The organism is Streptococcus orisratti DSM 15617 (assembly GCF_000380105.1).
Lineage (GTDB): Bacteria > Bacillota > Bacilli > Lactobacillales > Streptococcaceae > Streptococcus > Streptococcus orisratti.
The window spans coordinates 1-47,277 of record NZ_KB904458.1; the positions used below are offsets into that span (position 1 = coordinate 1).

The 47,277-nt window shown below is 38.5% G+C and carries 40 protein-coding genes, 2 tRNA genes and 5 pseudogenes; 5 read left to right on the forward strand and 42 right to left on the reverse strand.

Annotated features, from left to right (window positions below; genetic code table 11):
- Nucleotides 1–313 precede the first annotated feature (313 nt).
- Nucleotides 314–418: pseudogene (locus A3I7_RS14840) on the forward strand (IS982 family transposase); the annotation flags it as partial.
- 37 nt (nt 419–455) lie between these two features.
- Here A3I7_RS14840 and A3I7_RS13095 read toward each other — a convergent pair.
- Nucleotides 456–850 (reverse strand): annotated as a pseudogene (locus tag A3I7_RS13095) (transposase family protein); the annotation flags it as partial.
- A gap of 13 nt (nt 851–863) precedes the next feature.
- Between A3I7_RS13095 and A3I7_RS14845 the strand changes: the two are divergent.
- Nucleotides 864–947: pseudogene (locus tag A3I7_RS14845) on the forward strand (IS5/IS1182 family transposase); the annotation flags it as partial.
- 126 nt (nt 948–1,073) lie between these two features.
- On the opposite strand, the gene A3I7_RS0103630 reads toward A3I7_RS14845, so the two are convergent.
- The 19 genes and pseudogenes from A3I7_RS0103630 to A3I7_RS0103725 form a co-directional block, all read right to left on the reverse strand.
- Nucleotides 1,074–2,354: an MATE family efflux transporter gene (locus A3I7_RS0103630; RefSeq protein WP_018375423.1), complete on the reverse strand. Its 1,281-nt coding sequence runs from the start codon at nt 2,352–2,354 to the stop codon at nt 1,074–1,076.
- A gap of 157 nt (nt 2,355–2,511) precedes the next feature.
- Nucleotides 2,512–3,996 (reverse strand): threonine synthase, encoded by a 1,485-nt coding sequence (gene thrC, locus A3I7_RS0103635; RefSeq protein ID WP_018375424.1) that lies wholly within the window; start codon nt 3,994–3,996, stop codon nt 2,512–2,514.
- A 576-nt stretch (nt 3,997–4,572) separates the two neighbouring features.
- Nucleotides 4,573–7,221 (reverse strand): bifunctional acetaldehyde-CoA/alcohol dehydrogenase, encoded by a 2,649-nt coding sequence (gene adhE / locus A3I7_RS0103640; protein WP_018375425.1) that lies wholly within the window; start codon nt 7,219–7,221, stop codon nt 4,573–4,575.
- Nucleotides 7,222–7,525: 304 nt separating this feature from the next.
- On the reverse strand, nt 7,526–9,313 hold the full coding sequence (locus A3I7_RS0103645) for an acyltransferase family protein (protein ID WP_018375426.1): 1,788 nt from the start codon (nt 9,311–9,313) through the stop codon (nt 7,526–7,528).
- Nucleotides 9,310–9,690, reverse strand: coding sequence for an MORN repeat-containing protein (locus tag A3I7_RS0103650; protein WP_018375427.1), 381 nt, complete (start codon nt 9,688–9,690; stop codon nt 9,310–9,312). Before A3I7_RS0103650 ends, A3I7_RS0103645 begins: the two co-directional genes overlap by 4 nt.
- 17 nt (nt 9,691–9,707) lie before the next feature.
- Complete coding sequence (locus A3I7_RS0103655; protein WP_018375428.1) at nt 9,708–10,136, reverse strand: low molecular weight protein-tyrosine-phosphatase; 429 nt, start codon at nt 10,134–10,136, stop codon at nt 9,708–9,710.
- A 290-nt stretch (nt 10,137–10,426) separates the two neighbouring features.
- Nucleotides 10,427–11,428 carry a Holliday junction branch migration DNA helicase RuvB gene (gene ruvB, locus A3I7_RS0103660; protein ID WP_026217115.1) on the reverse strand — a complete coding sequence of 334 codons (1,002 nt, stop codon included), beginning with the start codon at nt 11,426–11,428 and terminating at the stop codon, nt 10,427–10,429.
- Between the two features lie 464 nt (nt 11,429–11,892).
- Nucleotides 11,893–12,798, reverse strand: a complete 906-nt coding sequence (locus A3I7_RS0103670) for a helix-turn-helix domain-containing protein (RefSeq protein WP_018375431.1) — start codon at nt 12,796–12,798, stop codon at nt 11,893–11,895.
- A 76-nt stretch (nt 12,799–12,874) separates the two neighbouring features.
- A pseudogene (locus tag A3I7_RS14000) lies at nt 12,875–13,042 on the reverse strand (helix-turn-helix domain-containing protein); the annotation flags it as partial.
- A gap of 35 nt (nt 13,043–13,077) precedes the next feature.
- Nucleotides 13,078–13,989, reverse strand: coding sequence for a helix-turn-helix domain-containing protein (locus tag A3I7_RS0103680; RefSeq protein ID WP_018375433.1), 912 nt, complete (start codon nt 13,987–13,989; stop codon nt 13,078–13,080).
- Between the two features lie 216 nt (nt 13,990–14,205).
- Nucleotides 14,206–15,504 (reverse strand): adenylosuccinate lyase, encoded by a 1,299-nt coding sequence (purB, locus tag A3I7_RS0103685; protein ID WP_018375434.1) that lies wholly within the window; start codon nt 15,502–15,504, stop codon nt 14,206–14,208.
- A gap of 10 nt (nt 15,505–15,514) precedes the next feature.
- Nucleotides 15,515–17,266: an RNA-directed DNA polymerase gene (locus A3I7_RS0103690; protein ID WP_018375435.1), complete on the reverse strand. Its 1,752-nt coding sequence runs from the start codon at nt 17,264–17,266 to the stop codon at nt 15,515–15,517.
- 26 nt (nt 17,267–17,292) lie between these two features.
- Complete coding sequence (gene purK / locus A3I7_RS0103695; protein ID WP_018375436.1) at nt 17,293–18,366, reverse strand: 5-(carboxyamino)imidazole ribonucleotide synthase; 1,074 nt, start codon at nt 18,364–18,366, stop codon at nt 17,293–17,295.
- On the reverse strand, nt 18,353–18,841 hold the full coding sequence (gene purE / locus A3I7_RS0103700; protein ID WP_026217116.1) for a 5-(carboxyamino)imidazole ribonucleotide mutase: 489 nt from the start codon (nt 18,839–18,841) through the stop codon (nt 18,353–18,355). Before purE ends, purK begins: the two co-directional genes overlap by 14 nt.
- A gap of 382 nt (nt 18,842–19,223) precedes the next feature.
- Entirely contained in the window at nt 19,224–19,667 is a 444-nt protein-coding gene (locus A3I7_RS0103705) for a 2-thiouracil desulfurase family protein (RefSeq protein ID WP_018375438.1), read from the reverse strand.
- Nucleotides 19,657–20,922: a phosphoribosylamine--glycine ligase gene (purD, locus tag A3I7_RS0103710; protein WP_018375439.1), complete on the reverse strand. Its 1,266-nt coding sequence runs from the start codon at nt 20,920–20,922 to the stop codon at nt 19,657–19,659. Before purD ends, A3I7_RS0103705 begins: the two co-directional genes overlap by 11 nt.
- 204 nt (nt 20,923–21,126) lie before the next feature.
- Complete coding sequence (locus A3I7_RS0103715) at nt 21,127–22,941, reverse strand: P-loop NTPase fold protein (protein ID WP_018375440.1); 1,815 nt, start codon at nt 22,939–22,941, stop codon at nt 21,127–21,129.
- 69 nt (nt 22,942–23,010) lie between these two features.
- Nucleotides 23,011–23,223: pseudogene (locus tag A3I7_RS0103720) on the reverse strand (Abi family protein); the annotation flags it as partial.
- A 21-nt stretch (nt 23,224–23,244) separates the two neighbouring features.
- The gene (locus tag A3I7_RS0103725; RefSeq protein ID WP_018375442.1) at nt 23,245–23,754 is read right to left on the reverse strand and encodes an HXXEE domain-containing protein; all 510 of its coding nucleotides are present in this window, start codon (nt 23,752–23,754) and stop codon (nt 23,245–23,247) included.
- A 171-nt stretch (nt 23,755–23,925) separates the two neighbouring features.
- Between A3I7_RS0103725 and A3I7_RS0103730 the strand changes: the two genes are divergently transcribed.
- On the forward strand, nt 23,926–24,462 hold the full coding sequence (locus A3I7_RS0103730; RefSeq protein WP_018375443.1) for a TetR/AcrR family transcriptional regulator: 537 nt from the start codon (nt 23,926–23,928) through the stop codon (nt 24,460–24,462).
- A gap of 483 nt (nt 24,463–24,945) precedes the next feature.
- Here the strand turns inward: A3I7_RS0103730 and purH are convergent, their stop codons facing one another.
- From purH to A3I7_RS14725, 12 genes are all read right to left on the reverse strand, one after another.
- Entirely contained in the window at nt 24,946–26,493 is a 1,548-nt protein-coding gene (purH, locus tag A3I7_RS0103735) for a bifunctional phosphoribosylaminoimidazolecarboxamide formyltransferase/IMP cyclohydrolase (RefSeq protein WP_018375444.1), read from the reverse strand.
- 57 nt (nt 26,494–26,550) lie between these two features.
- Nucleotides 26,551–27,291: a GNAT family N-acetyltransferase gene (locus tag A3I7_RS0103740; protein WP_018375445.1), complete on the reverse strand. Its 741-nt coding sequence runs from the start codon at nt 27,289–27,291 to the stop codon at nt 26,551–26,553.
- On the reverse strand, nt 27,291–27,842 hold the full coding sequence (purN, locus tag A3I7_RS0103745; protein WP_018375446.1) for a phosphoribosylglycinamide formyltransferase: 552 nt from the start codon (nt 27,840–27,842) through the stop codon (nt 27,291–27,293). The genes A3I7_RS0103740 and purN overlap by 1 nt, the downstream gene beginning before the upstream one ends.
- Nucleotides 27,842–28,861, reverse strand: a complete 1,020-nt coding sequence (purM, locus tag A3I7_RS0103750; protein ID WP_018375447.1) for a phosphoribosylformylglycinamidine cyclo-ligase — start codon at nt 28,859–28,861, stop codon at nt 27,842–27,844. The genes purN and purM overlap by 1 nt, the downstream gene beginning before the upstream one ends.
- A gap of 183 nt (nt 28,862–29,044) precedes the next feature.
- Nucleotides 29,045–29,299 (reverse strand): hypothetical protein, encoded by a 255-nt coding sequence (locus A3I7_RS0103755; RefSeq protein ID WP_018375448.1) that lies wholly within the window; start codon nt 29,297–29,299, stop codon nt 29,045–29,047.
- Between the two features lie 2 nt (nt 29,300–29,301).
- On the reverse strand, nt 29,302–30,759 hold the full coding sequence (purF, locus tag A3I7_RS0103760; RefSeq protein ID WP_018375449.1) for an amidophosphoribosyltransferase: 1,458 nt from the start codon (nt 30,757–30,759) through the stop codon (nt 29,302–29,304).
- 134 nt (nt 30,760–30,893) lie between these two features.
- Nucleotides 30,894–34,619 carry a phosphoribosylformylglycinamidine synthase gene (locus A3I7_RS0103765; RefSeq protein WP_018375450.1) on the reverse strand — a complete coding sequence of 1,242 codons (3,726 nt, stop codon included), beginning with the start codon at nt 34,617–34,619 and terminating at the stop codon, nt 30,894–30,896.
- Between the two features lie 52 nt (nt 34,620–34,671).
- Nucleotides 34,672–35,382 carry a phosphoribosylaminoimidazolesuccinocarboxamide synthase gene (purC, locus tag A3I7_RS0103770; protein WP_018375451.1) on the reverse strand — a complete coding sequence of 237 codons (711 nt, stop codon included), beginning with the start codon at nt 35,380–35,382 and terminating at the stop codon, nt 34,672–34,674.
- 118 nt (nt 35,383–35,500) lie between these two features.
- On the reverse strand, nt 35,501–35,749 hold the full coding sequence (locus tag A3I7_RS0103775; RefSeq protein WP_018375452.1) for an acyl carrier protein: 249 nt from the start codon (nt 35,747–35,749) through the stop codon (nt 35,501–35,503).
- 8 nt (nt 35,750–35,757) lie between these two features.
- Complete coding sequence (gene plsX / locus A3I7_RS0103780) at nt 35,758–36,759, reverse strand: phosphate acyltransferase PlsX (protein ID WP_018375453.1); 1,002 nt, start codon at nt 36,757–36,759, stop codon at nt 35,758–35,760.
- Nucleotides 36,760–36,872: 113 nt separating this feature from the next.
- A complete protein-coding gene (locus tag A3I7_RS13100) occupies nt 36,873–37,859 on the reverse strand; it encodes an MFS transporter (protein ID WP_281166546.1) in 987 nt (328 codons plus the stop codon).
- On the reverse strand, nt 37,796–38,092 hold the full coding sequence (locus A3I7_RS14725; RefSeq protein ID WP_281166547.1) for an MFS transporter: 297 nt from the start codon (nt 38,090–38,092) through the stop codon (nt 37,796–37,798). The genes A3I7_RS13100 and A3I7_RS14725 overlap by 64 nt, the downstream gene beginning before the upstream one ends.
- Nucleotides 38,093–38,411: 319 nt before the next feature.
- Here A3I7_RS14725 and A3I7_RS0103790 point away from each other — a divergent pair, with 319 nt between their 5' ends.
- Together A3I7_RS0103790 and A3I7_RS0103795 are read left to right on the forward strand one after the other, a co-directional pair.
- Entirely contained in the window at nt 38,412–38,966 is a 555-nt protein-coding gene (locus tag A3I7_RS0103790; protein ID WP_018375454.1) for a TetR/AcrR family transcriptional regulator, read from the forward strand.
- On the forward strand, nt 38,963–39,829 hold the full coding sequence (locus A3I7_RS0103795) for a hypothetical protein (protein WP_018375455.1): 867 nt from the start codon (nt 38,963–38,965) through the stop codon (nt 39,827–39,829). Before A3I7_RS0103790 ends, A3I7_RS0103795 begins: the two co-directional genes overlap by 4 nt.
- A gap of 103 nt (nt 39,830–39,932) precedes the next feature.
- Here the strand turns inward: A3I7_RS0103795 and A3I7_RS0103800 are convergent, their stop codons facing one another.
- From A3I7_RS0103800 to A3I7_RS0103845, 10 genes are all read right to left on the reverse strand, one after another.
- Nucleotides 39,933–40,301 carry a hypothetical protein gene (locus A3I7_RS0103800; protein ID WP_018375456.1) on the reverse strand — a complete coding sequence of 123 codons (369 nt, stop codon included), beginning with the start codon at nt 40,299–40,301 and terminating at the stop codon, nt 39,933–39,935.
- A 156-nt stretch (nt 40,302–40,457) separates the two neighbouring features.
- Nucleotides 40,458–40,670, reverse strand: a complete 213-nt coding sequence (locus A3I7_RS13105; RefSeq protein WP_245538836.1) for a hypothetical protein — start codon at nt 40,668–40,670, stop codon at nt 40,458–40,460.
- 120 nt (nt 40,671–40,790) lie between these two features.
- On the reverse strand, nt 40,791–41,549 hold the full coding sequence (gene recO, locus A3I7_RS0103810) for a DNA repair protein RecO (RefSeq protein ID WP_018375457.1): 759 nt from the start codon (nt 41,547–41,549) through the stop codon (nt 40,791–40,793).
- Nucleotides 41,539–42,714: a pyridoxal phosphate-dependent aminotransferase gene (locus tag A3I7_RS0103815; RefSeq protein WP_018375458.1), complete on the reverse strand. Its 1,176-nt coding sequence runs from the start codon at nt 42,712–42,714 to the stop codon at nt 41,539–41,541. Before A3I7_RS0103815 ends, recO begins: the two co-directional genes overlap by 11 nt.
- 460 nt (nt 42,715–43,174) lie before the next feature.
- Nucleotides 43,175–44,143, reverse strand: a complete 969-nt coding sequence (locus A3I7_RS0103820; protein WP_018375459.1) for a ribose-phosphate diphosphokinase — start codon at nt 44,141–44,143, stop codon at nt 43,175–43,177.
- 114 nt (nt 44,144–44,257) lie between these two features.
- Entirely contained in the window at nt 44,258–45,535 is a 1,278-nt protein-coding gene (gene pcsB, locus A3I7_RS0103825) for a peptidoglycan hydrolase PcsB (protein WP_018375460.1), read from the reverse strand.
- A 102-nt stretch (nt 45,536–45,637) separates the two neighbouring features.
- Entirely contained in the window at nt 45,638–46,144 is a 507-nt protein-coding gene (mreD, locus tag A3I7_RS0103830; protein ID WP_018375461.1) for a rod shape-determining protein MreD, read from the reverse strand.
- Nucleotides 46,145–46,972, reverse strand: a complete 828-nt coding sequence (gene mreC, locus A3I7_RS0103835; protein ID WP_018375462.1) for a rod shape-determining protein MreC — start codon at nt 46,970–46,972, stop codon at nt 46,145–46,147.
- 114 nt (nt 46,973–47,086) lie between these two features.
- Nucleotides 47,087–47,174 (reverse strand) — tRNA-Ser (locus A3I7_RS0103840).
- Nucleotides 47,175–47,184: 10 nt separating this feature from the next.
- Nucleotides 47,185–47,258 (reverse strand) — tRNA-Ile (locus tag A3I7_RS0103845).
- Nucleotides 47,259–47,277: the final 19 nt, after the last annotated feature.

Sequence of the window (47,277 nt, forward strand, 5' to 3'; positions counted from 1 at the left end):
CAGGATCAAACTCTCATTTAAAAGTTTGAGCTTGCGCTCGCGTCATTGCTGACTTATTGTTTCTTGACAGGTTACTTCCGTAACCCGCACGTTTGGTTCGTCTTCTTGTTCAGTTCTCAAAGGTCTTCGCCTCTCTCGAGACAACTTCTTTATTCTATCAAACCTTTTCTAACTTGTCAACTACTTTTTTTACCTTTTTTTCTTCCGTATTGACTTCCTGTTTGACAGCTATGTCAGTATAGCAAACTTCTTGTTCTTTTGTCAACTATTTTTGAGGATAGTTTATTCTTGCTCAATGGTAAGTTCTAAAATGAAGTTAACCACTTTATATCAGCGCTTTGTCCCTACTGAGGATGGATATTGCCGAAATGGGCACTTACAAAAGCAATCTGATGCGGTTATCATCGTTAGCTACTTCTAGACAACTCAAGAGGGTTGCCAAACTGCGAGTGCTATTAGCATTTCATTCGCAACCTGAGAGTATCATTATTAGACTTGTTCGGTAACTGCATCATCTCATGGTTGATGATGCCACAAATCAATTCAGCTCTTAAGTTAAACCGTTTTCTACGATTACGATAAGGCTGTGCCATGATTTGAAAGGTTTTGAATTTAGCATTAAAATGCTCAATTTCAATACGCATTTTAGCTATCTCTTTATTCAGCTGCTTGTCCTCTTCGGTTAAGGGGTGGTTTCTAGAACATTTAGCAGGAATAAAGGTATTTTCATGAAATTTCAAGATACCTAAATACCCTAAATCTACGAAATAAGGGTGCTTTGAAGCAAACTATAGCCAATACTCTCCTTAAAAAGGGTAAAATCATGCGTATGCCCATCTGAAAAAGCCAAAGGAAGTTAGCAAATCATCCCCAAGCGTTGGGTTGTAGAGCGGACATTCTCTTGGGTAAACCATTCCCGAAGATTAGCCAAGGATGCTGAAAAATCGGAGGTTGCTTTTATCAAAGTATCACATATTAGTCTTAATAAGAGTATGATGATGTTGTGAATACAGGTTCTTAAAAAGTGCCACCTTTTCCATCTTCATATACACAATTTTGCACAACCTTAAGTGTTAAAAGTTCTTGCCAACTCTCATGTATTTTATATATAGAAATCCCCAGCGAAAAAAGTTATCCACTAGAGTTGCTAACCAAACACCCGATAACCCTAGCTGCAGGGTAACTCCTAATACATATCCCAAAAGAACTCGAACAAACCACATACCAAAACTTGTTGCATAAAAAGGCATTTTAGAATTTCCCAGTCCTTGCCATACTGCCGTGAAAATCAAAGTTCCCGCTGTTGCTGGCCCACCAATAAATGAATAGAATAGAACAACGTGACTAGCCTGTCGTGCTCCGCTATTTTCTGTAAAGAAACTAGTCCAGTAATCTCCAAACAAAAAAGTTAGCAAGCCAACTATAATCATGAGGCAAGCTGAAATAAGATATGATTCTCGCACAATCTTTTTCAATTCATAATAATCACCACTTCCCAAGTAGTGTGCCACAAGAATAACTGTTGCAGTTGCCATCCCCAGACCAGGCATATAATTAAACTGAGTCAAGCTCTCCCCAATCGCGTTCCCAGCTACAGTCTCTGTCCCAAATTGAACAACAATAGCAATGATAACTACATCACCAGCTCGCATCATAAGCCGTTCACCAGCCGCTGGTAAAGAAAGCGTGAGCAAATTCTTATCTAAACTAAGAGTCAAATTCTCAAGAATTTTCTTTACAGGAAGCTGACTACCTAGTAATGCAATACCTATAAAGCGCGAAAGTACCGTAGCAATAGCAACTCCAACAATTCCCCAATCAAAGACAAAGACAGCTAAGGCCGATAAAAGCGCATTAACGAGATTAATTAAGAGGCTGACATACATTGGTAGGCGTGTTTTCCCTTGTGCTCGCAAAAATGAAGCTAAAGTAGTCAACAAACCAAGACTGACTATCAGCCCACCAACAATTTTAAGATACAAGCCTCCAGAATCAGCTACAGCTTTTTCCATCCCGAACAGGGCTAGTAGATTTTCCCCGAAGAAAACTGTGACAATGCCCAATATAAAACTTATTATTATAGTGACAAGCAAGCCCTGAGCTTGATAATAAAACTGCTTCGAGATATTCTTTTCACCACGACTCTTAGCAATAAGACTAGATATAGCAGCCCCTAATGCAATAAAAAGCGCTTGATAAATGCTGATGATATTATTGGCTACCGAAACCCCTGATACTGCAATCAGGCTGATTTGAGATACAAGATAGCTGTCAACAAGGCCCATGAGCATTTGAAGAAGATTTTCTACCATAGCAGGTAGAGCAATATTTAAAAGTGTTCTCTTACTGTTCATATAACCTTTCAAATTGAATCAATGAAATGAAGAAAAGTGTGATTTCTCTGACTGCCCCTTCTAAACGAAAGGAAGGCTTGGAAACTTTAGTATTCCAAGCCCTCTTTTTCAGATGTGTCAAAGACGAGGTTCTATCAACCTCTAACAAAAATTAAAATCAGAGACCCAAGTACTCTTCCACAGCTTTTTGCATATCAACAGTGGCAACAACCGTTTTGTGGCGAACTATGGCTCTATCCAACCCATCAACCGCAGCAGGAATAGTTACACCAGAAAGTTGGTGCAATACTTCAACAGCTTTAAAATCATCACCACTGTCTTTACCTGTGATGGCAGACACAGCTACACGCGGGAATTTGTATGGACTCGCTGTCGAGGCTATGACTGTTGGTGTTTTATCTCCTGTCTTAGCTGCGTAGGTTTGATAAACCCTAGATGCAACAGCCGTGTGGGGATCTTCAACATAGCTACACTCATCATAAACTCGCTTGATTTCGGTTGCCGTTTCTTCTTCGGTTGCAAATCCTGCGGCAAATAGATTTAAAATATCTTGGTTAACATCACCAAGCGTGTACTCACCTGTTGTTGTAAGATTATCCATAAGTTGCTTGGTTTTAGCTGCGTTATTTCCTGAAAGATGGAAGATCAGACGCTCCAAGTTCGAAGACACAAGAATATCCATGGATGGGCTTGTGGTAACCTTGAAAGATCGCTTTTTATCATAGGTTCCTGTTGTAAAGAAATCTGTCAGAACATTATTTTCATTAGAGGCACAGATAAGTTTGTTGACTGGAACTCCAATTTGTTTCGCATAGTACGCGGCTAGGATATTTCCAAAATTTCCTGTTGGAACGGTGAAGTTAACCTTATCACCATTTTGAATATCGCCAGATTTAACTAGCTGAGCATAAGCATAAACGTAATAGACTACTTGAGGCACTAGGCGACCAATATTCATTGAGTTTGCGGAAGAAAACTGAGTTTTGTGCGCCAGCAATTTATCGCGCAAATCAGTATCATTAAACATACGTTTCACATCTGTCTGAGCATCATCAAAGTTTCCATCGATAGCAACAACGTGGGTATTGGCGCCAATTTGTGTTGTCATTTGTAGCTCTTGGATTTTTGAGACACCGTCTTTTGGATAGAAGACAATGATTTCTGTTCCAGGAACATCAGCAAAACCAGCCATAGCAGCTTTTCCTGTATCACCCGATGTAGCCGTTAAAATCACAATCTTATTATCAACACCTTGTTTCTTCGCTGATGTTGTCAATAGATAAGGCAAGATGGATAGTGCCATGTCTTTAAAGGCAATCGTTGACCCATGAAAAAGTTCTAGATTGTATTGATTACCCAATTTTACCAAAGGAGCAATAGTTGGCGTATCAAATTTGGCATCATAAGCATTGCTAATGCAGTAGTCAAGTTCCTCTTCTGTAAAATCATCCAAAAAGGCTGAGAGAACCAACTTGGCCACTTCCTGGTAAGAAGCACTTTTGAGTCTATCAAAGTCAAGTGCCACTTGCGGCGTTGTTAAAGGAGTGAACAGTCCTCCATCTGCCGCTAAACCTTGCAAGATCGCCTGGCTAGCTGTTACTCGATTGTTTTCGTCACGGGTTGATTGGTAAACAAGCGTCATGATAAATCCTCTTTATTTAGATAGTCTTTTTAGCATTATACCATAATTATCAGAAAATTTGAGAATTTTCTCAATAAATTTCTATTCTTATGATTGGGTCCCTTATGATTGGGTTATCGCTAATACTTTGTGCTTTTGGTTTTATAGAAATAGCCTTTTGTGTCAGAGTGCCCTATTTTTCAAACCTATTAGCTAGTAACAGCCCTTAGAAGAAGAGAACACTTCCTTGAAACAAACAGCTATCACACTTCACTTTTAATCTCTCACAAAATTCCTTGTCCTAAACTCTGATACAAAAACGCCATTCCTAAGAATAGCGCCAATACCTTTAATTTCCCCACCGTGGATCCATTCCTGCAATGAAAATCCAAACAATTGCTAACACTTCATAAAAGCGCTCAGCCATCTCCTTACCCCCTTTGTTTGTTACATCTTATGTCACATTTATTATAGCGCTCAGCCTGAACAATGTAAAGGTTTTCTTGGGATTTTTTCAAATAATTAATGACATATAGTGTTATAAAAAAGCCAAGACCTCAGGTCTCAGCTTTTTTAGGGAGAATTATAACTGAAAACTTATTTACGACGTCCTGGACGTTCTGCGTAACCATAGTAAGCATCCGCCATGATTTCTTCCATGTCAGCTACCATTGGCAAGCGTGGGTTAGCAGGTGAACATTGATCTTCATAAGCAAGAAGAGCAATTTCATGCAAGCTATCTTTCCAAACTTTTTCATCAATACCTTGATCTTTGAAGTTCATCTTAATACCAACAGCTACTCCAAGATCGTAAACAGCCTTAGCATAAGCTTCAACGGCTTCTTCTGGAGTTGAACATGGCAATCCTAACATACGAGCGATGTCTTGGAATTTTTCATCTGCTTTCCAATAGTTATATTTAGGCCATGTTGTTGTTTTAGATGGACGAGTTCCGTTGTAGCGGATAACATATGGAAGCAAGATAGCATTTGTACGACCGTGGATAGTGTGGTGTACCCCACCAATCTTATGGGCCATAGAGTGGCTCATACCGAGAAAGGCGTTGGCAAAGGCCATACCTGCCATTGTAGAAGCATTATGCATTTTTTCGCGTGCTTCAGGATCTGCTGTTTTTACAGATTTTTCAAGGTATTGGAAGACCAATTTGATGGTTTGAAGAGCAAGACCATCAGTGTAGTCGTTGGCAAAGTTCGAAGTATAAGCTTCTGTTGCGTGAGTCAGAACATCCATACCTGTATCAGCTGCGATAAAGGCAGGAACTGATTCAACCAAAGCTGGGTCAACAATAGCAATTGTTGGAGTCAAGGCATAGTCAGCCAATGGATATTTACGGTTATTAGCTTTATCAGAGATTACAGCAAATGGTGTTACTTCTGATCCTGTACCAGATGTTGTTGGGATACCAATATATTTCGCTTTCTTACCAAGAGATGGGAATTTGAAGGCACGTTTACGGATATCCATGAATTTTTGGACAAGGTCACTGAAGTCAACTTCTGGTTGTTCGTAGAACATCCACATACCTTTGGCTGCATCCATTGGTGACCCTCCGCCAAGTGCAATAATGGTATCTGGCTCAAATTGGCGCATCACTTCTGTACCACGACGGATTGTTGTGATGTCTGGATCTGGTTCAACATCTGAGAACACTTGGATAGTTACTTTGTTAGCACGAAGGTTCAGTTGATCAATAATGCGTTGTACAAAACCAAGTTTTTCGATAGATTTATCTGTAACAATCATAACACGGTTAATATCTTCACAAGTTTGAAGGTATTGAATTGAGTTACGTTCGAAGTAGATTTTTGAAGGAACTTTAAACCATTGCATATTATTTCTACGTTTCCCTACTTTCTTGATATTAAGAAGGTTGATAGCAGATACGTTATCACCAACTGAGTTGCGTCCGTATGAACCACATCCAAGTGTCAATGATGGAATGAAAGCATTATAAACATCACCGATACCACCAAATGTTGATGGTGAGTTCCAGATGATACGCATTGCTTTCATTTCAGTACCGAAACGTTTTGCAAGAGCTTCGTCTTTTGTATGGATAGCGGCTGAGTGTCCAAGACCATTGAATTCAACCATTTGACGTGCTTTTTTCAAACCGTCTTCAGTGTCTTCTGCTTTAAGAACAGCGATAACTGGAGAAAGTTTTTCACGAGTCAATGGTTCTTTTTCACCAACTTCTGCACATTCAGCAGCCAAAATATTAGTTCCTTCTGGAACTTTGAAACCTGCTTGTTCTGCAATCCATGCAGCTGGTTTACCAACAATGTCTGCGTTTAATTTGGCTTCTGCACAGTTCTTGCTGTTAGCTTTTACACCAAAGCAGTATTCTTCAAGAAGAGCCTTTTCTTTCTTGTTAACAAAGTAAGTTTTATATGATTTGAACTCTTCAACAAAGTCATCATAGATTTCTTTATCAATGATAACAGCTTGTTCAGAGGCACAGACCATACCATTATCAAATGATTTAGACATCACAATGTCATGAGCAGCCTGACGAATATCAGCTGATTTTTCAACATAAGCAGGAACGTTACCAGCACCTACCCCAAGAGCTGGTTTACCACATGAATAAGCGGCACGAACCATAGCATTACCACCAGTCGCAAGGATAGTCGCAATACCATCGTGGTTCATCAAAGCGTTTGTTGCTTGAATAGAAGGCTCTGTAATCCATTGGATACAGTTTTCAGGCGCTCCAGCTTTAACCGCAGCATCATAAACAATTTTAGCCGCATGCGCTGATGATTCTTGAGCTGATGGGTGGAAACCGAAAACAATTGGATTACGAGTTTTGAGAGCAATCAATGATTTAAAGATTGCAGTTGAAGTTGGGTTAGTTGTTGGAGTTACCCCACAGATAACACCGACTGGTTCAGCAATTTTAGTCAATCCTGTAATCGGATCATCTTCAATGACACCAACTGTCTTAACGCCACGCATATTGTTAACAACATGTTCGCAGGCAAAAAGATTTTTAGTTGCTTTATCTTCAAAGACACCCCGACCTGTTTCTTCAACCGCATGTGCTGCCAAGATTCCGTGTGCATCAAGAGCTGCTACAGAAGCTTTTGCCACGATATAATCCACTTGTTCCTGATTAAGTTTACGGAACTCTTCAAGAGCAACAAGACCTTTTTGAACAAGTTCATCAACGTGTGCTTGAGCTTGAGCAAGTTTTTCTTCTGGTGTGACAGTTTTTTCAGCCATATTTTTCTCCTTTAGAAACACCTTGTTAAATGTTTCACAATTTTTATTACATGTTCATTATATCACAATATTTTTTTTTGTAAACCATTTCACATAAAATTTGTGAATTTTTTTTCAAACCTTTTTTTCAAACTTTTTGCCTACCATTCTACATACCTTTGAAGCCTTTTCCTGATACTCAAAGAAAATCAAAATCATACTGGACGACGCCAACACAGATAAAGCTTAAAGTCATCTAATCAATAATGTCTGAGTTGGATTTTCAATATTAAAAAGCCCACCTTTCAGTGAACTTTTTATGACGCTAAGACTCACCCTTAGCTGAGCGTTTAGCTGCTTTTTGAATAGCTTTCTGGATAGTTTTAACATATAAATCTGCCCCCGTGCTGTCACTATCACTATAGTGTACGCCATCTGTTCCAGACCAGATGGCTGGATTTTCAACAGCAGCCTTGTACCAATCTGCGACAGTAACATAAGAATATGTTTTAGCCAAACTCAGCTCATAATCTCTAACCTCAGCTACCGCAGCATCGTTTCCAGCATTATACGGAGTAACAAGAACCAAGCGATAACCGTCAGGCAAAGCATCAATAAATTGCTGTAAGTCGTCTTGATAGTTCCCCAAAGAATTGACACCTACCGCCAAAACAGTGGTTTTAGATAGAGTGTTTGAATCAATTTGGTTTTTAAAAATGTTAAAAGCTTCACTAAAATTACGGCTGACTGCAGCGTCCAACTGAACCTCTGGTAAAAGACTCGCAAAAGCTGACGATGATCTTAAAGCAACTGAATCTCCTATCACACTGACATTGCTTAAAGCTGAGGCGTCCCCAGCTGCTAAAGTATGGGTACGATTCATATTATTCTGGGCTTGTTGAAGAGAATCAACTAATAGATTGGTTTCAAATTTACCAACTTTAGGAGCAATAGCAGCGGTTGCTATCGTGATAATGGTTAACACTCCAGCCGTCCCCAAAAGCCATTTTTTATATGGACTGAGATCTAATTGTAAACCAAATAGATTTGGCTTTTTCCCAACAATGTAGGGTTCAATCACATAATAGGACAAGCTAGCAAAGACAAGAGAAAAAATAGTTGTTGTTAAAGCTGCAAGCCAGTTGTTAGCTAACTGACCAAAGATGATGTAAAAAGGCCAATGAAAAAGATAAATACCATAAGAAATATCTGCTAAAAACGTGATTATCTTGGGTTCGCGAACATTTGGAGTTTGTTCATGTAAAACACGCGCTGCATAAATCATGACACTAGCAAAGAGACTCGCTAGTATGAACCCAAATAAATAAGTAAATTGATGATTAAAATCAAGCAAAAAGGTCAGGAGCAAAAGGAGAGCAAAACTTGTTGCCATGACTGTGACCACACGCTTTCTTGGCCAAAGAATAATATTTTTCTTAAATCGTTTGGTAGTCTCGTTGATACCTGACATAGTCGCAAACATCGCGCCTAGGAAAAAAGGAAAACTGTGAGAGAGAGTTGAGAAATAAATCATTGAAACATTTTCAACAAAAAAACTTCTGATAAACATAGACAAAAAGCTGACAAGAAACAAGCCTGTTGAAAGAACAAAAACTAACCCCCGAAACTGTTTAGAACCTACATTCCTTTTTGTCAAAATCCAAAGTAAAACTCCCCAAAGGAGATAAAAATGTACCTCAATAGCCAAACTCCAAGTGTGAACAAATAAATGCGGGATAAACTGGCTTTCATAATTGCCACCAGTTATCATCTCATATAAATTTGTCGTAAATCCTAAAACTGATGCAATTTGTTGACCAATGCTTGCACGAAAGTCATCACGCACCAAAAGCGTAAACGGCATAACAATCAGTATCATCAAGACTACCGGCGGCACAATTCTATAAAAACGTCGCTTAAGAAAGCCTAGCAAATTAATTTTTTCGCTTTTTGCATATTCATCAATCAAAAGCGCTGTTATCAGGTACCCAGAAAAAGTGAAGAAAATATCAACACCAATAAATCCCCCTGAAAAAGTATTTTGAAAGAAGTGATAGAGTAGAACTAGCAAAAGTCCTGTTACACGTACCAGTGAAAACCATTTTATTCTCATTTTTGATAAATCCCTTGTTTAAAGGTTCCTTTATAAACCTTTTTATCTTGTGCTACTAGTGTCCCTTGCCCATCAGCTTGACCATTTTTAAAGTCTCCTTTATATGACCAACCTGTGCTTGAAGTGAAGGTTCCTTGTCCGTCAAAGACACCATTGACAAATTGACCTTCATAAACATCACCATTTTCATAAGTCAGCTTCCCTTTGCCGTTCATACGGTGGTTGACAACATAACCTGTATAAACAAGCTTTCCGTGGTTGTAACGGAGGGTTGCTTTAGACTTCTGGTTTACGGTTAAGACCGACAGTCCGCAACATAGTATCACCAGTACAGCAAGTAACTCTATGCGTCCTCGTGTTAAGTTTATTTTTTTCATTTTCTTTTTCCTTATTTTCATGACAGTAGTTGCGCTAGCCATTTTTCACAGCCAGTTTTGACCAAATCATAGGTCTCTTCAAAATCACCAGTGAACCACGGATCTGGGACGCCATCTTTCCTAAAAATAACTATCTTATCATCATATTTTCCTTGAGAGAGACGTTGCAAATCCGCAACATTTTCATCGTCCATACCGATAATCAAGTCAAAAACTTCTAAATCTTTCAAGCTAATTTGCTGAGAGCGTTTTTGACGATCAAAAGCAATGGCATGTCTTTTGAAAATTCTCTGCGTGTCTGGATGAATAGGGTTACCATGTTCCCAATTCGATGTTGCCCGACTTTCGACGCGAATATCGTACCCTTTTGCAAGATCTTTCATGACAAATTCAGCCATGGGACTACGGCAGATATTCCCCAGACAAACAAAAACGACTTGCTTCATCACAATCTCCTAATTCAAAATGATAATCTTACTCTCATTATAACAAAATTTAATCGTATGTTACATTCAAATTAATCAAAGATTTCGAAGGGATGCGTTTTCATATCAAAAAGCTAGAACAAACATGCCTAGCTCCTTACATTTTATAGTTTTTATTACGTCATTAACTCGCATTACCGTACTGCAGTAGTGCCAATAGCTTATTGTCCAGTGCTAAAAGCAAACCGAAAGACTATAGCGTTGATTTGTAAAATCAGAATTTAACCTCTACTCACTGGATAAAATAATGTTTAACCCTTGTCTGACAAAGGGTAACCTAGGTGTTCATAAGCTTTGGCAGTTGCTACCCGACCGGTTCTTGTTCGCATGATAAATCCTTTTTGAATAAGGTATGGCTCATACATGTCCTCAACTGTATCACGTTCTTCAGCAATATTGACAGACAGAGTGCCTAGACCAACAGGGCCGCCATTATACATTTCAATCATGGTTCGAAGGATTTTTTGGTCAACATAATCCAAGCCCTGATGATCAACATCCAGCATATTGAGAGCCTTATCAGTAATATCCGCAGTGATGACGCCATCTCCCATAATCTGAGCATAGTCACGGACACGCTTGAGTAGTCTATTAGCAATTCGCGGAGTCCCTCGGCTACGTTGTGCTAATTCTAGCGCAGCTTCATGGACGATTTCCATCTCAAAAATCGCTGCGGTTCGCTCAACAATCTCTGTTAAATCTTCCACTTCGTAGTATTCCATATGACCCGTAATTCCAAAACGTGCCCGCAAAGGATTAGACAACATGCCTGCTCGTGTCGTGGCTCCAATGAGTGTGAAAGGTGGTAAATCGAGGTGAACACTACGACTAGTGTCACCAGCCCCTATCATAATGTCAATGTAAAAATCCTCCATGGCCGAATACAGCACTTCTTCAACAGCCATCGGCATACGGTGAATTTCATCAATAAAAAGGACATCTCCTGGTTCAAGATCGTTCAAAATAGCAACTAAGTCACCTGCTTTTTCAATTGCAGGTCCAGAGGTTTGCTTTAGATTTACTCCTAATTCATTGGCGATAACAAAAGCCATCGTCGTCTTACCGAGCCCAGGGGGGCCAAAAAGTAAAACATGATCTAGCGACTCGTCACGTAGTTTAGCAGCCTCAATAAAAATCTTAAGTTGATCTTTAACCTTGTCCTGTCCAATGTATTCTTTTAAAAACTGAGGACGAAGCGTACGTTCAACAAATTCTTCATCACCCATTACATCATTATCTAAAATTCTAGTCATAAGACTATTATAGCAGAAAAAATAGCCTAAAAGACTACTTTTGCTATAATGAACTCATAACTGTGTTCAGTACTTCCATCTAAGGATATTTTTTCAGCTACGCATCGTTAGTTTTTTCAAAATACAGTCAGTATCCCCTTGAAAAACTGCCTTGATTAGCGAAAACTATCTCTTATATAAAAGCACTTTACTTGTGAATACAGGTTCCAAAATTGGCATATGTGACTCCTTTTTTGTTATGGTATAAAAAGTTTAATGTTTTGCATATTTACATAGTAGTAAATCAAAGATTCCACCAAAAGAAATCTCCTAGTAAGTTAGCATTCTTAGCAAAAATAGCTGTCGCAAGAACTAGATAAAGTCGATATTGTTTCCAATTTTTCATAATTTTGGGTCCTCCAAATTTTTATTATTTACATTTTTTAGTATATCTTTTATTACCAAAAAGCAACATGACATTTTTGTCATGTTGCACAATCTTTTTGCCATTCTTCTTGTAATTTTGTCTCTAAATATTCATCTTCCATTATATTAGAAAAAAGCAACGCTTTGCTATAACAAGCTTCTGCTCGTTTCTTATCTTTTAATAGTTGTAAACTTAGTTTCCATTCAATCATATTCAAAATAGGAGATTTTTGAAAGTCTTGAATCTTAGACATGATACGCTCACAAATTTTTATAAGCATCTCAATTTTTTCAATATTAGCAATTTCCAGATAGACCCCACAAGCATGTATAAGTAAATTATTTAAAACAAATAATGTTTCTATATTGAAGTTGTCTCTCTGTTCAATTAAATTATTAACAAGTTTATTGAAGTCTTTAAGACTAGCAGACTCCCCTTTTTTAATTTCCGATATAATGCTCATAAAATAAATGTCTATAACAACTAAATCATTTAAACTATAATTATTTTTTTTAGTTATTTGTTCAAAATAATCGTCTATAATACCTAAACCAAAGGAAATATTATTACTCATATGTATATCAAGCTTTGCTTGCAGACAATCAATAACCAATTGCTCATACTCTGGGAGAGTGTCATAAAATACTTCTGAAACTTCATCAAGTTGTTCCTCACGTGTTTTAATTCTTTCAGGTTCCGCGTACAAAGGAGTCCTCAAAATCAGATACTTTAGTTCTTTATATCGCTTTGGAGGCTCTAAACTTTTTTCATCTGTCAACTCTCCAAGTTGAACTCCTAATCGACTTGCAATGAACTGTGCTTTTGATAAATTAGGTAGGGAACCCGTCTCAATTCTGGCTAATTGTCTAACTGAGAGTTCGGTTTCATCTCCGCAAAATTCTTCTCGCGGAATTTCTCTTTGCTCTCTTAGATACCTAACTTTTTCTCCAAATTGGTTTATCATTCAAAAATTCTCCTAATTATTCTTAAGTTATACTAAATTTGGTGACACTTCATACTATTCTTCTATTAGCTTTTTGTCGCTTTGCTATAAACTGAGCTTTCGACAAGGTCGGTAGCGATCCAGTTTCTATTCTTGCTAATTGCCTAACCGACAATTCGGTTTCATCTCCACAAAACTCTTCTCTCACAATTCCTTTTGATTCTCCTAACTCTCGAACCTTAATCCCAAAATCACTGATACAAATTAAAGAGTTTGAAACAAAAATGTCATGTTGCCTCGCTAATTTATTTTGGATACTAATTTTCTCCATTCTTCTTCTAACTTATTTACAAGATAGTCACCGTTTATTACTCCAGCGAATAAAATAGCCTGTTTATAACATTCTTCAGCTTGTTTAAAATCATTCAAGCCAAACCAACAATATTCCCATTTTAGCATATAATAGATGGGCATTTTTTGAAAATCCTGAATTTTTGTCATTATCTGATGGCTTATCAGTAATATCCTATCCAGATCATCATATCGCTGTAATCGAACTGATACATCTGCACAAACAAGCAAGATGCTATTCAACAAATATAAATCCTCTATAGGTAAAGTTTGTGATTGATTGATAAGATTAGTTTTTATTTTTTCATAAAATATCTCATCAAAAATTGTCTTATCAAAATTGGAAACAACCGAACAAAGGAGAAAAAGTTCTATCAAAACTAGGTCATTTAATTTATATAACTTTCTCTTTTTTAACTGATTAAAATAATCTTTGATTACTTCTGTTCCAAAATCAACATTACCAGTTTGATATACTTCAAATTTGGATTGAATAAAAGTAACCATCAGTTTTTCTTCCTCTGGTAGTTTATCATAATAATCCTCATAAATTTCATCAAACTGTTCTTCACGAACTTTGAGTTTCTCTGAATCCATATATGTTGGTGTTCGTAAAATCAAGTATTTCAATTCTTTATAACGATCTGGAAGTTCTAAGCTCTCCCCATCTGTCAATTCTCCAAGACTAACACCCAGTCGCTTCGCTATAAACTGAGCTTTCGACAAGGTCGGTAGCGATCCAGTTTCTATTCTTGCTAATTGCCTAACTGAAAGTTCAGTTTCATCTCCGCAAAACTCCTCTCTCGCAATTCCTTTTGATTCTCTTAACTGTCGGACCTTAACTCCAAAATCACCAAGCATAATCATCCCCTCTCTGACAGAGTTTTAAGTTTTATTTAAATAATTGTAACATACATTTTCATTTTCTGAAAGAAACGCTGCTATAATTTTCAAACAATTCAAAATTAAATCACTTATACAAAAAAATTCTAGAGTTAAATAAATTGCAAAATGGTTAGGATCTGTGCCTAACTTTAAGTCTGCATTTCAAACTCTAGAATTTTTAGTTTATGCTAATTAATCTCCAAGCCCAATGCGCTCAAAGATTTCATTGACACGCTTAGTATAGTAGGCTGGATTGAAGATTTCGTCGATTTCTTCTTGGGTCAGACGAGAAGTGACTTCTGGGTCTGCTTCCAGCAGCGGTTTGAAGTCCACTTGGTTATCCCAAGACTGCGCCGTCTTAGGCTGAACAAGGTCGTAAGCTTGCTCGCGGGTCATGCCTTTTTCAATCAAGGTCAGCATGGCACGCTGGCTAAAGATCAGTCCAAAGGTAGAGCCCATGTTGCGCTTCATGTTTTCTGGGAAGACCGTCAGATTCTTGACGATATTGCCAAAGCGGTTGAGCATGTAGTCAATGAGAATGGTCGTATCAGGCGTGATAATGCGCTCCGCTGATGAGTGCGAAATATCACGCTCGTGCCAGAGGGACACATTTTCATAGGCCGTCACCATGTGACCGCGAATGACACGCGCTAGACCCGTCATGTTTTCTGAACCGATAGGGTTGCGTTTGTGAGGCATGGCAGAGCTGCCCTTTTGACCTTTGGCAAAGAACTCTTCCACCTCACGCTGCTCAGATTTTTGCAGACCGCGGATTTCTGTTGCCATACGTTCAATGGATGTGGCAATGCTGGCTAGCACTGCAAAATATTCTGCATGAAGGTCACGTGGCAAGACTTGGGTTGAAATCTCCTGCGGGCGAATACCAAGTTTTTCGCACACATAAGCTTCAACAAATGGTGGAATATTAGCGAAGTTACCAACAGCACCAGAGATTTTCCCAGCTTCCACACCAGCGGCAGCATGTTCAAAACGCTCGATATTACGCTTCATTTCGCTGTACCAAGTCGCAAGCTTGAGACCAAAAGTCGTTGGCTCCGCATGGACACCGTGGGTACGCCCCATCATGATGGTGAACTTGTGTTCCTTAGCCTTATCAGCGATGATATTAAGGAAATTATCCAAATCCTTGCGAATAATGTCATTGGCCTGCTTGTAGAGGTAGCCATAAGCCGTGTCCACCACGTCCGTGGACGTCAGCCCAAAGTGGACCCACTTGCGCTCCTCGCCAAGACTCTCAGACACCGCACGCGTAAAGGCCACCACATCATGGCGGGTCTCCTGCTCAATCTCCAGAATCCGGTCAATATCAAAATCCGCCTTCTCGCGAATCTTGGCCACATCCTCCTTAGGAATCTCACCCAGCTCAGCCCAAGCCTCGTCAGCCAAAATTTCCACTTCCAACCAAGCACGGTACTTGTTTTCCTCACTCCAAATAGCCGCCATCTCAGGGCGTGAATAACGATTGATCATTTTTGCTCCTTTAATACTTAAAATTAAAATCTGTTCCACAATTTACTAGTACTACATTTTTTGTTAACATTTTTAAATATAGTTTATTAACCGGCTTCTGTTCGTTGGTTCCACTTGATAATATATATATATAATCCAACTCACCTTTCTTATACTTTGTAAGAACTATCTTTTTCCAATTAGAATTATTCCTTATTAAAATATAAATAAAATATCTGAAAAACCATAATTTTTCTGTCATTCTAGAACGATTATTTTCATAAAATTGATGGACCTCTGAGAAAAGATTTTTAATTCTCTCTAGAAATTTGTTATCATCAAAGTTATTTTGTAAATAGATGATTGTCAATAAACACAACGAATAGTCATCAACATCTGTATTTATCTTTTCTATTAGTTCACTCTCACTAAAAATAGGACTATTAAAAAATAAAACTATATACAATAATATCTGATATCTCTCTAAATCAAACTTATTTTGATGATAATGTGATAGTTTATTTTTAAAAGTATCTTTATATTCTAAGATATACTCTGTAAATATATCTCTTACTCTATCCTTGTGGTTTCTAAAATGGACATCTATCAAACTAAGTAATCTATTTGATAATTCTGGCTTACTAAATGTAATATCGATTAATCTTTTTAATAGATTATACCCAGTTATAGAGTCATTATCTAGCATAATTGCAACAATATCTTGTCGAGAAAGTTTACCGAATGCGATATCTAAACCAGTATACACTGTTTTCAAACTTCCTTTATTTCCCTCATTTTCATTTTTTTCGCAGAATTGAATGTAATTCTTTATTATTTGCCTTTTCTTTTCTATATTGGTAGACGCGTTATATATCCCGTGTAATTCTAAATAATTGAATATATCAACTTTATCATTTTTATCTCTAAAAGGAAACGTCTCTACCTTAGTCTTTTCACTATTCAAATATAAATTATTTTCTCTGCAGATTAAATTAAACTTTTCAAGAAACCTATTCTGTTCCTCCTCGTTATTGAATGCAAATATAAAATCATCAACATATCTTTTATAAATAAACCCCTCATCAAACATACGTTTATCAAAATAACACATATACAACTCTGCAACAATTCTACTAATTAGATTACCAGTTGGAATTCCGTGGGTCTCACCATATTGTGAAATTTGAATGAGCTTGTCTAAACGATTTTCAAAAGAACGTGGATTGGTCTGAAATGTTTTTTTTGACTCCCATTTACCTAAAATCATCCAAGAAATGCTATGAGTATATAATGTAGGGTAAAAGTTAGATAAATCCGTATGTAATCTATATTTTCCACTAAAAAGCAACTGTTCCTCTATTTCTTTTTGCTTGGAGAATGTAAGTTCTTTTGAATCAAAATATTTTGATGTTGATTGAATATTATCAATAAACATGGATATAAATCTTGATTTGTGTGTAATAAGGAAGGAGGACAGCTTTAAATATGAATATATATTAGGTAATTTATACTGTCTCCTTAATAAGTTATCTTTAGGAATATTAAAATATGTTGGTTCTGTCCAAGTATCTCTTTGAATACTTAAGGTAGATATATTTATTTTATCTAAAAAATCATCAAAATTAAACAATCTATGATAAAACACATCTGAATTTGGATATTCTTCTAAGGTAACATTTTTTGACTTTTTATATGAGTAATATCCATACTTTATTAGATATTCATTAGTAAATAACTCATCATAATATGTATTTAAATTATCGTTGATTCCTCTAAAATCCATAATAAAACCTCAATCAACTATTCAACTTAAAACTCCTCCACATTGTCAACATCCTCTGTCAACACGGTTACATGTCCCATTTTGCGGTTATGCTTTGCTTCTAGTTTACCATAAAGATGGAGGTGGGCGCTAGGATTTTCTGCGACGTACTGCTCAGCTTTTTCGACATGCTGGCCGAGGACATTGAGCATGACAGCTGGGGCGTGGAGGCGGATTTGAGGAAGGGGTGCCCCAAGCACGCCTAGGATATGGGTATCAAATTGTGAAAAGTCACAGGCTTCGATGGAATAGTGCCCTGAGTTGTGAGGGCGGGGGGCGATTTCGTTGACAATGATATCATCGGCTGTCGCAAACATTTCCACGCAGAGAGTGCCTGAGAGATTGAGTTTTTTAGCAATTTGTACTGCCATGCTCTTGGCCTTCTCAGCCAATTGGTCTGAGATACGGGCTGGGACAATGGTTTTTGAGAGGATGTTGTTGCGGTGGATATTTTCCTGAACAGGGAAAACCGTCACGTCCTTGCCATTGCCCGACACGATAACCGAGATTTCAAGGTCAAAGTCCACAAACTCTTCCAAGACACACTCGGCCAAGTTTGCTAATTGGTTCGCGGCAGCTAAATCGTCGCTGGTTTTGATGACGACTTGACCGTGACCATCGTAACCGCCTGTGGCTGTTTTCAAGACGTAAGTCTTGCTCAAGTCCAAATCTTCTAAATCCAGACTGGAAGTCACCACCTTATAAGGAGCGACCGTCACGCCAGCCTTGTTGGCTAGGAAATCTTTTTCAAAGATACGGTTTTGCGAAATGCGCAGCAAGTCAGTCCCCTGTGGCAGCTGACCAGCCTTGATGACCGCGTCCAATCCGTCGGCATCAACATTCTCAAACTCATAGGTGAGCACGTCGCAACGCGCAGCCAATTCTCGCAAGGCATCCACGTCATCGTAAGGCGCCACAACCATCTCAGACACGCGTGAGGCAGGACAGTCCGCCGTCGGATCCAGCGTCACTACCTTGTGCCCCATGTAAATAGCGGAAATGGCCATCATCTGACCCAGCTGACCGCCGCCAATAATACCAATGGTTTTAGTTGAGCTCATCCGTTGATGCCTCCGCGATTTTTCCTTGTTCTTCTGCAAAATGAGCTAGCGCTGTTGCCAAATCTTGATCTTCAATTGAGAGAATGCGCAGAGCAGTCAGGGCAGCGTTGGTCGCTCCCGCTTCCCCAATAGCCATAGTTGCCACAGGCACGCCGCCCGGCATTTGCACGATAGAGTAAAGTGAGTCAAGACCTGAGAGAGCACGCGATTTGACAGGCACACCGATAACGGGCAGCGTTGTTTTGGCTGCTACCATCCCCGGTAAGTGCGCTGCACCGCCAGCACCGGCAATAACGACCTTGATGCCGCGGTCACGTGCTTCCTCTGCATGTTTGAACATAAGGTCAGGTGTGCGGTGGGCAGAGACGACTTTTTTCTCATAAGCCACACCGAACTTATCTAAAACTTCTGCTGTTTTTTGCATGGTTGCCCAGTCAGATTTGGAGCCCATGATAATAGAAATAATTGGTTTCATAATAAGATACAAAGGGACGTTTCGGCTTACCGAAAATTTCCGTAGAAAAATAGGAAAATTAACGACAACGCTTGCGTCTAGGCAATTTTATCTTTTTTCCTAGGTCTTAGTCCCGTGTTCAGTTAGGACTACTAACTAAACATTCCTTTCTTTAGTATTCAGAAGCGATTGTTTTCTTCCTTTTTTGACAATCACCTTAGGTTTGTGGGGTCGTCAGCAACCACTTTCAATGTCTCATGACTAACTTGAAATCCTAAAGTCTCAACGTTTCCCGCGAGCGTAACTGAAAATTACGGTCTTTTCACTACGACGCCCATTATCCTTTTTGGCGACCTGCGGTCGCTTGAGCTAGCGCTATATTTTATTTGATTATCTATAAAAATTATTTTTCTTTACCTATGTCTTGGGCATCAATAACCCTATAACCTTGTTTTTGTAATGCTTGTGCAAATAACCCGCTACCCGTAATTTTATTGCCAGTAAAACTACCATCATAAATCTGATTAACACCACAAGATGGACTTCTCGACTGAAGAATCGCAAAGTCAACGTCTTTTTCGACTAAGAGAGAAAGTGTACGCTCAATTCCTTCTTGAAATTCTTTATCATAAAAATTTCCATCAACATCACACACCCTTCCCTCTAAAATTTCTACAGGGGGTCTCGGCACTGGCAGGCCACCAGCAACTTCTGGACAAACTGCTATAACCTCTTTATTTGCAACAAAGTCAATAACAGCCTGATTGTAATTATTGCTCCCATTATATTTGCAATTTTCCCCTAACAGACAGGCGCTAATTAAGACACAGCTTTTTTTATCTTTCAATGGCCTTACTTCCAATATCATGTCGGTAAAAGAGGCCTGTGGTGTTTTGTTTATCAAGCTGGGCGTAAATTTTGTCCTGCGCAGCTTTGACGGTATCGGCTGTGGTAACGAGCATATAGACGCGTCCGCCGTTTGACAGCAATGCTTTGCTATTGCCATCAAACTTAGCCCCTGCATAGTAGGTGATGATATCGCCGTCGGTCTTTTCTGGCAGAGGCAGGCCTTTTTCGTAGGCGAGCGGATAGCCATCTGAAGCGACCACCACACCGAGGGTCACGCCCGCGTCCAGCCACGTGATGTCAGGCGCCTTGCCAGCCAAAATGTCCGTGATGTTCTGCGCAAAGTCAGAAGTCAGGCGCGGTAGGATAATCTGGGTCTCGGGATCGCCAAAGCGGGAGTTAAACTCAATAACCTTAGGACCATCAGCCGTCAGGATAAGCCCCGCGTAAAGCACGCCCAGATAAGGACGTCCTTCCTTAATCATGCCCTCAAGCACGGGCTTGACAATACTGTCAACCGACTGGTCAATCACGCTTTGAGGCAGGTGAGGCACCGGTGCATAAGCCCCCATGCCACCCGTGTTTGGCCCCTTGTCACCGTCGTAGGCACGCTTGTGATCCTGCGCCGCAGGCATCACGTAGAACTTGTCGCCATTGACAAAGGCAAAGAGGGAGAACTCCTCACCATCGAGAAATTCTTCGATAACCACACGCGCACCGGAGTCGCCGAACTTATTGTCCAGCAGCATCTCATGCGCTGCTTCGACCGCCTGCTCCACGGTCTCTGCCACAACCACGCCCTTGCCCAGCGCCAAGCCGTCCGCCTTGACCACGATAGGAGCGCCCTGCTTTTCGATATGAGCCTTTGCTTCCTCGAAGTCGGAAAATGTGCCATAGGCTGCTGTCGGAACGCCGTATTTGACCATGATTTCCTTAGCAAAATCCTTAGACCACTCCAGCTCCGCTGCTAACTTAGTCGGACCAAAAGCTTTAAGCCCAGCCTGATTAAAATCATCAACGATACCAGCTGCTAAAGCGTCATCAGGACCAATGAAAGACCAAGCAATATCATTTTCCTTGGCAAAATCAATGAGCTTAGAATGTTCGGAAATTCCTATATTAACCAAATCCAACCCATCAAGCGTCATGCCATCATTTCCGGGCGCAACAAAAACCTGCTCCACCTGCGGAGACGCCAATAACTTCTTAGCAATCGCATGCTCACGACCGCCAGAACCAACAACCAAAAGTTTCATAAACAAGATACCAAGAGCGAACAGAAAGCGATAGAGTTTTAGGGAATCAGTGCAGTGTGTAGACACAAAAGACAACTTCTCTAAATCTCGAGCGTTCCGATCGGGTTCAATTCCTTTCGTTTCACGAATTATATAGGACTATTATAACAAAAAAGTTCGGTTCAATCCACTTGAACATAAACTTTGAATATAATCAAATTCAAACTAAGATAAATGTTTTTCTAATTCCAATAACCGTTCTCGTAATTGCCGTATTTTAAACCTATCAATGCGTTCTAGCTCTACTGAATCAATCTTATCATCAATGGTTTCTACTAATTTTCTTATATCTGGAATCTCTTCATGATGGAAATCCTTTGCATTTGATATATGTAAATATTCCGTATTAATATAACTCATTAGATAGTCTGCCTTACTTCCAATACATAACATATAGGATTCTACATAATCATATTCCAAAATATATTTAAAAATATTAACATCCACGAACGGTGTATTATTGGTTATTTTCTTTACTGCTTGATTATCATCTTTAAAAATAGCATCAAGTAGTTGTAGATTCTTATTTTTTTGATTCTGCTCTTCCAGTTTTTTTATTAATTCACTGATTCTATTTTTTAACTCTACGTCCGTTATTCCAGAAAAGACAATCTCATCTCTCAATGATTCAATCGTACTGCTATTATTGCCTTCATTTTGAATCATTTTAATAAATTCTTCTCTAACAATATCCAATTTATCTGCTTCAATAAATAACAAGTCTAGCTTTTTGAACTGATAAAGAAGATCATACAGTCTTAATAATTCCTTGTAGGAGTAATCATTATTGATTACTTCACATACTGCTTGCTCTTGTAGATCATGGATTTCACTATCCGAAAAACGCCTAAAATTTTGCAATGATTCATAAGCTTGCATTTTTCTATTAGGATAAAAAGTGCTTTCCCAACTATTTACATAGTTATTAGTATTCCACACACCATTGAGAACATACTCATTGAGAACATCTGAATATACTATTAATGCATCAAACAAAGGATTCTTATTATGATATTTTTTGATTATCTTATCCATTATCTTTTCAGAATTGTCATCTCCAAATGTCCAGAAAAATCTTTGAAAGTTATGGCTCTTCAATTCAGGCAAATTACCATCTGACAGTCCTCCCTGTTTATACTCATTGGTTATTACAAATATGTTTAAAAATATTGATTTTTTGATTTCTAAATTTCTCTCTTCTAAAAGTTTATTAATCTCAGAGAACAGTTTAGTTTCTACAAACTCAAAATTATCAACTATACTAAATAAAGTTCTTAAATTAACTTCACCAATATTTCTATAAGATATTGATAAAATATCCAATACCCAGTCTAAATTTTGTTTAATAAAGTCACTTTGACTTTTTGAAGATATTATCTCTTTCAGCCCTCTTTCATCATAGTTAAAATGGATCGTCCTTCCTATGACTTTTTCTTTTATTTTTTTATACTTATCTGAAAAAGAAATCTCCTTTGAGTTTGACACTATAATTACCCTGCATCTTAAAGTTTCAAGTAAACCATTCAAAATGAAGCCAAGAACATCCTGAATTTGAAGTTTTCCGCTGAGCCTTTCTAAATCATCAATAATAACAATAACTTTGTTGCTTGTTTCAGCCAGCTTCTTATCTTTCATATATTCTAAAATATAATCAGACAACAAGCCTACCGAGCTAAAAATCATATTATCTGAAATCCATGGTGAGGTCTTAATTTTTCCTAAGAGCCCATGGGCTTTCTTTATTAAGGGGCTTTCTTCAAGCTCCATAAAGATTTTATATAATAAATCTTTTTTTAACTCTGACAATTTGTCATAGCCGTAAACAGAAAAATAAATAGTTTTATGCTTACTTTTAAATTTTTGTTGCATATTATTTTTTAAATAATAAGTTTTGCCGCTCCCCCAGTCTCCGTCAATTTGAAGAGCGTAACCATCTGTACCATTAATGTAATTTTCAATAGCATTATTAAGATATTCCATATTTTCCCCTATACAAATTTTTCCTCATTATACCAAAAAAGCAAGCCTCTCGGCTCACTTCTTATATTTTTATTTCCTCAAAACACGTTCCCAATTATTGGTAAAACCCAAGTGGTGCAAATGGATACTAGGTTGGTATTTGGTAAACAAGGCTTTTAAACGCGGGATAAAATGGTTATTCCATTTGTCGCTATCAATATAAAGTTGCTTGAGAGCGTATAATTGTGCCATGAAGCGATTTTTAATTTTGGTATTTTCAGCCATAAAAGGCGGAAGCTGACCAGCGGTTATAAAAACTTTCTTTTACTTTGTGTAATCCTCCATGATGTGTTGAATTTTGGGCATGATGCGGTGCATAATGACAAGATTGGCATAAACGACCGCCATCGTTAAAACAAGTGACATGATAAAAACTGGTATTGAGTAAATAACATGCCAATAGTGGGTAATGATGAGAAGCACCAGCGGAATTTGCAGCGTTACCGTAACAACTCCAGGCACATACCCTTTAAACTTAAAACACATCACATAGTGCATGATGAAATGAGAGGTATAAGCCAGTACAAAAGACAGATAAAGTAGGTCATTCTGCGTCATTTGGCAAATAGCTGAAATCAACAGCAAGATGACAAACTCCTCCAAGACACCTGTTGCAAAGGCAGAACCGTTGGTCGTTGCTCCAAAGAAAGGAGTTTTCATTTTCTTCAGCACTTGCTGATGTTTCTTTTTCCACAAGGGAACAAAGATAATTTCTTCAAAATCGTGTAAAATAAATAAAATGGGTAGCATCCAGATATTAAAAAGACTATTCACAATTTGACCTCCTTAAAGTGTAATAAACTATTGTGCCATCTCCAAAGATTCGCTATAGTATAGTTAGTTATCACATGTGATAAGAACAGTATAAAAGAAATATCGAAAAAAACCATAGGATAAACAAAATTGGCACAGGTTGGCTCAAAATGTGACAAAAAGAGGATTATTATGGAATACCAAACACGGCAATGGCTAGAAGAAGCCTTATTTGATTTGTTAGCTACTAAACGTTCTTTACAAAATATCAGCATTGCAGAACTCAGTGAGCATGCTCAAATTTCCAGAAGAACCTTTTATCGTTATTATCATTCTAAAGAACAGGTTCTTACAGATTATTTGGATCGTTTGATTCAAGGTTATATCACTGAACTTCAAAAAAGAAATCTAGGTGGCTTTTCTGACTTGGTCAAAACATTTTTCCATTATTGGTGCAGGTATACCGATACTCTAAAAATCTTACAAGATGCCAATCTGTCACTATTTGTCTTGCAACGATATCATGATATGCTGCCAAATGTTTATGACAGTATCAGATTGCCGTGGCACATAAAAAATGACAATCAAAGACAGATCATATATGACATTCAATACATCAGCGGGGGGCTTTATAGTATGCTTGATGAATGGCTCAAATCTGATTATCAAACGATGACTGCGGATGAACTGGCAGCCCTTGCTTTAGATACTATAAAACGACTGAATTAGCATAAAAACTTAACACACTTGAACAAACCTAACTCCAGCCCACTTCTTATAAATATCTTTCTTGTGTCCGCCGTTAATAGCTATTTCAATCTTAAACGCTGAAAGTGTGACAAAATTGTTAGTAGCCACTGCTATGAAAAAGATACGATCACTGTTTGAGCTTTAGCTCATTACAGTGACGGATGCCGAACTAGTTCGGCGAAAGTTTTGACAATATCCGTTGTAGCGTCAGCTACTTACGGATAACTATGCAAGGTTGTCCCAAGAGTTAGATTTGCAAAATCCTTTCAAACACAGCAAAAGAGCTAGACTTGCATCTAGCTCTTTCTAGGAGATTTATGAAAAAGAAAAGTTTTAGGAGTCCTATTGCTAGGATGGTTATAGTATAGCTGGACTAGCTTAAGACAGGCTTAAAGAAAACTTGCGGAAAACTTAAAATAAGCACCCTAACGTTTGGGGTGCTTATTGCTATTTTCGAAATTCTTAATGTCTAAAATGACGAACTCCTGTAAATACCATGGTAATACCATATTTGTCTGCCATGTCGATTGATTCTTGGTCACGGACTGAACCACCAGGTTGAATGATTGCTTTCACACCTGCGGCAGCAATTTCTTCAACGTTATCTGCAAATGGGAAGAAAGCGTCTGAAGCAAGGACAGCACCGTCAAGACGATCTTTGGCTTGGTCAAGAGCGATACGAACAGAAGCCACACGATTGGTTTGACCAGGACCAACACCAAGTGTCATGTGGTCATTTGTCACAATGATACCGTTAGATTTTACGTATTTGATAGCTTTCCAAGCAAATTCGAGCGCTGTTTTTTCTTGATCGTTTGGTTGACGTTTTGTCACAACTTTCCAATCAGCTGGATTTTCTTCGACAACATCTTGGTTTTGTACCAAAAGACCTCCCACAACACCCGTGTATTCTTTCTCAATTTCACTCTCATCTTGCGCATCAAAGGCTAACTCAAGAAGACGGAGATTTTTCTTTTTATTGGTTAAAATAGCTAGCGCTTCTTCTGTATAGCTTGGTGCAATGATGATTTCTAAGAAAATCGGGTGCATCTTTTCAGCCGTCGCAGCATCTACTTCTCTGTTGAGAACAACGATGCCTCCGAAAATGGATACAGGGTCAGCCTCATAAGCATAATCCCAAGCTGTCTCGATGTCATCTGCTTGACCGATACCACATGGATTCATGTGCTTAAGTGCCACAACCGTTGGACGATCTTTAAAATCACGGATAATACGAATGGCCGCATCCGCATCACGAATGTTATTAAAGGACAATTCTTTACCATTCAACTGTTTAGCTGAAGCAATAGAGTAATCCGTTGGCAAAGCTTTTTGATAAAAATCTGCATCTTGTTGTGGATTTTCTCCATAACGCATGGGTTGTTTGAGGTCATAAGTCAGAGTTAATTTTTCAGGCTTAGTTTCCCCGACTTGTGCCGTAAAGTACTCTGCAATCAAGGCATCGTAAGCCGCTGTATGACGGAAAACTTTCGCTGCTAGGCGTTGACGAGTTTCAAATGTTGTCTGACCTGCGTCAGCCAATTCTTCCAAGACCACCGCATAATCAGCTGGATCAACCACAACCGTCACACTTGCATGGTTTTTGGCTGCAGAGCGAAGCATTGAAGGTCCACCAATGTCAATATTTTCAACCGCATCAGCATAAGTCACATCTGGTTTCAAGATGGTTTCCTTAAAAGGATAAAGGTTTACCACCACCAAATCAATCAAGCCAATTTCATGGTCTTGAGCCGCCTGCAAGTGACTTTCTGTGTCACGACGCGCCAAGAGTCCGCCATGAATCTTTGGATGGAGGGTCTTGACCCTTCCGTCCATCATTTCTGGAAAACCGGTCACATCGTCAATGGCGATGGTAGCAACCCCAGCATTATCAAGGGCAACCTTGGTCCCCCCAGTTGAGATAATCTCCCAACCAAGTTTTGTCAATTCTTGGGCAAAGTCAACAATGCCCGCTTTGTCTGATACACTAATCAGTGCGCGTTTAGTCATGTTTTCTCCTTTGTTTAAATAAATTTTCAATTACCTACTTTTATTACGAATAGGCTACTACCACTCAAACTCATAAGCAATATACTCATGTGAAAATTCATAACCTAATTTTTTAGCTAAATCTAGTGAATTTTTAGTGTGCGCATCCCAACTTGGGTAACGATTTTGTTTTAAACATTCTAGGATAAGTTGAGCTGCTACAGCCTTTGCTAATCCTTTTCGTCTAAAATCTGGGTGAGTATCAACTTCAATTTCAATGCCATCTTTGTATGTTGAGTAGGATGAAGCACCAGACACAATCTGGTTCTCATAAACAATAACATAACCCAATCCCAACCTCAAGAACTCTTCAACATCCTTGTAGTTAGCAACTAAATCTTGTGACCAGAATTCCTGCAGACACTGCTGATAAAGATTTTCATTGATTGATTTTAATGCAAAATCACTCGGTAGATTAGCTGCCAGTTTCTCCAATCGCTCCGTATCAAAAACTGTATCTTTTTTTGTTGCATAGCGGGTAAAGGGTTGAGCAATGTCCTCATAAGCTTCATCAATCAGTTTTACCCAAGCCTCATCCTCTGGAACCAAAATGATATCTTCGCCACGACAAACTTCTATTAAAGAAACTGTTGGTTGTCCAGCTAGAAAGCCAAATGAAGCACATCTGCCAATTTTAGCAAGAGCAGACTTTGGATTCTCCACATCATCGACTAATACCTCTCCCATTACACCTTGTAAGCAAGACCATATAAGTGTCTCTTCCCAACCTTCAAAAAGATCAGCAATTTGCTCTTTCATTACTTTCTCTTTACCCCCAGTAACTCTAAGACCTCTGGATAAAGCTGATACTCTGCTTCGTGAATACGAGCTTCAAAGCTTTCAATGGTGTCATCAGCCAAGCGTGGCACACGTACTTGTTTGATGACTTTTCCTGTGTCCACACCGCTGTCCACCCAGTGAATCGTGACACCCGACTGGTCCACTCCCGCTTCCCAAGCATCTTCAATACCATGAGCTCCTGGAAATTCAGGTAGGTAGGCTGGGTGGATGTTGATGATACGACCTTCGTAAGCGGCCAATAAGGTCGGTCCTACGATTTTCATGTAACCTGCCAAGCAAACCAAGTCAATGTCATATTCTTCAAGTAAAGCAACGATTGCCTCTTCGTAAGCGACTTTGTTGTCAAACTCCTTGAGTTCAAATGCATGGGCTGTCACACCGAGTTTTTCTGCACGCTCTAAGACATAAGCATCTCGGTGATCTGAAAAGACAAAGTCAACGGGAAATTGCTCTGCAATCACCTGGAAGTTTGAGCCATTGCCAGAAGCAAAAACTGCAATTTTTTTCATTACTTAATCACCACACTTGCATCAGCTTTTTTCACGATGCGACCAAGTTCGTAAACAGGCTCGTCAAGCAAGGCTTTCACACGCTCAACCTTATCAGGACTGACTGCCAACATCAAACCAATACCCATATTAAAGATTTCAAACATCTCTTCATGTTTGATGCTACCATATTTCTCAATAGCCTTAAAAATTGGAAGAACAGGAACTTTATCTTCTTCGATTTCAGCCGCTAAATCATCCGCAAACATACGTGGAACATTTTCAATGAAACCACCGCCAGTGATGTGGGCAATACCGTTAACTAACTCTTCCTTGATGAGTGGAAGCACTGCTTTCACATAGATGCGTGTTGGCTCAAGAAGAACGTCTTTCAACTGTTTACCCTCAAGCTCTGGAAGGACCTCTTCACCCGTATAATCAGCAAAGACGCGACGGACAAGTGAATAACCATTTGAATGAATCCCACTTGAAGCAAGTCCAAGAAGAACATCTCCCTCAGCAACCTTTGAACCATCAATGATTTGTGATTTTTCAGCAACACCTACTGCAAAACCAGCCAAATCATAATCATCTTCACCATACATACCAGGCATTTCAGCAGTTTCACCACCGATAAGAGCTGCGCCAGATTGAACACAACCTTCAGCAACACCTGCAACGACTTGTTCAAGTTTTGCAGGTTCATTTTTACCAGTTGCAATGTAATCTAGGAAGTAAAGTGGTTCCGCACCAGCTGCAATGATATCGTTGACACACATGGCCACACAGTCCTGACCAATGGTGTCGTGCTTATCATATTTGATGGCAAGCATGAGTTTTGTTCCCACACCATCAGTTCCTGAAATCAAAACAGGTTCTTTCACACCAGTTTTTGTAAGGTCGAACATACCACCAAAGCCACCAAGAGCTCCCATAACACCTGCACGCTCAGTACGCGCAACGTGTTTTTTGATACGTGCAACAACTTCATAACCCGCTTCAACATCAACACCAGATTGAGCATAAGCATTTTTTGTCATAATATTTTTCCTTCTCTTTTTTTGTCAAAAAACCATTTTGGAGATTGCGACGTTTTTTCAGTCAAACCATCATTTTAACTGAAAAAACTAGTCAGGTCTTTAGCTTTGGTCCCATAGGACAAAGCGTCCACTGACAAATGCTTTAGCCTTTAGTCAGTGGTAAGACATGGGGCGTAAGCATTTTTATTTTCTGTCATTTTCTTTCCTTTCTTTGGAAATAGCAGAGCTGTCCTCTAACTTGATCTGCTTTTCTAACTCAATTCGAAGTCCATGATGTTGCCAGGCAGAAACACCTAAAATGACAGCTACTAACATTGGTAACCAAGCTTTTGAAAAGCCATGTTGAAACCAATTCCAGATGCCACTACCAAGACCAATAAACACCAAGACGATTTCAACGAAGACGAAACGCTTCAGCCTTGAAAGAATTTTTATCACTACTATTTCTTCACATTTTCAATATAAAAGCTTGTCTTTTCCTCTAAACTTCGAAGGTACTCTTCTTCATAATCATAAAGAGGGGTAGGATAATTCCCATCAAAGTAAGCTACACACAAACCACCATTTGGCGCATCTGTATCAAGACCGATTGATTCAATCAAACCGTCAATTGACAAGTAAGTCAAGCTATCAGCACCAATAATCTCACAAACTTCATCTTTGGTATGATTAGCTGAAATCAATTCACGGCGATTTTGAATATCAATACCGTAGAAACATGGGTATTTCAATTCTGGACTACCGATTGCCACATGAACTTCTGTTGCACCAGCTTCACGAAGCAAACGAACGATACGGCGTGATGTTGTTCCACGTACGATAGAATCATCAATCATAACTACGCGCTTACCTTTAACAACACCAGATACGGCTGAGAGCTTCATGCGAACACCTTGTTCACGCAACTCTTGTGTCGGTTGAATGAAAGTACGTTGTGTGTACTGATTTTTCACCAAACCCATTTCATTTGGGAGACCTGACTCTTCAGCAAATCCCATCGCTGCTGAAAGTGATGAATTTGGTACACCAACGACAATGTCAGCTTCATATTGGAATTCTTGTGCCAAACGTTTCCCCATATTTTTACGAGCCGTGTGAACATTGACTCCATAAATATCACTGTCAGGACGTGCAAAATAGATGTATTCCATTGAGCAAATGGCAAGCTGTGTATCATTTGTGTAAGTGTCGTGCTGAATGCCATTGTCATCAATGATAACAAGTTCTCCCGGTTTTACATCACGGACCCATTTAGCACCAACCACTTCAAAGGCACACGTTTCACTTGATACTACCCAAGCACCATTTGCCATTTTCCCAATTGACAACGGACGAAAACCATTTGGGTCAAGCGCAGCAATCAATTTATCTTCTGTCATCAAAAGATAAGCAAAGCCACCTTTGACAGTGTTCAACGCTTCTTTGACTTTACCGATAAACTCAGGATTATGGCTACGACGAATCAAATGCATTAGAATTTCAGTATCAGATGAGGCATTAAAAATCGCCCCTTGGTCTTCCAATTCTTTTTTTAATGATACTGCATTTGTCAAATTACCATTGTGGCAAAGCCCAAATTGCTCGTCTGTAAAGTTGTAAAGAAATGGTTGAATGTTATTAATAGACGCAGAGCCAGCAGTCGCATAGCGAACGTGACCAATAGCTGCAGTTCCTGTTAATTTTTCCAAATCAGCAGGATTTTTAAATACTTCTGAAAGAAGACCAGTATTACGGTGCTGAAGAAGTTTGCCGTTATCGTTTGTGACGATACCAGCACCTTCTTGACCGCGGTGTTGAAGACTGTGGAGTCCAAAATAAGTCACTTGAGCTGCTTGAGGGTGCCCCCAAATCCCAAAAACACCACATTCCTCATTTAAAGATTTTACTTCGTATGTCATTTTTACCTCGATACAAAGACCGTTAAGCACACCGTCAAACTAGGAAAGTGACAGAAAATCCTGATTTTCTAGACGCTTTATCTTTTTAACACAGTGCTTAGGCCGTGTTCAGTACAGCATGTAATCTACTGTGATTATTTCCCTGTAAAGTAGGCTACTGCACTTTCAAATAATTTTTGGTCTTTATTTCCTGGAATATTTTGGAAAAGACCTTTTTCATAACGTTCTGAGTGTCCCATTTTACCGATGATTTGACCATTCTTGCTTGTAATACCCTCAATCGCATTAACAGAGCCGTTTGGATTGTACTTAGAATCCATACTTGGTTTACCATCAAAGTCAACGTATTGGCTGAAGATTTGTCCATTATCTCGTAGCTGTTCAAACTCTTGATCTGTTACCACAAACTTACCTTCCCCATGAGAAACTGGGATAGCATGAACATCACCCACTTCCACACCTGAAAGCCACGGTGAATTCGTATTGGCAATACGTGTTTCAACCATTTTCGCCACGTGTTGGTTAGCATCATTGTAGAAAAGAGTTGGACTTGTTTCAGTCGCATCTTCAAAGTTACCGTATGGAAGTAGACCTGATTTGACAAGCGCTTGGAATCCATTACAAATACCAATGATGAGACCACCTTTTTCAATAAAGCTGTCAATGGCTGCGCGGACTTTTTGGTTCAAGAGGATGTTAACAATGAATTTAGCCGAACCATCTGGCTCATCCGCTGCTGAGAAACCACCTGCAAAGAAGATGATATTAGCCTTGTCAATGTTGTCAACCATTGTGTCAACTGATGCTTCAATAGCTGCTTCATCAAGTGTTACAAACGGTACCAAGTTAACTTTTGCTCCTGCTTGTTCAAAGGCTTTGGCTGAATCGTACTCAGAGTTTGTACCAGGGAAGACTGGAATATAAACCAATGGTTCAGAAACTTTTTCACTTGCTTTAATCACTGCATCTGAAGCAACTGCTGGAACATCTTCAAGTTTTGTACTTTGTTCAAATTCAGTTGGATAAACATCTTCGAGTTTGCCTTCAAAAGCTAACAAAAGTTTATCTCCTGCAAGGTTGACACCATTGACAGCAAGTGTAAAGTCAGCTGTAGTTTCACCGATTTTGCTAGCTTCAGTAATTTCTTCAGTAGATGTAAAGATAAAGCCACCGAGTTGTGCTGTCAAGCTAGTTGCAAGCTCTGCCAATTCTACTTTAGCACCGATATGGTTACCAAAAGCTGCAAGTGCCAAGCTTTCAATTACACCACCATATTTAACAGCTGAAGCTGATGTGATATGGTGTGCTTTTTGAATCGCTTCAAATTTAGCAAAATTAGCTTTAATCAAATCAAAATCAATCTCTTGTGAAATAGCTTGCCCTGGAATGTAGTAAATGTATTCATCAGCTGCTTTAAATTCTGGCGAAAGAACATTACGACTATCAGCTGTTGTCACACCAAAAGCAACCAATGTTGGTGGTACTGTCAATTCTTCAAAGGTACCAGACATTGAGTCTTTACCACCGATTGATGGCAAACCAAGTTGTAATTGCGCTTCGATTGACCCAAGAAGGGCTGACACTGGTTGTCCAAAGCGTTCAGCTTGTTTATCCATACGTTGGAAATACTCTTGATAAGAGAAGCGTGCTTTAGACCAATTCGCACCTGTTGCCACCAAACGCGCTGTTGCTTCGATAACAGCGTAAGCTGCACCATGATATGGTGACCATTCAGCAATATAAGGGTTGAACCCTTGAGCCATAACAGAAGCTGTTGTTGTTACGCCATTTTGAACAGGAAGTTTTTGAACTGAACTTTCTGTTGGCGTGATTTGATAACGACCACCAATCGGATGGTTAACCGTTGAACGACCAACAGAGCTATCAAAGATAGTTTGTAAACCTTTTTGACTGGCATGGTTAAGGTCAGAAAGAACATTTACGGTATCAGATTCAAGTGTCGCAGCTGAAGTTGTACGTTGTTCTGGCATGTCAACTTGACTGTCAACAACATTAGCATCAACCACCACGCGCACACCGTTTGTATCAAGGAAACGACGTTCAATATCAACGGTTGTTTGACCATTCCAAGTCATAACAAGATTTGGTTTTTCAGTAACTGTGGCAACCACTACCGCGTCAATATTTTCTTTGTGACACTCTGCAATAAAGCTATCCACATCTTTCGGACGAACCACAACAGCCATCCGTTCTTGTGATTCAGAAATGGCAATTTCAGTTCCATTAAGTCCCTGGTATTTCAAAGGCACTTTGTTAAGGTCGATTTCAAGGCCGTCAGCTAATTCACCAATTGCCACACAGACACCACCAGCACCAAAGTCGTTTGATTTTTTAATGAGGCGAGTCACATGACCATTACGGAAAAGACGTTGAATTTTACGTTCTTCAATGGCATTCCCTTTTTGTACTTCTGCACCAGCTGTTTCAACAGATTCAACCGTTTGAACTTTAGATGAACCAGTTGCACCACCGACACCGTCACGACCAGTTTTACCACCGAGAAGAATAACCACATCACCAGCTTCTGGTTTCTCACGAACAACATTTCCCTTAGGAGCTGCACCGACAACGGCACCGAGTTCCATACGTTTAGCGACGAATCCTGGGTGGAAATATTCTTTAACATAAGTTGTGGCAAGACCGATTTGGTTACCATATGAAGAATAACCATGTGCCGCTGTTTTAGAAATCACTTGTTGTGGCAATTTACCAAGACGTGTTTCTGCAATTGGTCTTGTAATATCACCAGCACCTGAAATACGCATGGCTTGATAAACATAAGAACGTCCTGACAATGGGTCGCGGATTGCACCTCCGATACAGGTTGCGGCACCACCAAAGGGTTCAATTTCCGTTGGGTGATTGTGTGTTTCGTTCTTGAACATCAAAAGCCATGGTTCTTTAACACCGTTCACATCAACTTCAATTTCAACCGAACAGGCGTTAATTTCGTCTGACACTTCCATATCGTCCAAGCGACCATTCGCACGTTCATAACGACCAAAGATTGTCGCCATGTCCATCAATGTTTGTGGCTTTTCAGAACGTCCAAGCTCATCACGCATAGCAATATATTTATCATAAGTTGCCTGCAATTGTTTTTGGAATTTAGACGCTGAGAAGTCAATATGTTTAAGCTCAGTTTCAAAAGTTGTGTGACGGCAGTGGTCTGACCAATAAGTATCCAAAACTTTCAATTCTGTTTCCGTTGGTACGCGCCCAATTGATTTGAAGTACTCTTGGATAAAGACAAGGTCATCAACTTCCATCGCCAAACCTTGCTCAGCTTTATAATCAGCAAATTCAGCCGCTGTATAAGTCTTGAAGAAGTCAAGATTTGGAATCGTTTTATCTGATTCTGAGAATGCTTGTGGCGCAATTCCTGTCGTAATATCTTTAAAACGAGAATCTACTGGATTAAGAAGATAATTCTTAACCGCATCAAGTTCAGCAGTATCAATATCCTTGTTAACAAGATAAAGTTGAGCAGTATTGACAGTCACATCGTTATTGCTGCCAAGTAAAAGCAAAGCTTCTTGTGAGGACGCTGCACGTTGGTCAAATTGACCTGGAAGTGATTCAATAGCAAAGAAAGCGTAGTTAGCAAGTTCAGCAACCACATCACTCTCAGCCAAAATATTATCCGTTACTTGTTCGGAAAAAATGTGTTTTTCAGCACGTTCGAAAAGCGAATCTGCCAAATCAAAAACATCGTAAACTTGAATAATGCGTAAATCAGTCAAACTTGTTAATTGAAGATTATGTTTGAGTTCTTTAACAAGCGCCTGAGACTTAATGTTAAAATTTGATTTTTTCTCAACGAAAATTCGTTTATTCATTTTTTACCCTTTTTAGAATTCTTCTTTCTACTTGATTTAGAAATTACAGTTTTTAGTTAAGCCCTTTGAGTTTGTCAAGGACAACTTCGTAAACATCTGTCAAACTACCTAAATCACGACGGAAAACATCTTTATCCATGTGGTGACCTTCAGCATCCCAAAGACGGCAGTTATCTGGTGAAAATTCATCTGCAAGAATAATTTTGCCATCTTTATCTTTACCAAATTCCAATTTGAAATCAATCAAATTAAGACCAATTTGGCTGAACCAATCTTTCAAAAGTTCATTAATACGACGTGTTTCTGCTTTGATATAGGCAATATCTTCATCACTTGCAATACCAAGGAATTTTACGTGTTCATCATTGATAAACGGATCATCCAAATCATCATTTTTGTAGTAAAATTCAACGATTGGAGTATCTAATTTGATTCCTTCTTCAACACCAAAGCGTTTTGAGAATGAACCTGCAGTGACATTACGCAAAACAACTTCAAGTGGAATGATATCAACTTTTTTATTTAATTGTTCGGTTTCTGATAATTGTTTAACAAAGTGAGTGGCCACACCAGCAGCATTTAATTTTTCAAAAATAAGAGATGAGATTTGATTATTTAGCACGCCTTTACCTTGAATAGTCTCTTTACGAGCGCCATTGAGCATGGTAGCTTGGTCTTTATAAACCGAAATAATCAAATTCTCATCTTCAGATGTGGTATAGATATCTTTGGCTTTTCCTGTATAAATAAGTTGTCGTGACATGATTTTGTTCGCCTTTCAGATTTATTCAACTAAATTCTAACATAAGAAAAAGCAAAGTTCAACATTTTACAGACTTTTTTCTTAAAAGAAAATAAAAACGTCCGTAAAATACGAACGTTTATTTCTGCGATAGACGGCTATACAAATACTCCATTATTTCTTCCATCGTCATCATATCCTCAACATCCTCATCCGGAATATCCAAACCAAATTCATCCTCTAAGCTAATGATAAATTCCATCAAAGAAATTGAATCCACTCCTAAATCATCCTGTAAGGTTGTTGAAGGTTTAATATCTAATTCTGGCTTATGAAGTTGTTCTTTTATGATGATAACAATACGTTCAAAAATAGCTTCTTTTGTCATATTCCCTCCTAATCTACCTTTTTCGGGGTAAATTCATCTACAAGCTGACCCACTACATTCGTCTGAAGCATCGTACGGACCTGTTTAAGAGTATAGTAGACAGATTTTGCATCACTTGATCCGTGACATTTAACTACTGGAGCCTTAAGCCCAAAGAGAACGGCACCTCCTGCACTGGTATAATCTAAAGTATTTTTCAGACGATACAAGCTATCTTTCAAGAATAAGGCACCAAGTTTGGCTATTAGACCACCTTCTTTAATGGAAGTTTTGAGACTACCCATTAAGTTTAAAGCTGTTCCTTCCATTGTCTTAAGTACAGCGTTTCCCGTGAAACCATCAGCAACCACTACATCAGCAACACCATTCATAAGATCACGCGCTTCCACATTCCCCACAAAGTTCAGGGAAGTATCTGCTGCCAATAAAGCATACGTCTCCTTGCGTAGGGGGTCTCCTTTTGTATCTTCTGTACCATTGTTGAGCAGGCCAACACGCGGCCTGTCAATATTGCGCACATTTTTAGCATAAAAAGATCCTAGCACAGCATATTGATGGAGATGAGTAGCTGTATTTTCAGCATTAGCTCCTAAATCCAACATATCGTAGCCCTTACCATCAAGTGTTGGTAGCGTAGACATAAGTCCAGGTCTGTCAACACCTTTTATACGCCCAACAACAAAGAGACCTGCTGCTAACAAAGCACCTGTATTGCCTGCCGAAACAACAGCATCAGCCTGTCCTTCTTTGACAGCTTGAGCACCCAGCACCATGCTAGCTTTTTTCTTACGACGAATAGCCTTTGCTGGCTCATCATCAGAGTTAATCTTCTCATCTGTATGGATGATGCTAACACGTTCTGTCGCCGTTAGATACTGCTTAATTTTTGCCTCATCACCATAAAGTTGAATTTCAATGTCTGGAAAAGCAGCCAAGGCTTGATTGACACCTTCTACCACTGCCTGAGGGGCGTGGTCCCCACCCATAGCATCTACTGCAATAATTTTCATATCAAACTTCCTTACTTAATGAATTAATGGCTTTATTATAGCACGAATCTGGAATTTTTTCATTTTTTGAAAAATTGCAGAGCTTTTTAATGATTTGACCGAAGAACTATTCTCTAAGATAGGGAATTCGTATCCCCTTTTTCTCCTTTTACAAAGAAGAGACCAAGAGCAAGTAAAAGTACTGCCACAAAGGTCATACAGAGAAAAGCACGATTCAACCCTTGAATTTGTCCCATCAAACTGTTAGCTGTAGCTAAGGTACTCATCAAACTCACAAAAACAGCTGATCCAATGGCACCACCAACAGTACGAAGAGAGGTTAATAGAGCGGTCCCATCTGCTGTAAACTGGGAAGCGATATGACTAGTTCCCCAAGTCACTAAAGGCATCATGAGACAACCAATGGCAATTGAGCGAACAACATTGTAGAAAGCGGGTAACCAAAGAGGAGTTGCACTTGAAATATAAAACATCCCCAATGTGGAAATAACAAGACAAATTAACCCCAATAATAATAAAGGTTTAATCCCTAATCTATCAAAAATTCTTCCAGCAAAGGGGCTGACAATTGCCATCGCCAGTGAGCCAGGAAGCACCACAAAACTTGATATTGTAGCTGAATAACCAAGCAAACTTTGAACATATAAAGGCATAATAACAGATGATCCCATCATCACCATATAGAGTAAAATAGAAGCACAAACGCTAACTGTGAAAGCCTTACTCTTGAAAACTCTAATATTAAGAAAGGCTCTTTCTAAATCAAGTTGCCTGTAAGTAAAAGCTACCCCAGATACAATTCCTAAAAAAATGAGGCCGACGACTTGGAAACTCCAGAAAACTACTGTGCCATAATTCCCAATTCCCAGTGTCAAACCTGCAAATGCTAAACTACTAAGTAAAAAAGAGGGAATATCAAAGGATTGTTTTGAAACTGAAAGAACATTGTTAAAAATAAGCAAAGCAAATAAAGTTGACGCAGCAATGACAATTGCCGTTAGACCAAAAATGGCGCGCCATCCAATACTATCAACAATCAAGCCAGATAGTGTCGGAGCCAAGACAGGAGCTGCACTAATTGAGAGACCATACCAGCCCATGATACCTCACGTTTTTCTGGTGGATAAATCGTGAGCAAGACAACCTGAGCCATTGATGTCATAATACCATTTCCAATAGCTTGCAAGGCTCGAGCTGCCATTAAGATAGGAAAGGTAGGTGCAAAAAAGGCAATAAGGACGCCTAAAAGAAAAATCCCCAACGAAAAAAGATAAAGACGCTTTGTGGGAATAGTATTAATCAAAAAAGCCAACAAAGGCATGGCAATTGCCATAACCAATGAATAACCGCTTGTGAGCCACTACCCCAATAATTGCGTGATAGATCGGTTAAAATTGAGGGTAAGGCTTGTTGTAAGAGCTGTCGACATAATAGTTGCTGAAATACAAGAAACCACCAAGCTAAGAAAAATTAAAGTACATTTTTTAGAATCTAAAGTATTATCCATGTGAAAGTCCCTTTCAAAATTGATAATATAAGTATAGCAAGCAGGGAATTACTGAACCACGACAAATTTTAGTAATTTTGTCGGAATCTGGAAAAAATCTAGTTTTTTCGGTAAACTAACACTAAAAAGATACGAGGTATTTACAGTGGCTGAGTCTGCTAAAATAAAATTACAACAAGCACTTATTCTTCTCTTGGATGAAAAAGAATTTGAACGTATTTCTGTCAGTCAAATTTGTAAAGAAGCTGGTGTCCACCGTTCTACTTTCTACAGTTACTATGACAACCAAATAGATTTGCTAGAGGATGCTTATCAATACCTCACTAGCCTTTTCAGATCTGAATTCAAGCACTATCAAACAAATTATAAGTCAGATGAAAAGGCAGACTTAGTGGGAGATGCCTATCTTGTTCCATATCTAACCTTTGTAAAAGATCACCAAAAAATCTACCGTATTTATCTCAGTCATGAGCACGATTTCCAACATAAAGATCGTTTTGACAGTCTTGTCGCTACTATTTTTACTCCCCGATTTCATGCTCACGGTGTTACAGACCCTATACGTATCGCTTACATGGTTAGCTTTTTCATGGCAGGTATCACTCAGATTATTTCCCGCTGGTTGCGTAACGACTGCACAGAGCCAATTGAAGAAATAGTTGATATTATCCAAACTTGTATTCCTAAGGAGAATAAATGACTACTAGCAAGCTGAAAACAAAACAAGACCCCTTATCGAAATCCAATTTTTTAAAACCATCATGGAAACTAATTGTCCTATTACTGATAATTATTTTTGTTCTTTCTTATTTAGGAACAATGGTCTTTGAAGAAGACAGCATGTTCGCCTATATCACGAACACACTTTCCGGTATTGGAACTGCCTATTTTGTCATCTGTTTTATTTATTGGATTAGCCTCAAAAAACGAAAAGTAGCTTTCTTGCAAAACCCTTGGCTAACCAGTAGCCTGTCTATTTTAACAGGACTTGCTACTAATCTGATTTACTGCTTGGCAATGATTGCTGTTGGTAGTTACAATCACTCTCCTTGGTACTTTACTGTCGCTCTTTACCATGCTATCTTAGCATTGCAAAAATCTTTTCTTGGTTACTCTTTCCGTAAACATCGCGAGGATTTATCACGTGCTTGGCGTACCTATCGGTTAGTGGCTTATCTCATTTCTGCTGTTTCGTTTGCCCTGGTGGCAACAATTATTTTAGTCATTAGCCAAAAATATCATCTCAATAGTGGCACTAATTACGCTATTGCTATGGCAGTCTATACTTTTACCATTGCTATCACATCTTTTATCAATACTATCCAATCCCGAAAATTAAAACACCCACTATTAGTCGCAAGTCGATATGTCAGTCTCACTTCTTCCCTTTTTTCTGTTTTTACGCTTCAAACCATTATGCTTCAGACATTTAACACTAAAAATGAGTTAGATTGGACCACAACATCACTTATAACAGGTATTGCCATTTTTCTTATTATCAATGTCCTCGCTTTACTAATGATTAATCAAGCACAAAAAAATCTTAAAAAAATGAGTTCGTAAGAACTCAAGAGATCAAAAAATTCGTATTTGTATTCCAGCATTCGTACTGGAATATAAACACGAACTCTAATAAATGAATCTGAGCTATTTACTCAGGTTCTTTTTAATTTTTCAAACCAACAGCAACTGGAATAATGCCGATAATTAAGATAAGACCAATGAAACCAAGGATAACCCCAAGGACAAAATTTCCAGCTGTGACTAAGGCAAATCCTCCACCAAATACTAACAAGGCAAAGACACAGTAAAGAACTTTTGCTGTCAACTTAAGATCTAAGTTTGGTGCTCCTTTTCCTGATAATCGTCTCTGAAGAATCCATGATACGACAACTAAAACAAGCCCTAAAATAGATAAAGGCATTCCCAGTGATGGCATTCCCCACTCTGGCAGTGTATAAAGGCACATTCCTAAAGCCAAAACAAGCAAACTAACCGTATAAGCAATCAACACAATAAAATCTCTTTTTTTCATCTTTCATTCTCTTTCTCTAATATAAAATCTGGAAAAGTTAAAAACAAATGTTTTGTTTTATCTTTACTCTTATTTACCTACTTTGATAATATGTAAGCTATTTAACAACGTGTTTGGCATGAGCATCATGCTTGGCTTTTGACCGTTCTTTAGATGCTATTGCTGAAACTTGTAGACGTGCCTTAGCTTCCTCAAGCGTTTCATTATCTTTGGTAAAAATTTCCCAATAAATTTATCTGATACTATGGTGAAACTATTTACGGCTGCCGTCTCTGTTACTTTATACCCATTAACAACTGTTTTTTCAACAACTTTATGGGCATTGACAACTTTTTCTGCTATTTTTTCATTTGCTTCTATAAGTGACATCAAGCAAACCTCCTTCTCTTTATGCTATCAGTATAACCAATGCAACCAGAAGTTTGAACGACAAGTTTGGTAAAAAGTGTCGGATTAAACGAAAAAACCTTCACAATAGTAAAGGCTTTCTCACTTCTTCATAATGTCTCCCCATTTTCCCAGATCGTTAATAAATTTTTTACTTTTAAGATGCAAACCAACGTAGTTCTCATACAAATCATCAATAAACTGGCGTAGTTTCTTTTTCATTTCAGGTTTTATGGAAATGCTTTGTAATTCTTCAAAAGAAATATTCTGAAAACGATCCAAAAGATACGGAACATTGGGATCTAAGTGACTACGATGTTGATCTTTTTCATAATGTTGCGGGCAAAGCAAGCCCGAGTACTTATGAGAAAAGTCAAAGGGCAAGCCCACACGGTGACAAAAGACACAGTCATGAAAATTCAGATTGACACCAAATCGTTCCAATAGTTGAATTTCAAAGATATTGGTCAGGATTTCATAATCAAGCCCCTGATCCATTAATTCCAAAGTTTTTCTCAAAAAAACAAAGAGTTGAGGATCCGACACAGCATCTACAAGTGCCGCATCTGCCAAGGCGACGACATAGGAAGCATAAGATAGAGTAAATAAATCTGCATTAATCTTCTTATAAACCTCCACATCCCTATAATCTTCAATATAGGACAGTCCATCATCATTAATTTTCAGAATAAAATCGGCAACTGTCAATGGTTGAATGACCGAAGACAGTTTTGACTTTCCTGCATGTTTCACGAAAAACATTCGCTTTCCAGCTGTTTCTGTAAAAATCTTTACCAATTTATCATCTTCACGATAATTTCGATTATAGAGAATCAGTCCACTTGTTTCTCTAATTTGCATGATCTTCCATAAATGCTTTTAGGCGGTCCATAGCCGTGCTGATAGTTTCCATGCTGGCCGCATAAGACAGACGCACGTAGCCTTCCCCATATTTCCCAAAAGCTACGCCTGGAATGAAAGCGACAGCCTTTTCACGAGCAAAATCCTGACAGAATTTGAACGAATCCTGCTCATATCCTGCTGGAATTTTAGCAAAAATATAGAAAGCACCATCTGGTTTGATAATCTTAAAACCAAGTGCAGACATCTTATCAATAATATAATCACGACGTTTAATATATTCTGCTCTCATTGGTAAAGCATCATCTTTACCAGTTGATAATGCTTCAATTGCAGCAAACTGAGCCATAGTTGCTGCAGCTGTTACCAAATACTGATGACTCTTAATCAGCTGCGCTGTAAAGTTAGCTGGAGCAAAGATTAAACCGATTCGCCAGCCGGTCATAGCATGTGATTTGGATAGTCCATTGATAAGAATAGTCTGTTCTGGTAGATATTCAGCAATGGAGACATGCGGGGCAGGGCTGTAGGTCAACTCAGAGTAAACCTCGTCAGATACCACAAAGACTTCATATTTCTTGAGCACCTCTGCCAAACCCTTAATTTGTTCCCGTGAATAGGTCACACCAGTTGGATTGGTTGGATAATTTAAGAGAACAGCCTTTACCTTATCTCCTTGCTCAATAATAGCTTTTTCCAACATATCAGGGGTCAAGACAAAATCATTGGCTGTTGTATCAATTTCCACAATTGATGCACCAACAAGATTGGCAATAGGTTCGTAACCCGGGTAAGCTGGAGCAGGAAGTAAAACAGTATCTCCAGGTTCCAAAATAGCAGTTAAAGTTGCTGATAAAGCTTCAGTTGCACCGATTGTCACTAAAATTTGATTATCGGGATCGTAACTAAGATTGTACTTATCACGAACAAAAGCTGCCGCAGCCTTCCGCAATTCAAGTAGGCCAGCCATCCCAGTATAATGTGACTGATTAGCATCAATGGCTGCTTTTGCCGCTTCCTTAACATGATCAGGAGTCGTAAAATCAGGTTCTCCTAAAGTTAATTTCATAATTCCTGGAACATCAGAAATTGATTGATCAAATTGGCGGATCAAAGAAACTTCGATTTGATCTAAATTTTTATTAAAACGATTGACTAAATTCATATTATCACCTCAAAGATTAAGTAACTCTATTATACACAAAATTCTGACAATTACCAGTCCTTTTGTGATTTATCCACAGAGGAAATCCGCAAAAACTTATGCACTTGTGGATAAGTTCTTATCCCTAACTTCCCAATACTCAACCAAAATCAAAAATAACAAACTTATAACTATCATCACGAATCATACCCTTTTACCGTGACAAAAGATTCCATCAATCGTGTAATTGTTCATTTTTGAATATATCCAATCACTTCCAGGTAGCTATTTCTGATTTTTAATCAGTATAAATCATACCCACCAAACAGATAAGTTAAGATAAGACTTCGTTTTGGATTGATTTATTAATTTTTTACCTTTACAAAACAGATAATATGATGGGAATTTTACAGAGCACTTATAAATAGACTATAAACCTCATCACAAAAAAGAGCAACCCCAGAGTCGCTCCTTTTCAATATTAACCAATTTTTCCAATTTCAAACAACGGTGACAATGGACGCTTCTCATGAATACGGATAATAGCTTCCGCAATCAAATCAGCGATTGAAATCTGTTCAATCTTATCAATCAAACGCTCTTCAGGAAGATAAATAGTATCCAAAACGATTAATTTTTCAATAGCTGACTTTTGAATATTGTCTAGTGCAGGCCCTGAAAGAACTGGGTGTGTACAGGAAGCATAAACAGCTGTCGCACCCGCTTCTGCCAAAGCATCTGCTGCATGACAAATTGTTCCAGCCGTATCAATCATGTCATCAATCAGAATACACTTTTTCCCTTTTACATTACCAATAATATTCATCACCTCGGAAGTGTTCATTTTTGTCACACTACGTCGCTTATCAATAATAGCAATTGGTGTTTGGAGGAATTGTGCTAACTTACGTGCACGTGTAACACCACCATGGTCAGGACTAACAACAACGACATCATCTCCAACTAACCCGTGACGATCAAAATAATCCGCAATCAATGGTGCCCCCATCAAATGATCAACAGGAATATCAAAGAAACCTTGAATTTGTGCCGCATGAAGATCTACTGTCAATAGACGATCAACACCTGCAACTTCAAGCATATTTGCAACCAATTTAGATGTGATCGGTTCACGTGAACGCGCCTTACGGTCTTGACGAGCGTAGCCGTAGTAAGGCATAACAACACTAATTTTTTCAGCACTGGCACGCTTGAGGGCATCCACCATAATTAAAATTTCCATCAGGTTATCATTAACCGGTGAACTCGTTGATTGCAAAATGAAAACATGATGTCCTCGAATAGACTCCTCAATGTTAACTTGAATCTCACCATCAGAAAACTGACGAACAGTTGATTTACCAAGTTGGATGCCCATTGTATCAGCAACTCTTTGTGCCAATTCTTTGTTTGAAGAGAGGGCAAACAATTTTAAATCAGAATAAGACATGATTTCCTCCAAAGTTTTAATCCTATACCATTTTAACGTTTTTTGAGCATTTTTTCAATGAAAATAAAATGATTTAAACTCAAAACGACGAGGTTTTAGCCTCGTCGTTTGATATTATTGGTAAATAAAGTAATGTGATCCTGATGAATTAACATTAAAAGTACCACGATAATTTCCGATAGACATATTACCAGCATAATTTGATTCCATGACAGTAATATTTGAACCAGATACTGATGTTACATAAGCAACGTGACCATAACCACCACCATCATATGGCCAAACAATAACTGCACCAACAGCGGGAGTTGAGCCTGTTGAATGACCAGCAGCTACAGCACTAGCACCCCATTGATTAGCATTTCCCCAGTTGTTACCAACCCAGCTAGCTAATGACTTGACACCCCAAGTACATTGACCTACAGGATAAGTATTTCCTGAAGTCGAATATGAAACTGTAGTAGCCGCTGTCGTAGTTGATTGAGTCACAGTTGGTGAGCTAGTAGTTGACGAAGCGGTTGACTGTGTTGAGGAAGTATTAGCTTGAGCAGATGATTCTGCTTGCACACTCGGTGTTTGAACCGTTGTTGTTTCAGTAGTAACAGTTTCTTGTGCTTGTACTGCTGCTTGAGCTGCTGCAACTGATTCTGCTTGAGCTTTAGCTTCCGCCTCTGCTTGAGCCTTAGCTGCTGCTTCCGCTGCTGCTGCTTGGCGTGCAGCTTCTTCTGCTGCTGCTTTTTGAGAAACAAGATTTGCTCTCTCTTCTTCCGCAGTAGCCAATTGAGATGCCAATTCTAATTGTGCAACTTGTAATTCTGCTTGCTTAGTTGTTAAAGCAGCTTTATTATCAGCTAAGATTGCTGAGTTTTCAGCGACTGTATTAATTGCTTTTTGATTTTCTGCTTGTTTTTCCTCAATAGAAGCCTTGTCAGCCTTTTGTTGAGCCAACATTTTTTCATTTGCAGAAACAACTTCACGGATAGCCACAACACGGTTAATCGCATCAGACACAGATTTAGAGTTTAAAAGCGTGTTGATATAACTGGTAGCAGTCCCTGATTTTTGAGCACTACGCGCCTGTTTTTTAAGCGAATCATTACGTGCAACAATTTTGCTTGATAATGCTTGAATTTCTTCATTAAGCTTTTGTGACTCAGCTTCCAATTTAGCATTTTCAGCTTCTAATTCAGCTTGCTGATCTTCAAGAGAAGAAACTTGGGTTTGAATAGAAGAAACCTGAGCTTGGGCTGCAGCTTGATCAGCCGTAAGATTTGAAATTACAGCATCTTTAGCAGAGATTTGACTATCAAAATCATCCGCACTAACTTGTGTAGCAACAGTTCCAAGTGTAACACCACTTACCAAAACTGCTGATAAAATTCTTTTTTTCATATATATAAAACGACTCCTTTTCGATAAGACATTTATTATTTTACCAAAAAATTAAACTGTTAACATTACGCAATTATTACAATTCCATTTTGAAAGCGTAAACTACTTGTCTAAAAAGATTTTTTTTAACCCATTACGCGCTATTAGAAACAAAAATGAGTTAAAAACAAGCGATGGAGCAATTGAAAAAGTAACATAATTCATTAAGTCAAAATTAGTAATATTATAAAAAACAGCTAAAAAATATGTTAGCAAGTCAACTAAGAACAATAAAATGATAAAAATGAATAAACTTGGAAAAAAGGATTCTAAAAATACATAGGAAATCTTTCTTGCTAACATAAAAAAGGCAAATAATATCAATAACATGATACCAAAATGGTTAAGATAATAAAAATCATACAAAATTCCTAAAATAAGAATAATGCTAACGGAAATTATCTTTTTTCTCCCACTAGAATAAAATAAGGCTGCTAATAAAAACAAATGGGAAGTGATGAAAATTTTATTTTCCGTCAAAATACTGGCTAAAAAAGACACTTGTCCATCAATCAGCATTAGAAAAAAAAGTAACAGACCTAAGAAAAATTCATTTTTCAACAAACGCATTTAATCACCTACAATTGTTACAAACCTAACTGCATCAAAGTTAACTTTTGGTGTCACATAAATTTTCCGATTAAGTGTATCTGATGCATCATCAACCTTACTAACATTCCCTACTATAACATCACTTACACTTTCTCCATCTAACCCACTTGTTAAAACTTGGGCATTTGCCTCAATCTTTTCAGAAGAATTTACTTGAGAAACAACATATTGACTAGTGGATTTATCAAAAGAGGTTAATAACCCGTAAATGAAAGAGTTACCCGTAGAAATTTTAACTGGAATATTAATTTTTTCGCTAGAAGATAGTAACTCTACATTAGAAGACTGAGAGGAAACAGAGGAAATTTTCCCAATTAATCCTCCATTAGAAGTAACTAACATTCCGCTCTTAACACCATAGCTACTTCCAACACCAACAACTAAACTATCGTACCATGAAACAGGACTTCTTACAATCACTTGTGCGATCAAATTAACAGGATTTGTGAAAGAATCAGAAGTAGAAATTTCAGCCTTTAAAGCTTCATTTTCATCCATTACACGTTGTAACTCTTCTTGTTGATTTTCTAAATCGGATATTTCTGATTTTAACTCTTCATTCTCTTTATAAGTATCCAACAACTCCTTTACATCATCACCTATAGAGAGAGCAAAGCGAAAAGGAGTAGAAAGAATATTATCAACTTTGGATATTATTCCACTAACAGGCGAAGAAAGATTCCCCAAGAAAGAAGGATTTCGGAAAAAGAAAAAAATAAGCATTACTCCAAAAATAGAAATCATAACTAAGAAAAAAAGAATACGATAAAATCTCGTTTGCTTCATGTGCCACCCAAACTTTATAAAAAATAGTAGTAAAATTAAAATACTACCTAGCCAAATCAAGAAAAAAGTAAAAATAAAACGAGATATCAAAAGATAATCTCGTTTTCACATAGACGGAGAATAAGGGATTCGAACCCTTGCGCCAGTTACCCGACCTAACGATTTAGCAAACCGTCCTCTTCAGCCTCTTGAGTAATTCTCCACTCTATTTATGGGCACAAGTGGACTCGAACCACCGACCTCACGCTTATCAGGCGTGCGCTCTAACCAGCTGAGCTATGCGCCCAAAAATTTTTGGGATAAAT

What these genes read in the sequence shown, in the direction of transcription:
- A3I7_RS13100 (WP_281166546.1), bottom strand. Translation starts at nt 37,859, where the DNA reads ATGGGCTGGTATGGTCTCTCAATTAGTGCAGCTCCTGTCTTGGCTCCG.
- purN (WP_018375446.1), bottom strand. Translation starts at nt 27,842, where the DNA reads ATGAAAAAAATTGCAGTTTTTGCTTCTGGCAATGGCTCAAACTTCCAG.
- purE (WP_026217116.1), bottom strand. Translation starts at nt 18,841, where the DNA reads ATGAAACCAATTATTTCTATTATCATGGGCTCCAAATCTGACTGGGCA.
- adhE (WP_018375425.1), bottom strand. Translation starts at nt 7,221, where the DNA reads ATGGCTGAAAAAACTGTCACACCAGAAGAAAAACTTGCTCAAGCTCAA.
- purD (WP_018375439.1), bottom strand. Translation starts at nt 20,922, where the DNA reads ATGAAACTTTTGGTTGTTGGTTCTGGCGGTCGTGAGCATGCGATTGCT.
- A3I7_RS0103800 (WP_018375456.1), bottom strand. Translation starts at nt 40,301, where the DNA reads ATGAAAAAAAGAGATTTTATTGTGTTGATTGCTTATACGGTTAGTTTG.
- plsX (WP_018375453.1), bottom strand. Translation starts at nt 36,759, where the DNA reads ATGAAAATTATTGCAGTAGATGCTATGGGTGGGGACCACGCCCCTCAG.
- purK (WP_018375436.1), bottom strand. Translation starts at nt 18,366, where the DNA reads ATGAGCTCAACTAAAACCATTGGTATTATTGGCGGCGGTCAGCTGGGT.
- A3I7_RS0103730 (WP_018375443.1), top strand. Translation starts at nt 23,926, where the DNA reads ATGGAATACCAAACACGGCAATGGCTAGAAGAAGCCTTATTTGATTTG.
- purM (WP_018375447.1), bottom strand. Translation starts at nt 28,861, where the DNA reads ATGACAAAAAATGCTTATGCTCAATCTGGTGTTGATGTTGAAGCGGGT.
- pcsB (WP_018375460.1), bottom strand. Translation starts at nt 45,535, where the DNA reads ATGAAAAAAAGAATTTTATCAGCAGTTTTGGTAAGTGGTGTTACACTT.
- mreC (WP_018375462.1), bottom strand. Translation starts at nt 46,972, where the DNA reads ATGAAGCAAACGAGATTTTATCGTATTCTTTTTTTCTTAGTTATGATT.
- purH (WP_018375444.1), bottom strand. Translation starts at nt 26,493, where the DNA reads ATGACTAAACGCGCACTGATTAGTGTATCAGACAAAGCGGGCATTGTT.
- A3I7_RS0103765 (WP_018375450.1), bottom strand. Translation starts at nt 34,619, where the DNA reads ATGAATAAACGAATTTTCGTTGAGAAAAAATCAAATTTTAACATTAAG.
- purB (WP_018375434.1), bottom strand. Translation starts at nt 15,504, where the DNA reads ATGATCAATCGTTATTCACGCCCTGAGATGGCGGCTATTTGGAGTGAG.
- A3I7_RS0103815 (WP_018375458.1), bottom strand. Translation starts at nt 42,714, where the DNA reads ATGAATTTAGTCAATCGTTTTAATAAAAATTTAGATCAAATCGAAGTT.
- A3I7_RS0103775 (WP_018375452.1), bottom strand. Translation starts at nt 35,749, where the DNA reads ATGACAAAAGAAGCTATTTTTGAACGTATTGTTATCATCATAAAAGAA.
- A3I7_RS0103670 (WP_018375431.1), bottom strand. Translation starts at nt 12,798, where the DNA reads ATGATAAACCAATTTGGAGAAAAAGTTAGGTATCTAAGAGAGCAAAGA.
- A3I7_RS0103680 (WP_018375433.1), bottom strand. Translation starts at nt 13,989, where the DNA reads ATGCTTGGTGATTTTGGAGTTAAGGTCCGACAGTTAAGAGAATCAAAA.
- A3I7_RS13105 (WP_245538836.1), bottom strand. Translation starts at nt 40,670, where the DNA reads ATGTCACTTATAGAAGCAAATGAAAAAATAGCAGAAAAAGTTGTCAAT.
- ruvB (WP_026217115.1), bottom strand. Translation starts at nt 11,428, where the DNA reads ATGACTAGAATTTTAGATAATGATGTAATGGGTGATGAAGAATTTGTT.
- A3I7_RS0103795 (WP_018375455.1), top strand. Translation starts at nt 38,963, where the DNA reads ATGACTACTAGCAAGCTGAAAACAAAACAAGACCCCTTATCGAAATCC.
- thrC (WP_018375424.1), bottom strand. Translation starts at nt 3,996, where the DNA reads ATGACGCTTGTTTACCAATCAACCCGTGACGAAAACAATCGAGTAACA.
- A3I7_RS0103645 (WP_018375426.1), bottom strand. Translation starts at nt 9,313, where the DNA reads ATGAGAATAAAATGGTTTTCACTGGTACGTGTAACAGGACTTTTGCTA.
- A3I7_RS0103715 (WP_018375440.1), bottom strand. Translation starts at nt 22,941, where the DNA reads ATGGAATATCTTAATAATGCTATTGAAAATTACATTAATGGTACAGAT.
- A3I7_RS0103655 (WP_018375428.1), bottom strand. Translation starts at nt 10,136, where the DNA reads ATGAAGCAAGTCGTTTTTGTTTGTCTGGGGAATATCTGCCGTAGTCCC.
- purF (WP_018375449.1), bottom strand. Translation starts at nt 30,759, where the DNA reads ATGACATACGAAGTAAAATCTTTAAATGAGGAATGTGGTGTTTTTGGG.
- A3I7_RS0103650 (WP_018375427.1), bottom strand. Translation starts at nt 9,690, where the DNA reads ATGAAAAAAATAAACTTAACACGAGGACGCATAGAGTTACTTGCTGTA.
- A3I7_RS14725 (WP_281166547.1), bottom strand. Translation starts at nt 38,092, where the DNA reads ATGGCAATTGCCATGCCTTTGTTGGCTTTTTTGATTAATACTATTCCC.
- A3I7_RS0103690 (WP_018375435.1), bottom strand. Translation starts at nt 17,266, where the DNA reads ATGGATTTTAGAGGAATCAACGATAATTTAAATACATATTATGATGAG.
- mreD (WP_018375461.1), bottom strand. Translation starts at nt 46,144, where the DNA reads ATGCGTTTGTTGAAAAATGAATTTTTCTTAGGTCTGTTACTTTTTTTT.
- A3I7_RS0103820 (WP_018375459.1), bottom strand. Translation starts at nt 44,143, where the DNA reads ATGTCTTATTCTGATTTAAAATTGTTTGCCCTCTCTTCAAACAAAGAA.
- A3I7_RS0103630 (WP_018375423.1), bottom strand. Translation starts at nt 2,354, where the DNA reads ATGAACAGTAAGAGAACACTTTTAAATATTGCTCTACCTGCTATGGTA.
- A3I7_RS0103740 (WP_018375445.1), bottom strand. Translation starts at nt 27,291, where the DNA reads ATGAAAGAGCAAATTGCTGATCTTTTTGAAGGTTGGGAAGAGACACTT.
- purC (WP_018375451.1), bottom strand. Translation starts at nt 35,382, where the DNA reads ATGTCACGACAACTTATTTATACAGGAAAAGCCAAAGATATCTATACC.
- recO (WP_018375457.1), bottom strand. Translation starts at nt 41,549, where the DNA reads ATGCAAATTAGAGAAACAAGTGGACTGATTCTCTATAATCGAAATTAT.